The 57,671-nt window shown below is 37.5% G+C and carries 49 protein-coding genes and 2 pseudogenes (1 of these 51 running past the window's edge); 14 read left to right on the forward strand and 37 right to left on the reverse strand.

The features are described 5' to 3' along the window. Positions 1–107: 107 nt before the first annotated feature. Both EJK17_RS03620 and EJK17_RS03625 read right to left on the reverse strand, forming a co-directional pair. On the reverse strand, positions 108–248 hold the full coding sequence (locus EJK17_RS03620; protein WP_201738254.1) for a hypothetical protein: 141 nt from the start codon (positions 246–248) through the stop codon (positions 108–110). 106 nt (positions 249–354) lie between these two features. Further along, positions 355–1,389, reverse strand: a complete 1,035-nt coding sequence (locus EJK17_RS03625) for a LacI family DNA-binding transcriptional regulator (protein WP_127796206.1) — start codon at positions 1,387–1,389, stop codon at positions 355–357. Positions 1,390–1,683: 294 nt separating this feature from the next. Between EJK17_RS03625 and EJK17_RS03630 the strand changes: the two genes are divergently transcribed. Continuing rightward, a complete protein-coding gene (locus EJK17_RS03630) occupies positions 1,684–3,390 on the forward strand; it encodes an IS1096 element passenger TnpR family protein (protein ID WP_103661249.1) in 1,707 nt (568 codons plus the stop codon). Positions 3,391–3,976: 586 nt separating this feature from the next. Here EJK17_RS03630 and EJK17_RS03635 read toward each other — a convergent pair. After that, positions 3,977–5,770, reverse strand: a complete 1,794-nt coding sequence (locus tag EJK17_RS03635; protein WP_127796207.1) for an FAD-binding protein — start codon at positions 5,768–5,770, stop codon at positions 3,977–3,979. 120 nt (positions 5,771–5,890) lie between these two features. Between EJK17_RS03635 and EJK17_RS03640 the strand changes: the two genes are divergently transcribed. Further along, a complete protein-coding gene (locus EJK17_RS03640) occupies positions 5,891–6,808 on the forward strand; it encodes a LysR family transcriptional regulator (RefSeq protein ID WP_127796208.1) in 918 nt (305 codons plus the stop codon). A gap of 67 nt (positions 6,809–6,875) precedes the next feature. On the opposite strand, the gene EJK17_RS03645 is transcribed toward EJK17_RS03640, so the two are convergent. Beyond that, positions 6,876–8,660 carry an FAD-binding protein gene (locus EJK17_RS03645; RefSeq protein WP_127796209.1) on the reverse strand — a complete coding sequence of 595 codons (1,785 nt, stop codon included), beginning with the start codon at positions 8,658–8,660 and terminating at the stop codon, positions 6,876–6,878. A 73-nt stretch (positions 8,661–8,733) separates the two neighbouring features. Beyond that, entirely contained in the window at positions 8,734–10,149 is a 1,416-nt protein-coding gene (locus EJK17_RS03650) for a DASS family sodium-coupled anion symporter (RefSeq protein WP_103661254.1), read from the reverse strand. A 220-nt stretch (positions 10,150–10,369) separates the two neighbouring features. Here EJK17_RS03650 and EJK17_RS03655 point away from each other — a divergent pair, with 220 nt between their 5' ends. Then, positions 10,370–11,254 (forward strand): LysR family transcriptional regulator, encoded by an 885-nt coding sequence (locus EJK17_RS03655; protein ID WP_103661255.1) that lies wholly within the window; start codon positions 10,370–10,372, stop codon positions 11,252–11,254. Here the strand turns inward: EJK17_RS03655 and EJK17_RS03660 are convergent. Further along, on the reverse strand, positions 11,247–13,058 hold the full coding sequence (locus EJK17_RS03660; RefSeq protein ID WP_425459964.1) for an FAD-binding protein: 1,812 nt from the start codon (positions 13,056–13,058) through the stop codon (positions 11,247–11,249). The genes EJK17_RS03655 and EJK17_RS03660 overlap by 8 nt on opposite strands. Before the next feature lie 264 nt (positions 13,059–13,322). Here EJK17_RS03660 and EJK17_RS03665 point away from each other — a divergent pair, with 264 nt between their 5' ends. Next, positions 13,323–14,198, forward strand: a complete 876-nt coding sequence (locus tag EJK17_RS03665; protein ID WP_127796211.1) for a LysR family transcriptional regulator — start codon at positions 13,323–13,325, stop codon at positions 14,196–14,198. A gap of 146 nt (positions 14,199–14,344) precedes the next feature. Here EJK17_RS03665 and EJK17_RS03670 read toward each other — a convergent pair whose 3' ends face one another. The 12 genes and pseudogenes from EJK17_RS03670 to EJK17_RS03725 form a co-directional block, all read right to left on the reverse strand. Beyond that, positions 14,345–15,109: a Fic family protein gene (locus EJK17_RS03670; protein WP_103661314.1), complete on the reverse strand. Its 765-nt coding sequence runs from the start codon at positions 15,107–15,109 to the stop codon at positions 14,345–14,347. 5 nt (positions 15,110–15,114) lie between these two features. Next, positions 15,115–18,669, reverse strand: coding sequence for a DEAD/DEAH box helicase (locus EJK17_RS03675; protein ID WP_127796212.1), 3,555 nt, complete (start codon positions 18,667–18,669; stop codon positions 15,115–15,117). A gap of 106 nt (positions 18,670–18,775) precedes the next feature. Further along, a complete protein-coding gene (locus EJK17_RS03680; RefSeq protein ID WP_127796213.1) occupies positions 18,776–20,422 on the reverse strand; it encodes a peptide ABC transporter substrate-binding protein in 1,647 nt (548 codons plus the stop codon). Positions 20,423–20,775: 353 nt separating this feature from the next. Then, entirely contained in the window at positions 20,776–20,976 is a 201-nt protein-coding gene (locus EJK17_RS03685; protein ID WP_103661260.1) for a hypothetical protein, read from the reverse strand. A 17-nt stretch (positions 20,977–20,993) separates the two neighbouring features. Next, positions 20,994–22,598: a multicopper oxidase family protein gene (locus EJK17_RS03690; protein WP_127796214.1), complete on the reverse strand. Its 1,605-nt coding sequence runs from the start codon at positions 22,596–22,598 to the stop codon at positions 20,994–20,996. 379 nt (positions 22,599–22,977) lie between these two features. Next, complete coding sequence (gene gtfA, locus EJK17_RS03695) at positions 22,978–24,420, reverse strand: sucrose phosphorylase (protein ID WP_127796215.1); 1,443 nt, start codon at positions 24,418–24,420, stop codon at positions 22,978–22,980. Between the two features lie 147 nt (positions 24,421–24,567). Next, on the reverse strand, positions 24,568–25,851 hold the full coding sequence (locus tag EJK17_RS03700; protein WP_103661263.1) for a glycoside hydrolase family 32 protein: 1,284 nt from the start codon (positions 25,849–25,851) through the stop codon (positions 24,568–24,570). Between the two features lie 3 nt (positions 25,852–25,854). Next, positions 25,855–26,709: a carbohydrate ABC transporter permease gene (locus EJK17_RS03705; RefSeq protein WP_103661264.1), complete on the reverse strand. Its 855-nt coding sequence runs from the start codon at positions 26,707–26,709 to the stop codon at positions 25,855–25,857. Then, complete coding sequence (locus EJK17_RS03710) at positions 26,702–27,586, reverse strand: carbohydrate ABC transporter permease (protein ID WP_103661265.1); 885 nt, start codon at positions 27,584–27,586, stop codon at positions 26,702–26,704. Before EJK17_RS03710 ends, EJK17_RS03705 begins: the two co-directional genes overlap by 8 nt. Positions 27,587–27,606: 20 nt before the next feature. Then, positions 27,607–28,896 (reverse strand): ABC transporter substrate-binding protein, encoded by a 1,290-nt coding sequence (locus EJK17_RS03715; protein WP_103661266.1) that lies wholly within the window; start codon positions 28,894–28,896, stop codon positions 27,607–27,609. Positions 28,897–29,093: 197 nt separating this feature from the next. Next, positions 29,094–30,065, reverse strand: coding sequence for a LacI family DNA-binding transcriptional regulator (locus tag EJK17_RS03720; RefSeq protein ID WP_127796216.1), 972 nt, complete (start codon positions 30,063–30,065; stop codon positions 29,094–29,096). A 152-nt stretch (positions 30,066–30,217) separates the two neighbouring features. Continuing rightward, a pseudogene (locus tag EJK17_RS03725) lies at positions 30,218–30,879 on the reverse strand (zinc-binding dehydrogenase); the annotation flags it as partial. Between the two features lie 387 nt (positions 30,880–31,266). Between EJK17_RS03725 and EJK17_RS11335 the strand changes: the two are divergent. The 4 genes from EJK17_RS11335 to EJK17_RS03740 all read left to right on the forward strand — a co-directional run bounded on the left by EJK17_RS11335 (position 31,267) and on the right by EJK17_RS03740 (position 33,813). Further along, a complete protein-coding gene (locus EJK17_RS11335) occupies positions 31,267–31,629 on the forward strand; it encodes a cupin domain-containing protein (protein WP_148665335.1) in 363 nt (120 codons plus the stop codon). Between the two features lie 47 nt (positions 31,630–31,676). Beyond that, positions 31,677–31,916 (forward strand): helix-turn-helix domain-containing protein, encoded by a 240-nt coding sequence (locus EJK17_RS11340; RefSeq protein ID WP_236629312.1) that lies wholly within the window; start codon positions 31,677–31,679, stop codon positions 31,914–31,916. A gap of 265 nt (positions 31,917–32,181) precedes the next feature. Continuing rightward, positions 32,182–33,285, forward strand: coding sequence for a glycosyltransferase (locus EJK17_RS03735; protein ID WP_103661268.1), 1,104 nt, complete (start codon positions 32,182–32,184; stop codon positions 33,283–33,285). A gap of 114 nt (positions 33,286–33,399) precedes the next feature. Continuing rightward, on the forward strand, positions 33,400–33,813 hold the full coding sequence (locus EJK17_RS03740) for a type II toxin-antitoxin system RelB/DinJ family antitoxin (RefSeq protein ID WP_168180727.1): 414 nt from the start codon (positions 33,400–33,402) through the stop codon (positions 33,811–33,813). Positions 33,814–33,852: 39 nt separating this feature from the next. Here the strand turns inward: EJK17_RS03740 and EJK17_RS03745 are convergent, their stop codons facing one another. The 14 genes and pseudogenes from EJK17_RS03745 to EJK17_RS03810 all read right to left on the reverse strand — a co-directional run bounded on the left by EJK17_RS03745 (position 33,853) and on the right by EJK17_RS03810 (position 46,377). Further along, complete coding sequence (locus EJK17_RS03745; protein ID WP_103661315.1) at positions 33,853–35,166, reverse strand: replication-associated recombination protein A; 1,314 nt, start codon at positions 35,164–35,166, stop codon at positions 33,853–33,855. An 8-nt stretch (positions 35,167–35,174) separates the two neighbouring features. Next, entirely contained in the window at positions 35,175–36,032 is an 858-nt protein-coding gene (locus EJK17_RS03750) for a metallophosphoesterase family protein (RefSeq protein WP_103661270.1), read from the reverse strand. A gap of 165 nt (positions 36,033–36,197) precedes the next feature. Further along, positions 36,198–37,310 (reverse strand): LPXTG cell wall anchor domain-containing protein, encoded by a 1,113-nt coding sequence (locus EJK17_RS03755; RefSeq protein ID WP_161494898.1) that lies wholly within the window; start codon positions 37,308–37,310, stop codon positions 36,198–36,200. A 219-nt stretch (positions 37,311–37,529) separates the two neighbouring features. Continuing rightward, entirely contained in the window at positions 37,530–37,991 is a 462-nt protein-coding gene (locus EJK17_RS03760) for a DUF7679 family protein (protein ID WP_103661272.1), read from the reverse strand. 115 nt (positions 37,992–38,106) lie between these two features. Beyond that, the gene (locus EJK17_RS03765; protein WP_103661273.1) at positions 38,107–38,394 is read right to left on the reverse strand and encodes a hypothetical protein; all 288 of its coding nucleotides are present in this window, start codon (positions 38,392–38,394) and stop codon (positions 38,107–38,109) included. A 77-nt stretch (positions 38,395–38,471) separates the two neighbouring features. Then, the gene (gene recQ / locus EJK17_RS03770; protein ID WP_103661274.1) at positions 38,472–40,253 is read right to left on the reverse strand and encodes a DNA helicase RecQ; all 1,782 of its coding nucleotides are present in this window, start codon (positions 40,251–40,253) and stop codon (positions 38,472–38,474) included. A gap of 240 nt (positions 40,254–40,493) precedes the next feature. Further along, complete coding sequence (locus tag EJK17_RS03775) at positions 40,494–40,979, reverse strand: nitroreductase family protein (RefSeq protein WP_103661275.1); 486 nt, start codon at positions 40,977–40,979, stop codon at positions 40,494–40,496. Between the two features lie 48 nt (positions 40,980–41,027). Further along, complete coding sequence (locus EJK17_RS03780) at positions 41,028–41,276, reverse strand: hypothetical protein (protein WP_103661276.1); 249 nt, start codon at positions 41,274–41,276, stop codon at positions 41,028–41,030. A 91-nt stretch (positions 41,277–41,367) separates the two neighbouring features. After that, complete coding sequence (locus EJK17_RS03785) at positions 41,368–42,246, reverse strand: glycosyl hydrolase family 8 (RefSeq protein ID WP_236629313.1); 879 nt, start codon at positions 42,244–42,246, stop codon at positions 41,368–41,370. Then, on the reverse strand, positions 42,240–42,464 hold the full coding sequence (locus EJK17_RS11775; protein ID WP_236629314.1) for a hypothetical protein: 225 nt from the start codon (positions 42,462–42,464) through the stop codon (positions 42,240–42,242). Before EJK17_RS11775 ends, EJK17_RS03785 begins: the two co-directional genes overlap by 7 nt. Position 42,465: 1 nt before the next feature. After that, positions 42,466–43,773, reverse strand: a pseudogene (locus tag EJK17_RS03790) (glycosyltransferase family 2 protein). Positions 43,774–43,908: 135 nt separating this feature from the next. Then, entirely contained in the window at positions 43,909–44,769 is an 861-nt protein-coding gene (locus EJK17_RS03800) for a hypothetical protein (RefSeq protein ID WP_103661277.1), read from the reverse strand. Positions 44,770–44,958: 189 nt separating this feature from the next. Continuing rightward, a complete protein-coding gene (locus EJK17_RS03805) occupies positions 44,959–45,315 on the reverse strand; it encodes a hypothetical protein (RefSeq protein WP_127796218.1) in 357 nt (118 codons plus the stop codon). Between the two features lie 396 nt (positions 45,316–45,711). Beyond that, complete coding sequence (locus tag EJK17_RS03810) at positions 45,712–46,377, reverse strand: matrixin family metalloprotease (RefSeq protein WP_103661278.1); 666 nt, start codon at positions 46,375–46,377, stop codon at positions 45,712–45,714. Positions 46,378–46,525: 148 nt separating this feature from the next. Between EJK17_RS03810 and EJK17_RS03815 the strand changes: the two genes are divergently transcribed. Next, a complete protein-coding gene (locus EJK17_RS03815) occupies positions 46,526–47,158 on the forward strand; it encodes a phosphatase PAP2 family protein (RefSeq protein WP_103661279.1) in 633 nt (210 codons plus the stop codon). 48 nt (positions 47,159–47,206) lie between these two features. On the opposite strand, the gene EJK17_RS03820 is transcribed toward EJK17_RS03815, so the two are convergent. The 4 genes from EJK17_RS03820 to EJK17_RS03835 form a co-directional block, all read right to left on the reverse strand. Continuing rightward, positions 47,207–47,824: a sugar O-acetyltransferase gene (locus EJK17_RS03820; RefSeq protein WP_103661280.1), complete on the reverse strand. Its 618-nt coding sequence runs from the start codon at positions 47,822–47,824 to the stop codon at positions 47,207–47,209. A gap of 567 nt (positions 47,825–48,391) precedes the next feature. Further along, positions 48,392–49,660 (reverse strand): replication initiation protein, encoded by a 1,269-nt coding sequence (locus EJK17_RS03825; protein WP_103661281.1) that lies wholly within the window; start codon positions 49,658–49,660, stop codon positions 48,392–48,394. Between the two features lie 1,356 nt (positions 49,661–51,016). After that, positions 51,017–51,304 carry a hypothetical protein gene (locus EJK17_RS03830; RefSeq protein ID WP_103661282.1) on the reverse strand — a complete coding sequence of 96 codons (288 nt, stop codon included), beginning with the start codon at positions 51,302–51,304 and terminating at the stop codon, positions 51,017–51,019. Positions 51,305–51,675: 371 nt separating this feature from the next. Beyond that, positions 51,676–52,473, reverse strand: a complete 798-nt coding sequence (locus EJK17_RS03835; protein WP_127796219.1) for a ParA family protein — start codon at positions 52,471–52,473, stop codon at positions 51,676–51,678. A 360-nt stretch (positions 52,474–52,833) separates the two neighbouring features. Between EJK17_RS03835 and EJK17_RS03840 the strand changes: the two genes are divergently transcribed. Both EJK17_RS03840 and EJK17_RS03845 read left to right on the forward strand, forming a co-directional pair. Further along, the gene (locus EJK17_RS03840) at positions 52,834–54,003 is read left to right on the forward strand and encodes a GNAT family N-acetyltransferase (protein WP_246011970.1); all 1,170 of its coding nucleotides are present in this window, start codon (positions 52,834–52,836) and stop codon (positions 54,001–54,003) included. A 325-nt stretch (positions 54,004–54,328) separates the two neighbouring features. Beyond that, positions 54,329–55,402, forward strand: coding sequence for a serine hydrolase domain-containing protein (locus tag EJK17_RS03845; RefSeq protein WP_127796227.1), 1,074 nt, complete (start codon positions 54,329–54,331; stop codon positions 55,400–55,402). 87 nt (positions 55,403–55,489) lie between these two features. Here the strand turns inward: EJK17_RS03845 and proC are convergent, their stop codons facing one another. Then, positions 55,490–56,260, reverse strand: a complete 771-nt coding sequence (gene proC, locus EJK17_RS03850; protein ID WP_103661284.1) for a pyrroline-5-carboxylate reductase — start codon at positions 56,258–56,260, stop codon at positions 55,490–55,492. A 78-nt stretch (positions 56,261–56,338) separates the two neighbouring features. On the opposite strand from proC, the gene EJK17_RS03855 reads away from it, so the two are divergent. From EJK17_RS03855 to EJK17_RS03860, 3 genes are all read left to right on the forward strand, one after another. Then, positions 56,339–56,905, forward strand: a complete 567-nt coding sequence (locus EJK17_RS03855; protein WP_103661285.1) for an RNA 2'-phosphotransferase — start codon at positions 56,339–56,341, stop codon at positions 56,903–56,905. Between the two features lie 377 nt (positions 56,906–57,282). After that, the gene (locus tag EJK17_RS12005) at positions 57,283–57,405 is read left to right on the forward strand and encodes a hypothetical protein (RefSeq protein WP_255409167.1); all 123 of its coding nucleotides are present in this window, start codon (positions 57,283–57,285) and stop codon (positions 57,403–57,405) included. 33 nt (positions 57,406–57,438) lie between these two features. Further along, a protein-coding gene (locus EJK17_RS03860) for a 5-methyltetrahydropteroyltriglutamate--homocysteine S-methyltransferase (protein ID WP_168180729.1) crosses the window boundary here: on the forward strand, positions 57,439–57,671 show its start. The gene runs 880 nt beyond the window's last position; 233 of the gene's 1,113 nt are visible here — the first part of the coding sequence; its start codon is at positions 57,439–57,441; its stop codon lies beyond the right edge, outside the window.

The following is a 57,671-nucleotide window of genomic DNA, read 5'->3' on the forward strand; positions in this document are numbered from 1 at the left end:
TACTTTTACGTAATTATTACGTAATTTTTCTATTTGAGGTTTTATTTTTAACTTTTTATCTGCTACAAGCGTTGATTTAAAGCCATTCTTTTGTCGGAGTATAAGGCTTACACAATGTTGGACCCAAACATTGTTGCTGGGAAGGCAACCATCATCCCGTCACGTAAACTTGTTAAGTATTTGTTTTGACCCAGAATGCTCGCCACGGGAACGAGCTTTTTCTGCATCCAATCTAAAAGCTTTTTCATTGTAAACTCCCTCTATATTTTGTGATCGTTTGCGTTCACATTTATAATGTATATATGTTTATTGTTTGTTTACACAAGGGCAAAAATAAAAAAAGTGAAATTAATTTCACTTTTCGGCAATTGAGTCTCTTAATCTTAATTCGCTGCGGCAAGTAATAATTAGTGGCATACGCGCCGCAGTCTTTTCAATCATTAAGTCTTTAGCAACTCGGACTGCGGTCTTGCCCATTTCCCGTGAATCCATATAAACACTTGAAAGCGACGGGGTTAAAAAGCGATTCACTTCGACATCATCAAAACTGACTACTGAAGTTTGACCAGGAATATCAATGTGGTGATTTTTCAATGATTTATAAACCCCTAAAGCCATTGGGTCACTCCCGACCATTACGGCAGATGGTAACTCATCAACTTCATTCAGCATTTGCTCACACAAATTGAAACCGTCTTGAATTGACCAATCAGCAATAAAAGTATGTTCATACTGATTAAGACCTTGAATCTTCATCCAGTCTGAGTAAGTTCTGGCCCGTGAGTCACCCTTGAGGGAAATGGTATTACCTTTTAGGTCAACTACACTCGAACTACCACCGATATAGGCAATATTTCGATGACCTAATTTATATAAGTAATCCAAAATTTGTCTAGTTCTCGAAGAAAAATCATTTTGAATGTAGTTAACTGTTTCCACATCAGGATTAGCATCCACCAGAATCACATTTTTATTGCGTTTACGAATTGCTAAAACTGCATCATCCGTCATTTGACCAACCATAATAATGGCGCCATACTTGGCGATTTGAGTCAGATCTTTATTCTTATCGTGCATCCGGAAAATGACATCCGTGTCCAAACGCCATTTGGCTGCTTCATCTAAAATTCCATCATGAATATTCTTAAAATATGGATCACTAGGTTCATTTTCTTCAGTGTGCCGTAAAATCAGCCCAATGGTCATTCCCCGTTTACCTTTTGGTCCACGTTTATTCTTAGTTTTTGAATAGTTTAATTTTTTCGCAATCTCGATGACGCGTTGGCGGGTATTTTCGTTAATGTGAAAAGTCGCATCTTTGTTCAAAATCCGGGAAACGCTAGCTGGGGAAACCCCTGCTACTCTAGCTATATCTCTAATACTTGGCATTTTTATGTTTCTTTCTTAATTTTACAGTTTATACTTTTGTTTACTGCTATTTTACACTTTTTTGCCTTGTTGTGCATAGAAAAGCACTTTTAACAAAAATAAAAATTTGCTTGCATCTTATTAGTGCCATCTAGTATAATTTTTGATGTCGTTCATATGACACACTTTCTTGTTTTTATATTTTTAAATTAAAGTCCTAGGGTGTCCTTCCTTAGGACTTTTTTTCTTTTAATACCTATGGTATTGCTATAATTAAGATATATTTGCAACTACCCGGTCAGAAAGGATAGAAAAATGCTGCAAATCAGATACGACGATACTTTCAAAAAGGAAATTTCTCAAAACAGAAGCAAACAATTAAAGAACGAACCCTTTACCATTTGGGATGCCACTATTATTCAAATTAAGAAGAAAAAGTATTATTTATTAGTTGAAGAAAAAACAGGGTTGTCTATTTTATTAACTCGTCTTGATCCTAAGCTATTCAACTGCGTTTTAACTGAATTAATCAGAAGCTACAATTTTATTAGTAGTAAGCAACAACGCAAAATCATACAAGCTGCTTCAGCTGATAAAGTTTCATTTTATAAAAATGCTAAAACTGAAAATTCACAAGCTAAGACTATCGCCTCATTAATTAACAGTCATCTTGATGAATATCTAGAAATGGCAACTGCTACCAATTTGGAAAAAGATGAAGTTGCCAACTTAGTTCTTAAATCAGCTGCCATTTATGTTTTAGACGAAAACCTAGGAAATTATTTTGTTGATAAAATGATGGAAGAAGTTACAACTGAGTTGCCAGTTAAGTCCCAAAAGCCAGACCAGCATTATCAATACTGGGACTTAGAAAGACGTTTCCCTGATTTTGCCGCATTTCAAGATTATGAAAATCAACCTATTAGCTCCAATACTGACATCATTAACAAAATTAAAAAGATCAATCAAAGCATGATTGACCAATTCATTGAAACTTCTTCCGTTAGCTTTGATCCAGTTGATCCGCAAATAGCTCTTACAAATTTTGCTAATGATTTCTTACTTGAAAAGCGAATTCGTTTTGTCACTAGTGATCTGGGGCAAGTCATACCATACTTGTGGACGATTTTTAATCAGAATGATTTAGATGAAAATACTGCTTTCGAACTTGGACATGTTTTCAAGAACTTTTATAAATTTTTGGCCCGTGTGGGAATGATTAGAAGTACTGATCATGAATATGCTGATTTAAGTATTTATAAGTTAATGGATGATTTTACTTTTACACCTCTACCTGATTCCTCGCCTTCTGACGAAGAAATGTTAGCAGTAATTCGCGAACATCCCGATATTTTACAAAAGTTATTCCATAAAGGCATCATCTCTGAAGAAGCATTTAATATGTTACAAGGAATGCTGAAACAAATGGACCAACATTCTCCTGAGAAGTCCTATGATAATCGGGAGCGTGACCAAGCAACTTACGAAATTCGCGCAACACTTAAACACTTTAAACCATCAACTTGGCGCCGTTTCATAATTAGTGGCAATAGTTCTATTGATACCCTAGAAAAATGTATTTTGGAAATGTTCAGAGCTGACTTTTCACGCATGTTTGATTTACAAAATATAAAAACTAAGGAAAGGTTCGAAAATACTGAAAATATCGATTCGATAAGTAAGTTAATTCCTCTTTCTAGTATTAATTCTGAAAATACAAAAGTTTCTTATTTTCACGAAAAGGATCGTTTTATCCTAACATATGGTTATGGTTCAAGTTGGACATTTCTCGTCACTATTAGAAAAATTACATTTGATAATCCAGCTCCAGCTTATCCTAAAATTTTATCTGGTAAAGGCTACGGTATTATTAAAGATGATGATGAATTAGCTGAAATCTTATGCTTAGACGAAGATGGCGAACCAGTAGAAGATGGTTCAAGACTCAACGAAATTGTTATCGACTTAAATGATTTTGATAAAGATGAACTTAATGAACTGATGAAGAAGTACAAGATTTGATAGATATAATTGAATTTCTTTTGTAGGATATAGTATAATTTAGATAGCAAAAAGGAGGCCGACTCTACAACTGCCGAACCTCCTAAGCTGCAGAACCGCTAAAAGAGCGGTGGCTAAAATTATAGTTTATAAAATTTAAAAACCGTTAATTCTCGTCCAAAAGTATTAAGCGGTTTTTAATTTTGTTTCTTTTTTCGTCTTTTGCGACGATGATCGATAATCAAACTGCTGATTACCAAGTGAAGTTGGTATACTTGGAGAATGAGAATTGTAATCCCATGAACAAGTAACCTTAAACTTGCAACATTGGCACAGAGCAAGCCGATTATAATCAATGTGTTCCTTAACAGGTCCACTGAAGACAAAATTGGCCCTCCCTTTAAACGAAGGCCGAGCATTGAAAATAAATTCCATAGGCATCGTCCTTTCTTTGAGATAAAGGCCACCGCTAATTCAACTTTTCTGCATAATTAATTTTATCAAACTGACATTCGGTGCGACAAGATTAATTTTATTTTGGCCCAAAAAGCTTCCAACCTGGTTTATAAAACACCAAGCTGGAAGCTTTTTCTTTCGTCTATTTTTTCTATCTATTCTTTAAAGCTTTATTCACTGCTTCACTAATTGCACGACTAGTGGCAGAGGCGCCAGTTACCGCATCAACATAAGCAGTATTGTTCTCAACAATTCTCTTTGGAATTTCTTCTAAGGCTGTTTTACCAATATCCTCACTTTCATGATTTTGAACTACTTCAACATTCTTGATTTTATTATCATCATAAGTAACACGAACCACTAATTTGCCACCGATACCTGCATCTGAGGATCCCAGATATTGATTCTTATCAAGTTTAATATCTTTAATCTTATCGCCATCGACTAATTCATTAATGCCGTTGTACTTGCTTTCAACTTCATCAGTAACTTCATCGGTAACATTTGCTGCCTGCTCACCAGCGATTTTACCCCAAATCAAACATTCGGCTAAGTTACCGCCACCTTGATACTGATTTGCACAAATTCCGCCTAATTCACCTGCACCATATAAGTGTGGAATCGGTTGATTATTTACATCCAAAATTTCAGCTTTAGTGTTTCTTTCAGGACCACCTTGGGTATTAAGAACATTGTAACCCATCTTGATAGCATAGAATGGACCATCACTAAATGCTTTCATTGAATCGGCTTTACGACCAAATTGAATATCTTCGCCTGACTTGGCAGCTTCATTGAAAAGTTTAACTTGTTCTTCTAATCCAACTGCATTAACTCCAATTTTATCTGCTAATTCTTTTATACTATCAGCTTTGATCAGTTTTTCATTGAACTTGTCATATGGAATTGGATTATTTTCAATTTCTTTATATTGCTTTTCATCAAAGACTAAATATGGTTTTTCATGTGTTCTTGGCACTCTCCACATACCATGATCAAAAATATGCCCGTGCCGATTCATCTCAGTTTCATTAAAGTAACGTTTACCATCATCAGCAATCATAAAAATGCTGCCATTTGTTAATTGATCCCAGCTAAGGAATAACTCAGACCTTTCGCCTTCTGGAGTAGCAAAGGATAAGCCATGCATTAAGCCTAATGACTCATAGTTATACATGTGCCACATTTTTGCACCAACTTCTTGAGCCATGGTAATACCATCACCTTGGTTATAAATAGTACCTAAAGGTGAAAGACTTGGTGCTCCTAGATAGTTTTGAATCATTTCTTTATTAGCTTCAAATCCACCAGTTGTTAAGACAACACCTTTTCGTGCAAGAACATTAATCTTTTGTCCATCCTTAATAATTTGCGCACCCTTTATAACTTTAGTTACGGGATCTTGAATTAGATGAATAGCACGTGCTTCATACCAAACATCAATTTTATCTTTACGATCTAAAACCTTTTGACGTAGAATCTTCCACATTGCTGCGTCAAACCATCCCTTATGAACTGTAGTATAATCATACGTCTTATGTCCTGGTAAGTTTGGATATTCTTGACATGCTGCAGCTTTATAATCTTCTGGCATGTCAAATTCCTTCATAAAGCTAACTAGCTCAGCATCAAGATACTTTTTGACATATTCACGAGTATGTAGCATCCCATTAACAAAGGTTTCTACCATATCATCTGGTAAATCCATCGGATGAGTTAAACCTAAATAATATTTCTTCAACTCATCATGATCATAACCAGTACCAATTAATTGTGCTGAATAACGAGTATTACCACCTTCATGACCATAAGGAGCAAGGTCTGCAATCAAAACTTTAGCACCATTATCTGCAGCAAACCTTGCAGCTGTTGCTCCTGCTCCACCAAAGCCAAGAACAACAACATCATAATTGGCTTTCCAATCAATAACTGAATTACTTGCCATAATAAAAACCTCCTAAACGCTCTTTTGTTATCGCTTACATTATGTGCTAAAATTCACTTACTGTACAATATCTTTTATTTTGAAAATTATAACCATTCGGTTACTGAAAGAACTAACATTATGAGTAAAGAGAAAAATTTATACGATATATTAAAAACTGCTTCATCCGTTAATACTATTAGTGAGATCGCAAGACGTCTATTTATTAGCGAACCTTATATCAGTAAGCTTTTAAGACAAGCTGAGAATAAATATGGTGTAATCTTAATAGATAGGAATCAAAAGCCAATCAAATTAACTAAAGCTGGTGAAGTATTTCTCAAAGATTTACAAACAATATTAGAGTCACAAAATGAATTAACATATGATCTTGAGCCTTTTAGTAAATTTAAAAATTACGAAATAAAAATTGCTTTTAATCAACCATGGTTAGAAACCTCAGCTCAAGGAGTAATTCCATTTCTAGTTCATGAATATCCAGCATTTACTTTTTCCTTCTACGATCAAACGACTAATTTAGCCCAAGAAAACTTATTAAATCGTAGTATTGATCTGTTTGTTGGTAAGTTATTAGTAAACAAAAATATTACATCTATACACTTTACTGATTCATCCTTAGCCCTTCTTATTCCAAGTAACTGTTCACTTTTCAAACTTAAAGAGACTGAACTTACTCCAAACATCTTTAAGAAATTTAATAATCAAAAATATATTAGTTTAACTGATGATTCTTTCTTCCAAGCAATGATTGACCATCTCTTTCAGGAAAATGAGGTCACTTTAAATAAAGTAGTTAAAGTATCTAATTCTTTGATTACAAGAGAACTTGCCATACAAGGAATGGGTTATACAATAATTACTCAACAAAGTGCACAAGACATTGAAAAAGAAAATGAAGTTAAAGTCATAACCATTCCTAAGAATATGCTAGAACTCAGCAATGGCGTATCCTATTTGAATTCAAGCTCAAAAATTATAAAAGAAGTTGGAAATAAACTATATGAATTTCTAATAAGCAATAAAAATTTAATTAATTAACTTTTATTCGATTCTACTTAAAAAAGCTTCCAATCTGGTTTCAAAAGACCAAGTTGGAATCTTTTTCTTATTTATTCAAATTCTTTAAGGCTGAGCTAACTGCTTCTTTAAAAGCATGACTAGTAACAGAAGCACCTGAAACAGCATCAACATCTGTTGTATTGTTTTCAAGCATTTCTTTAGTCAAAACAGGAATAGCTTTCCCACCTAAAGATGGAGATTCTTTTTGTTGTAAAGTTTCGATCTGCTTTAACTTATCATCATTATCAACCGTGACTCTGACAACAATTGGTAAATCACTAATTCCATTGCTGCTCATGCCAATTCCCTGATTCTTACCCGCATCAAAGTTTGCAGTAGAAGTATGGGCATCAGATTGTAATTCTGGAACCTTTGAAGCTCCAGTAATCGCATCAACTTTAAGTACTTTACGCTTTGGTAGTGCTGCATTTTCACCAGCAATTTTACCTGAAATTAACAAATCAGCAATACTGTTAGCACCTAGATACTTGGTAGCAAAAATATCACCTAACTCACCGGCTTCATACAAGTGAGGAATAGCATTGCCATCTAAACCGATAACTTCACACTTCTCATTACGTTGAGCACCGCCATGAGTATGTAAAATATTATGACGAACCGGAATAGCATAGTATGGGCCTTCACTAAAACTACGCATCGTTTCAATCTTACGGTTCAAGAACATGTCACGTTTCTTTTCATCAGTTAAGAAATTGAAATCAGCCACTTCTTGTTTCAATTTAGGTGCATCTATCTTCTCAGCTAATTCATCGATGGTATCAGCTTTAATCGCATATGAAATCAATTCTTTGATTTGATCAGCTTTAGCAGAAGTATCAGCAGCTAATTGATCATATTGCTTTTGATCCATCACAATGTGGGGATGATTTTGGTTAGGAATCATAATCCAGTTACCATGATTATACTTATATCCATGGCGATCTTCTTCATCTTCACGGAAATAACGTGCTCCGTCATCTCCTGCTACAAAGATTGATCCATTGAATAATGACTTCCAATTAATCATGTAAGCAAACTTTTCACGAGGTTCATTCTGACGTAATGACAAACCATGTGAATCATAATTAGACATATGCCATAAACGAGCACCAGCTTCAACAGCTAGATCAATTCCTTTGCCTCGATTATAAAGACTTCCAATTGGTGCTAATGAACCTTGTCCTAAGAAGTTTTGAACCATCTTTTGATTATTTTCAAAACCACCACAGCTCAAAACAACCCCATTTTTAGCACCCACAAAGCGTACTTGATTATCTCGTTTAATTGAAACGCCGAGAATAGTTCCATCTTCAGGTGACTGAACTAGGTGTTCAACTGGTGAATTAAACCAAACATCAATCTTATCTAAGCGTTCATAAACTTTCTTACGCAATAATTTCCAAAAGCCACCATTATACATCCCTTGAGTCATGCTTTGAGATTGCATTGAATCAGCATGACGATATTCAGGATATTCACCATTAGGCCGTCTACCTGTTCCTTTTGCTTCAATTCCAAAATACTTCTTGGAATATTCTTTCATCTTTATCACATTCTCGATGAAAGTGTCCAAAGCTTTTGGATCATACGCAAATGGATAATAAGTTTGCTCGTAGTAATCTTTTAAGTCATCAAAGTTTTTGCCCCAAGCAAAAGCACCACCAGCATATCTAGTATTACCGCCTTCGCTTCCTTCTGGAGCCGAATCAACTAAAAGTACACGAGCACCATTATCGGCTGCAAATCGAGCAGCACCGGCACCGGCACCACCAAAGCCAACAACGATTACATCATAGATCGTGTCCCATTTTAAAGAAGAGTTATACATCATTTTATTCACCTAATTAATTTAGTTAAAAAAATTCAGGATCTTTATTAAGAGGCCCTGAATTTTTACTATCTTTTTACCAGTAACCAATTACCTTAGTCCAAAGCAATCCGCCACCAAGCCAAATAATGTTAAATACAACACCGATAATAGCACTTAATTTCCAGAAATCTTTATTGGAAATATATCCAGTTGAAGAAACCATGGCAGCCGGTCCTGCGGAATAAGTTGAGGTTGATAAGTAAACAGTCCCACACATTGCAAGCATTAAAGCAGCCATAATCTTAGGAACACCAGCACCCAAAGCAATTGAAAGAAATCCTGCGAAAAGGGCTGAAATTTGTGTTGAAACACTTGGGAACAGATAGTGTAAGTAGAAGTAAACTAACCAAAGAATTACTAATACTAATACCCAATTTACACCTTTAAGTCCTGCACCTAAAGTCTTTGAGAACCATGGGAAGAAACCTAAAGTCATCAACTTTTTGGACATCAGCATAATGATTGAAAGCCAAGTTAAAATATTCCAAGCAAAGCTTTCATTCAAAATATCCTTAACATTGATTACCCCAGTGATCAGTAATAAGACGACTGCGATAAAACTAGTTTCGGTAGCATCAATCCCAATATGAGAACCAATTAACCAAAGTAAAATAGCAAGAATAAAGACTACTGACATGATCTTTTCAGCAGGTGTCATCTTACCTAATTCGGCTAACTTCTTATCTGCCCAAGCATGAGCATTTGGAGTTTGCTTAATTTCTGGTGGATAAATTTTATAAAGTAAGAATGGTACAACGAGTAATGAAATCACACCTGGAACAATAGCTGCTAAGAACCATTGCATCCATGAAATTTCAACTCCTTGAGTTTTGGCTAAACCTAAGGCTACCATGTTACCTGCAAGTCCAGTTAAAAACATCCCTGAAGTAACATTATTAATTTCATATTCGTTGAAAACCAAGAATGAGCCTAATTTTCTTTGCGTACCCTTTTCTGGATCTGAACCCATTTCACGAGAAAGACCATCAATGATTGGGTACATAATTCCGTTAACTCTGGCATTATTACTTGGAATTCCGATTGCCAAAACCGTTTCAACGGCTGATAATGCATAAGCTAAACCTAAAGTACTCTTACCAAAAGTTCTTACAAAGATGTAAGCAATTCTCTTACCTAAACCTGATTTGATAAAACCGGCAGCTAAGAACATACACATTGCAACCATCCAGGCAACTGAATTACCAAAACCAGCGGCAACTTCTTTCATGTTAAAGATACCGGTAACGGTCGCAATTACTACTGCAATTAAAGTTGTTGCCATCATTGGTAATGGCTTAGTAATACATGCTGCAATAGTTGCAACAAAGATGGCGAATAAATGCCACGCTGGAACACTAATATCTGCTGGCTTTAACGGTGTTAACAGCCAGAGGACGATTCCAATTACTAAAGGAAGAATCCATTTCTTCCATTGAAACTTATCTAACATTTTTCTACTCCCTTAAATTTGTTGAAAGCGCCTTTTATTTCGTTAACAACTTCAATTTATATTATTTATTTTGATTTGACTAATTTTTCTTTGTGAATAAAATGATGCATAAAAATGCTATAATCTACTTTGATAACAAGTATTTAAAGCCATTGTGAAGTTTGTTATTTATAAGCTAAAAAGATCAACTTATAAATATTTTTTATATTTGAGGAAAAGTATGAATAATCAAGACCTGATGTATTTTTGTAAACTAGTTGAATCTGGCAGTTATACAAAAACCGCTAAATATTTTAAAGTTACACAACCGACAATTTCTGCCGCTATCAAACGCCTGGCAACCCATTTCAAGGATCCTCTAGTTAGTCAAGTTAATCGTAAGAGTAAATTAACTACTACTGCAGCAGGCGCTCTTCTTTACCAAAAAGCCACCCATTTACTTCAAGAAATTCATAGCATTGATCATGATATTCTTCATGCTAGTGAACGCAAGATCAGGATTTCTTTTTCTGGAGTTGCCGGCAGTATCTACATCCCAGAGATTATTGCACAGTTTTATCGTGCTGGCATTATGTCTATGCTTGATACTCATTTAGAACGATCTGCGGATATTTTTAACAGCTTAACTAACGGTGATATCGATGTTGCAATTTACTCATGGATGGTTCCAATTAATGACCCCAGTTACTACATTCGCACTTTGAATAAGACGGAACTGGTTATCATCACAGGTTTAGATGACCCCTGGGCTACTAAGAATGAAGTAAGAGTTTCTGAATTACGTAATAGAAACTTTATCGCTCGCTCAACTGGATACCTAACTAGAGAATGTTTAGATCAAGAAGCAAATCTTGGTAATTTCACACCCAATATCATTTTTACTGCTCGTACCATGCAATTAATGATTGACTTAGTACGTAAAAACGTGGGTATTGCCTTAGCAATGGAAGATACCTTAACTGATCTAACGGACTTACATGTCATTCATTTAATTCCAGAACAAAGATTATGGGCTTATTCACAAATTGCAATGCGCAAAAGCTTTGTTCCGAATGAATATCAACAAAAAGGAATTGATATTTTAAGAAACTTTCACGCTATTTAGCCTGCTTAATCGCCTTATTAACTGCTTCTTCAACCGCACGGGTAGTTGTCGAAGCACCTGAAACGGCATCAATCTCAGTTGAGTTAGCGGCAACAATCTTGTCTGGTAACTCTTTAATTGCAACAGCCCCGATACCTTCAGTTTCGTGGCTTTCTAAGACTTCAACGTTCTTGATCGTGTGGTCCTTGTAGGTGACCCGCACAACAATCTTGCCACCAATTCCGGCCTCAGTTGAAGCAACATATTGATCTGGACCTAATTCGATATTATCCATTCTTTCACCATCAGCTAAATCATTGATAGCTGGTACCGCATCAGTCACAGTGACAGCTACCGTTGCGGCGTTACGAGCAACGTTTTCGCCGGCAATTTTACCGAAAATCAGGCATTCGGCGAGATTACCACCACCTTGGTAGCGGTTGATGCACATGCCACCTAATTCACCGGCACTGTATAAATGGGGAATTGGTTGATCTTGAGTATTCAAAATTTGAGCATTTTCATCATGCTTTGGTCCACCTTGAGTGTTCAAGACAGCAGGTACTAACTTAATAGCGTAAACTTTTCCTTCTGCAAAAGCCTCCATTGATTGTGGTGCCCGATCAAACTTCACATCTTTGCCGTTCTTAGCAAAGTCATTGAATTCAGCTAAAGTGGCAGCCAAATTTTCAGCTGGAATGTTCATTTTAGCTGCTAAGCTCTTAATGTCTTCTGCAGCAATTATCTTGTCGAAAAGTTGGGTATATTTAAGCTTTCCAGCATCTTTTTCTTCAACGAACTTGTTGTATTGCTTCTGGTCAAAAACAAGCCAGGCGTTGTCAAAAGCACGTGGTAAATCATATTGACCATGGTTGTAAATGTGACCATGACGGAACTTGGCATCTTCCTTCATAAATCTCGTACCATCATCAGCTACTGCGAAGATTGAGCCTGACTTAACGTTCTTCCAACCGCTGATTTGCCGGCCGCGTTCATTTTCACCTTCAGCGATCACATAACTTGGTACAATTCCTAATGATTCATAGTTACTCATGTGCCACATCTGGGCACCCACTTCTTCTGCCATCTTCAGACCATCACCACGATTATAAAGCGTACCTAATGGCGTTAACTTAGTGACATGCAAATAGTCTTGTTGCATAACAGCATTATCCTCAAAGCCACCTGTTGCTAAAACAACACCTTTATTAGCGTGAATACAGTACTTCTTATGATTTCTTTCAATGACTGCGCCGATTACTTCATCACTGTCTGCAGCTTGAATTAAATTAGTTGCACGTGATTTTAACCAAATATCAATTTGATTTTTGCGATCTAAAACATTCTTTCGAATCACCTTCCATAACCCAGCATCGAAATCACGATTATGAACCAAGGCAAAATCAAAGGTCTCTGATCCTGCAAATTCTGGATATTCACAAAGGTTAGTCTTGTGAGCTAAATGATCAGTTGGTTGATAATCTCGTGACCAAATAAAGGGCTTCATGCCTAAGTATTTTTCAAAGTATTCTGGCATCTTCACAAAACCATCTAAGTAAGTGTCCATGGTCTTTTCTGAAACTGCGAAAGGTGCAGCTAATTGATGAAAGTACTTGCTGATTTTTTCTTTATCATGAGCCATGGCTACGTGTTGAGCTGAATATCTAGTGTTACCACCTTCATGTCCATAAGGAGCAGCGTCAACTAATAAGACCTTAGCACCGTTATCAGCAGCAAATCTTGCAGCAGTCCCACCAGCTCCACCGAAGCCTAAGACAATCACATCATAATTTCCATTCCATTTAAGATTGTTGTTTGCTTTCATTTTCATAACTCCTATTAATCAGTTCTTTGTTTACACGGGTATAAATATCATGAAAAAGCAAACGATGCAAATAGTTTTTCGACAAAAAGATTTTGCTATATTACATATAATTGCAGTAATGTAAGGGCTTTATGATGATTCTTGATAGTTAAATCAGAGCTAAATTTTGTTTTTAAAACTATGATCAATAATTATCGTTGAAGTCTTGATAAATTATATTTATGAAAGTACAATAGTATTAACAAAGATTAGATAGGACAAAAAATGGAATTTAAAGACTTAGAATATTTTCAAAAATTAGTTGAAACTAAGAGCTACATTGAAACAGCCAACTACTTTCACGTTACGCAACCAGCGATTACTGCTATGGTTAAACGTTTAGAAAAAGAAGTTGACACTAAATTGATTTTTAAGATTAACAATCGGGCGCAAATGAACATCACACCAGCTGGCTTAGTCGTTTATCGGCAGGCAAAAAATCTGTTGCAAGCTGAGCAAGCAGTGTTAATGGAAGCTAAACGCGCTAGTGAAAACAACTTCCGTTTAGTTTATTCTGAAATTGCAGGCAGTGCCTGGCTGGCCTCTGTCATCACGCAGCTTAATCAAGGGCACTTATTGGCTTCAATTGAAACGCATCAAGATAATTCTGAGCATTTGGTGCGGAATCTACGTGAAGGTAAGTATGATGCCATTCTGTTTTCAAAACTAAGTGACGAACAGATTTCTGGCATTAAAATCACTAACCTGCGCAAATACCAATACGATCTCATCGTGCCAGCAAACAGTGAATTGGCTCGCCAAAGTGAAATTGATATTTTTCAAACACGGAACATCCCTCTGATTATGCGGCATAAACGCTTTTTATCACGAATTGCACTTGAAAAAGTTAAAACTCGTACCGGTTTTAAGCCAAACAAAAAATTAGTTGTCGATAGCATTGACGCTACCACACAACTAATTAGTAAAGGGATGGGTATTGGATATTTAATGAACTTAGCTGTAAAAAATCGTCCAGGAGTTGTGGCAGTGCCACTAATTCCAAGCCAACAAGTTGATTGTTACGCTTGTTTGGCGGTTAGAGAAGATTTTATTCCGAACCAAATTCAGGAAAAATGTTTGGAAATTTTACGGAATTTCTAAACTCTATTTTTGACTACTATCTTACCGTGCCAACAACAAAAAGAATGGCAGCTAGTAGATAGATAATTAATGCTACTTGATTGATTCGAGTAGTATTCTTATTGTATTTATCTTCATAATTTTTCATTTTACTAAAACATCCTTCTTTAGAATTTTTTGATCTTTCTATTTTTCAATTTATTAATGTCTATTTTGTCTGATGATTCAAGATTATTATACGTCATTATGTCAGATTTTTTCGGTAAAGACATCTGCATCAATTTTAATGCTTGCTCTTCTTCATCTTCATTATCAGCACGATAATAGCGCATTAAGCCTAAACTAAATTGAGCAAAGTCAATTTCGTCAAAAGGCAGAATAAAGTAATTTTCATTTTTCCAGGTATTCAAGGCAGTGTTCACTGCTAGCAAAGCCGTTCGCTTATTACCATCTTGAAATGGCTGCAACTTTGATAGTTCTGCAAATAATCGCAGCCCATCAAAATTCGTCTGTTTCGATGCTTTAAATCGATCCACTATTTGGTCAAGGTCTTCCTTAGTAACTACATCGGATGGAAAATATGCTCCTTTATCACTGCCGTATGGATCTGTCATAATAATGACCGCATCATTGTGATTTTCCTTTGCATTACGCAAGTGTCCTGGAATTGCTGGATCCTCTTCATCAGAGTGATGCAAGGCTTTATTAATTGCAATAATTCCATCAGTATCAAACGTGATTTCTTTAGCAATTTTTATTCCAGCCAAGGCATCATTCATTAGATCCTGATCTTTTTTAGACTCCAAAAATTTTACATCAATTGTGTCAATAACTCTTTTAACTTCTTCAAATGAACCTGTAAAATTATTGAACTTTCCCCAGGAAATAATCAGAAGAGCTAATTTAGTAGTATCTTTAGCCGTTTTAACCACCAACTTTAATCCCGCTGCAAAATTGCCAACAAATCATCTTTATCAAGCGTACTTGAACTAAGCTGTTCACCATTAAGCACTTCTTCAGCCAACTTTTGCTTCCGCTCCTGCAAAGCGATAATCTTTTCTTCAATCGTACCTTTAGCGACCATCTTGTAGATCTGGACATTGTGTTTTTGTCCAATTCGGTGCGCGCGGTCAGTGGCCTGATTTTCGGCGGCAACGTTCCACCATGGATCGTAGTGAATAACTACGTCCGCACTAGTCAAGTTAATCCCCGTTCCACCAGCCTTAAGTGAAATTAAGAAGACCGCGGACTCATCCAGCTGATTGAATTCATTAATCAATTCTTGCCGCTTAACTTTCGGTGTTGCACCAGTAATTTCAAAGAACGGAATCTTTAACTTGCCTAATTTTTCTTTGAAAATCGCTAACATTGACGTAAATTGAGAGAACAATAAAATCTTGTGCCCATCTGCTAAAGTTTGTTGAATCAAATTCAAAGTTGCAGTTAACTTAGCCGATTTGCCGCGATAATTTTCATATAATAAATGAGGATCACAACATAATTCACGTAACCTGGTAATGGCAGCTAGGGCTTGGAAACGATTCTTCTTAAATTCAGCTTCGTTTTGTTTGCCCAATTGGTTTAACAATTTTTGAACTTGCGCGCTATAAAGTTCCGCTTGCTTTCCGGATAAAGCCGCATAAACAACTTCTTCACTCTTATCTGGCAGGTCTTTGAGAACATCCTTCTTCAATCGCCGCAAAACAAACGGCGCAATAATTTGACTCAATCGCTCTTGTAGATCTTCATCCTCTTCTTGAACAATTGGCTTTTCGTAGACTTTTCTGAAGAAATCATAATTCCCTAAGAAACCTGGCATTAAGTAGTCAAAAATACTCCATAATTCGCTCAGATTGTTCTCAATTGGTGTCCCCGTCAAGGCAATTCGGTGATGAGCTTGCATAATCTTAACGGCCTTAGCCGCTAAAGAGCGAGCATTTTTAATATTTTGCGCTTCATCAATGACTTCCAGATCAAACTTCAAATCTTGATAGAGTTCCAAGTCGCGTTTCAAGGAGTCATAAGAAGTAATTAATACGTCGCCGGCCTTAACCTGAGCCAATTGCATGCGGCGTTCTTTCTTATCGCCACCTAAAAGTACGGTTTGAATATCCGGCGCCCATTTCTTAAACTCATTTTCCCAGTTGTAAACCACTGACGCTGGGACAACGATCAGACTTGGCAAATCCGTCTTGTTATGCCGTGACAAAATGACAGAAATTACTTGCAAAGTCTTTCCCAGTCCCATTTCATCAGCTAACAAGCCACCTAGATTGTAGTTAATTAAAGTGGAAAGCCACTTGAAGCCTTGCTTTTGATATGGCCGCAAGATTTTGCTCAGAGCTGGCGGAATTTCTACTTTTTGCAAGCTACCTTTTTCTAGATCGTGCACAATCTGGTCAAAAGCAGAGTTACTTGTGTAGCTTAAAGTATCACACTTCTCTAACTGCTTTTCGAGGTAAAAAGCCCGATAAGCAGGGACAGCCATCTTACCATGGACAAATTTCTTCAAGCTTAATCCCAAACTAGCCATGGTATTAGCTAATTCTTCCATTGAAGGTGAGTCAATGCGCCGCACTTCCCCATTCTTCAAGACGAAGTAATGTTTCTTTTCATGATAAGCCGTTAAAATCGCATCGATATCCTCAGGTGATAACTTATCGCCATCAACTGTTAAATTTAAGGTATCACTAGCCAATTTTATGCCAAGAGAAACATTAACCTTACTTTTAATGTTGTTCATCAGTCGTTTAAAAGCGGCAGTCGCATCAACTTGGCCAAATTGGTTTAAATTATCAATGCCGTTCTCAAATAAATTATCAACATTGTCACCCGCGCCAAGAGGCATCACATACTTATCTTCTAACTTATCAAAATGTAACTGATCCAGCAGCGCCAAACCAGCCTTTTCTTTAGCAGGATCTCTCTCGCCCAAGGACTTTTGATCAACTAATAAATGATACTGATCATCACCATATTTCGCTACCGGATCACAAATAATTTCATCGTCACGATAATCCAAGTGATAAATTAATTGCGCCGCTGGCGGCAAAATTGGTTCTAGATCTTTATCACCGGTAATTTCCACCTCACCAGTTTTCTTCAATTCTGGCAAAATTTTACGCCCAAAAGCGCGCAAACTATCCGGCCCAAATTGCAGTCTTTCGCCACCTTCAAAGCCAAGCTTTTGCACTAATTGTGGTGAAACTCCGACTAACTTGGTCCAATGATTACGCCCATCATATAGATAGTAACCCTTTTGTCCTCTGAGAAGATCGTTCATTTCATTGCTGTTCACAACGCCGCCAATATCAACGGTAGCTACTTTTTGGGCAACATCGGTCCTAATCCTGATTGGTAATTGCCGCTTTTCCTCAGAATAGATAATTGGTCGATTACCTGAATAAAGCGTCACGCCCTGTGCCATCAAATCACTCAGCTTATCAGCAAGCATCCCTTCAACAGGCAAAGACTTGAAGGCGACACCATAATATTCACCACGAGCTTTTTGAACAACATTGTTGTCTTGAATAATTTGCCTAATAAAGTTAAACGCCTTGCGACTCATGGGATCCATTTGGTCTAAATCGACTACTTGGTTGAAAAACTTCCCTAAGCTGATTCGATCACCTTGCGCGATATTCGACAAAATCATATCAATATTTTGAATCTTATACAGATGATCTGCCGTCCCAATTCGGAAGAATAAAGAAAGTTCGCCCCAACGATCTGTTTCTAATTCTAAGCGAAAAACTGTTGGTTCAGAAGTTGGAGTCTGACCAAATCGTTTAAGAAATTGACGGGCAGCCGCATTAGTTTTCTCAGTTGGACGATCAATGGCAAAATCATTGACAAACCGCAGCAAGGCCAGGATTTCCAAGGGTTTCGTACCAAAGTTTTTAATTGGCGAATTCACATCAATGTCCGTTATGGCGTTACGGGTGAAGTAAACATTGACTTGATACTTTAAAAATTGTGCATGAAAGATAACATGGTAAATAAAATCATCACTATTTACTTGTTCAAAATTATAATCATGAAGATCGATTGTTCTATCAAGCTGTCTGGCTTCATCATAATCAGCTTCAGTATAGCGGTAAGCTTTGACTAGTTCTGTTGGATCAACATCTAAATCTGCATGATCAATCCGATGTAAAATTCTTGAGGAAATCCAATCAGAAATAGGACTAGGAATAAGATCTAGGTCAGGACCAGCTGGTTGTACTTTTTCAGCTTTTAATAAAGCTGCAACCTCATGCTTGCAACGATGACCTTTATTGGCCCAAGGGCAAGAACAAGATAATTCTGAAACTCGGCCATCTGGACGCAAGCGTCCCGAAACGCGGTAACTCAATGGTTCAGCTCCAGCAACGATTGCAATGAAGTGCTCACCATCTTGATCAAACTTAAATTTCTTTACTTTGCCTTCATAGAAGTATTCATATCCGCGATCAAAAATCCGTTCAGAAAATAATCCTTGCCAGCTTGCCATGTTTTCTCATCCTATCTTTAGTACTTATTTCTTAATTATCGCAAGAATGCGGGCAAAAATAAATAGCGCCGCTTGCGAAGTTGCAAGTTGGCGCTATTATTTTCTACTATTTAATATAAGCTTCCTTATAATTCCACTGCGTACCGGCAGTATTATGGATGATGCCATGTACCCGCTTGTTTTGTAAGTATGCCGTAGTTTGTTGGTAAATCGGCGTGATGGCTTGGTTGCCATTCACAATTTTGGCAGCCTTAACTAAATCATCCCACCGCTGATCTGGTTCGTTGGCATCTTGATTCAATGCCTTTTTAACTAAGCCATCATACTCAGAGCTCGACCACTTACCATAGTTGTAAGAGGTGCCGCCCATTGGAATCTGCATGAAGGTCATTGGATCATTGAAATCGCCGCCCCAATGAGAAAGGTACAAGTCAAATTGACCTGCACGAGCCCGCCTCAAAGCTGATTTTTCAGGAACATTCGTAATCTCAATCTTGATCCCTGGTAATTCCTTGGTCCATTGCGATTGTAAGTACTGCGTTAACTGCTCACTATCTGAGTCATCATTAGAAGCAAGTAGGTCAAAGGTTAAATGTTTCTGACCAATTTCCTTCAAGCCCTTCTGCCAGTATTTCTTAGCTAAAGCCGGATTGTAATCAGTTGTATTCTTTACACCTTGTTCTTTAGCAAAATCCTCCTTACTCTGAGGATTATAAGCTAGTTTTTCAGCCACAAATCCTGTCGGAATGGTTGAACCATTACCTAAAACCTTCTTTGTAATTACTTGCCGATCAATCGTTAATGATAGTGCCAAGCGAATATTCTTATTATTCAAAGCCGCCTTATTAATAGCGTTTTTATCCGCAAAATTATACATTAAGAATCTAACCAACGAATATGGGTAAGATTTAAAGTCGGGATTACTCTTTAAGTTCTTAACTTGTTCACTTGAAAGTGGCGTTAAATCAAGCTTACCTTGTTGGTACATCTGATAGCCGGTATTCGGTGATTTAACTACTTGATAATTGATCTTGTGAAGCTTGACTTTGTCCTTATCCCAGTAATTCTTATTCTTCACAAAAGACCAAGTATCGTTAACACCATTCCAGCCCTTAATCACAAATGGTCCTGAGTAAACTTGATATTGTGCCTTAGTTGCATATTTGGAACCATATTTCTTAACTACCTTTTCGTTCTGCGGTCCAAACAAGGGATAAGCCATCAAAACTTTGAAATAAGCCACAGGTTTGTTCAAGTTCACCACTACTGTATGCTTGTTTGGTGCGGAAATTCCTAATTGACTTGGGGCTTTTTTACCATCAGCTACTTGATCGGCATTCTTTACACTACTAAACAAGTATGAATAAGGCGAAGCTGTCTTCGGATTTAAACTTCGCCGCCAAGAATATACAAAGTCCTCGGCTGTGATCGGATCACCATTCGACCACTTAGCATCCCGAAGCTTAAAAGTCCAGGTCTTGCCATCTTTAGAAGTCGTTACCGACTTGGCTAAGCCAGCAATCGGCTTACCGTTTTTACCTAAACGATAAAAACTCTCAAACACATTTCCTGTCTGCCCGTAACCACTCGACTTACTAATGTCAATCGTATCTAGTGGTGCATTAGTACTCAAATTAAGGGTCTGTTCATCATTTCCACTTGATTGTGAACTTGAGTGTTGACCGCAAGCTGCAAGCACCAAGGCAGCAGAAACAGCGACTAGACTTGCAGTTAATATCTTCATTTTTTTCATTACAAAACTCTCCTTTTTCCAGAAACACAAAAAGACGAACCATAGCCTAAAATGCTACAGTTCGCCTGACAAATTCTTATTCTATTTAACTTGGGTCAACTCAAATAGAACATCGATTTATGGGGAAAGATCGCATATTAGGCACGTCAAATAAGATGCTGCAACAGCAACATTCTTGAGCTGGCAATTGCATTTGACGTGCTAACATGTTTTTCACTCCTTCGTGTTTAACTTACTTTTAGTTAGATAATATCTTAATTTGCTGCTCGCGTCAACTATTTTCACTTCGACATGCAAAAAAGTTCAGGAAAAAACCTCCCTGAATCTTTTTGACAATCAAGCTTTAACCACTTTTAATTTTGTTTACTTACTTTCATTTGTTCCTGCATTGATTGGTGGGACACAAAATGATAAACCAAAGAAACAATTGATTCACCAAGCATCCCGGCTGCCATCCAATACATCCCCATCATCATATTACCGGTAAAGGTGAAATAGGCAGTAATAGCATAAACAACAACCCACACAATTTTCCAAAATAAATTATCAACCATAATCAAATTATCCTCTCTTAATGTTCACTTGCACCGCTAGTTGCATCTTCATGATGTTCAACTTCTTCATGGCTAGTACCACTTGAAGCATCGCTCATGTCCATGCCGCAACCTTCAGTGTCCATCCCTGGCATCCAAACGTCTTCTGGCTTAATGCCTTTTTCTTCAGCAAAAGCATTGGTTAAAGTTGCCATATCCATCAACTTGTAAGTCTTAGGGTGATCTGGATCAAAGACTTCAATTTGCGCCATCATCCCAGCATCTTCGTGCTCAATAATATGGCAGTGGTACATGAAGACACCTTCTAATGGGAATTGAACTAACAACCGTACAGTTTCGCCCGGGCGAACTGGAATCGTATCTTTATAAACACCGATTTCATTAGGGAATGGCTTTTCACCGTTGCGTGAAACAACCAAGAAGTGAGTACCATGAATGTGGAATGGGTGGAGCATCCCGTGTTCTTTAGAGTTGGTATTAGTGACATCCCAGTACTCAGCTTGGCCTACACGTTGCTTCATGTCGATTCTTTGCATGGCAAATTGTTTGCCGTTCATCATGTTGTGAGCATCCATTGTGACTTTACGAACTGGTAAACTTGGGTCAACTTCTGGAATTTCTGGTGTGAATAAAGTATCAGGAAATACTGAATTGTCTGCCATAAATTTATGGATGCGAAATTCGATTAATTTAAAGTCGTCTGTGTAAAGATTTACAATATCGCCATCATGATATTGACCAAAGTCAACTACCACTTGTAATCTTTCTCCTGGTGTAACCAAAATCTTAGTCATCTTAACGGGATGTTGTAAGAAGGAATCATCACCAGCAATTTGCGTCATGACTAGATCATCATCAAAGTGCAAGCGCCATTCACGCCGGTTAGATCCACCTAAGAAGAGTAATCTAACTTTTTGCGTTGTAACATCAACGTAAGGACGAACAGTACCGTTAATCAAAGGCGTTTCACCAAAAACACCCATCGCATCATAGTCAGCGCGATAGTCTAATTGATTGTGTTCATGGTAGGTCCGGTCTTGGAAGATGACTGGAAACTCATCCACACCGTACTGCTTAGGAATTGGCAACTTAGCTTCGTTCTTGTCCGTTATAACGACGCCCATTGCTAGACCCATCCAAACCTGGGCAGCAGTTGATGGACATGGATGCGCATGAAGCCAAGTTAAGGCAGCTGGTTGGTTAACTGTGAATTCAATTTGCTTTTCTTCACCCGGATAAACAGGAGCGTGACAGCCACCATCAGTGATTGGCCCTGGAACTTCCATCCCATGCCAGTGGTAAGTCGTCAATTCTGGTAAGCTATTCTTTAAAGTCACGTGAACACGCTTGCCTTCTTCAACGACCATGGTTTGACCCAAGAGTGGTGCGTTATAGCCCCAAGTCTTAGTCTTTTCACCAGGCAAAATTTGGCTTTCACCTTCAATTGATTCAATCGTGAACCAGACATCGGTCTCAGTTTCTTTATCTGGTTTAAGCACAGGTGGAACTGCTAAAGGTTGTTCTTCAACTCCTTCAGGGATATTTAGTTTCTTGTAACGGAAGTGGTTTTTGTCAAAATCTTCTTCGTCTACAAAATAATCGGTATAAACTTCATCTGACATTTTGGTCACCTTTCCAAATTCTTTTGATATCTTGTTCACAATCAATTTAGCACCGGCTTTAATGCATATCAACCCAGGTAATAAGCGTTATTATTTTATTTCTTATATATAACAAAAGTGCAAACATAACTGTTATTAAATTACATTCAAGTCAACATTGTGAAACAAATTCTGAAAACAGGTTGTTTTCTATATCTCTAAGATAACTGATTCAGAAAAGATTTAATTGATTTAAATCAATTTTGTTAAAAAGACAAAACTAAGCCTTCAAAAATTATTTATTAAAATTTCGTAAGCGTTTCATTTACCATTAAACCGTTATTTTTGAACACAAAAAAGCGCCAATTCTCATGAATTGACGCTCTTTTTATCTTCTATCCTAGAACTTTACTTCTTCACCATTTACCTCAATATGGTAGGTCAAGTTGACCAAATCAACAGTCGCTACAGCCTTGCGACTACCATCATGATTAGTCCGCGTAATGGTAATTTCATGCTTGCTTGGAGTTGTAACTTCAATTGCACCTTCAAGATCAAAAGCAGCTTCACTATTTCTAAACTCAAGTAGCTTAATCAAAGATTGCACTACTGGCCGTTTTACCTCTTGCTCAACTTCGTCCAAGCTGTAGTAGTGACGATTAATGTTCCGTCCTTCCTTGGTCTTTTCCAGCAATTGCAAATCATTCTTACCAGCTAACAAGCCTACATAGTAGATTTGTGGAATCCCTGGGGCAAAAATCTGTAATAACCGGGCTAAGAAGTACTTCTGATCATCATTACCTAAAGCTGAGTAATAAGTAGTATTAATTTGGTAAATATCCAAATTATGATATTCCGCACTTGAATACTTCCGCTTAACATTAGCACCAATCTTATAAAGTTGTTGCGTTGTGTAGTCAATCTCATCATCACTCAGAATATCCTTAGCATCAACGACACCCAAGCCATCATGCGTATCAAGCGTGGTGAATTGCTTCATTGGACACTTCTTCAACCAATCAGCTAGACGCTTGCTCTTGCCGCTGTACAGTGAATAAAGTAAGACCATTGGTAAAGCAAAGTCGTAGATGAAGTAACCGTGCTTAGCCACTTTAAATGGCATCGTGTAGTGTTCATGAATTTCTGGCAAAATCATGGCTTGCGTATCAGCCAAATAAGAGCTTACTTCTTTTAACAAGTCCCAAATTTCTGGTTCAACAAAGAAATCATCTGTATCCAGTTTCTTGGTCGCATAAGCAAAAGCATCTAACCGAATCAAACTAGCACCATGGCTAGCTAAGCCGCGCAAATTATTCTTAATGAAATCTTGTGTAACCTTCGTGCGGACATCCAGATCCATCTGATCTGGACCAAAGGTATTCCACATCTTTTCAATAGACCCATCTTTAAAGGTAATTTCTTGATATGGTGCCTTATCCTTCCGCTTGTAGATTAAATCAATATCCTTTTGAGTTGGACGACCTTCAGGCCAGAACTTATCCCAACTTAAGAAGAGATCACGATACTTGCTTTGATCTTTCTTTTCCTGAAAATCTTGGAAGTATTCAGACTTTTTGGACAAATGGTTGATCATAAAGTCAAACATCAAGTAGTAACGTTGCCCTAACTTTTCCACGTCAGACCAATCACCGAATTTGGGATCGACTTGGTCATAACGCATTGGTGAAAAGCCCCGGTCACCGTTTGATGGGAACAATGGCAAAATATGGATCCCGCCGATTGCCTTACTAAAGTACTTTTGCATGACATTGGATAAATCAATCAAGTTGGTACCCATACTATCAGGGTAAGTGATTAACATTGCTTTATTTTGCAGTTTCATTTCTATGACGCTTTCTAAAGAAAAAGTCCAACCTTCTTTGATTAAAAAGATTGAACTTCTAAATTGTGAAATTAATTTTGATTGAAAGTAAACGTGTTTTGATTATTAGAGGGGGAATATCTTATAAACGTATTTACTTGCTGAGGGCTATTTTTCAAGGATAGCCTCATGAATACCAGCTACAAAGGTAACGATACTCATCGGCTTTTCACCAGCAAAGATTTCAAAACTAGAATTATCAATTACAAAAATTGGTTTATCTAATCTTATTTCCCAGGAAATTGTTTTAATGAAAGCAGGAGAATGGATTTCGATTTGGTACTTATTCTCTGCTTGGTGAGTAAGTCGAATTTCGCCATTATCACCTTTGAGCACTAGGCTTTGACCAGTTTCAATTGGTGTTTCTAAGCGGTAACTACCAAGAGAAATTTCGGTCTTTCCTTCGACTTTTAGTGGCTCAATCGTGCCAATTGGCTCTTGCTTGATGTGGCCATTTTCGACGGTTTCACGACGAGGAATCCCCATCATCCCATTCCAAATGTGGCCACTCTTTTCAAGATAATCAACATGGTCAACACTACGCAGCCATGGGATCACGATTCGATCGCCTTTTTCATCGAGGAAGCTTTGTGAGGCGTAGAAATCGTCACCCTCATCAATGCGATGCATGTCTTCGAGTTCAAAAGTGAATTTTGACCAGTCAAGTTTACCTTGAGCCAGGTAAACTACACTGTTTTGTCCTTCACCTTTAATGACACTGAAGGCAAGGAAGTCATGACCGTCAATGTTGAAATAATCAGGGCATTCAGTCATAATTCCAAGTTGATCATTTTGCAGTAAAACTGACTTAAATGACCAGTGCAATAAATCATCTGATTCAAAGAGAACGATGCTACCGCGCTTGTTAAGAGCCGCTGCAACGACGCAATAGTACTTGCCATCGTGTTCAAAGACCTTAGGGTCTCTGAAGTTGCCGCGATCGGTTTCACCCGGCAGATCAACAACTGTCATTACAGGGTTGCCTTCATACTTGTGAAAATCAATCCCGTCATCTGAGTAAGCAACACATTGAGTTTCAGTGGCTTGCCTCTTGTCATCTAAGACATGTCCTGTATAAAGAACGTAGAGCTTACCATCTTTTTCAATGGCTGAACCGGAGAAGACACCACTTTTTTCATAGTCATGTTCTGGCTCCATTGCTTCAGGTAAATCTTCCCAATGAAGACCATCTTTACTTCTAGCGTGGCCCCAGTGCATATCATCCCAGTGAGGGGCATAAGGATTATGTTGATAATAGAGTTGGTAATAATTCTTGTAATAGATCAGACCATTTGGATCATTGATCCAACCAATCGGTGCGGTGTAGTGAAAAGTCGGTCGCAAAGGATCGGATTTTCGCACCTCACTATAAATATCTTTTCTTGATTGCATTCTTTACTTATCTCCGTTTCCGGCAGAACCCATACCTTGGACAAGGTACTTTTGGAAGAAAATGTAAACAAAGATCAATGGAATGGTTGAAACAGTTAAGATAGCCATAACTTGGTTCATGTAAACAGGGTTCGTACTATTAATGTTAGTAATAGCAACTTGTAGTGGGAATTGATCTGAGTTAGTCAAAACCATCAATGGCCATACATAGTCGTTCCAACTACCAATGAATGATAATGTTCCGACTGTCGCAATTGTTGGCAAAGTCATTGGGAGCAATACTCTCCAGAAGATCTTGAAGTTGCTGGCACCATCAAGTTCCGCAGCTTCGGTAATACTTTGCGGAATATCGGCAAAGGCGTTTCTAAACATGTAAATGTAGAACGGACTTGAGATCCCTGGCAAAATAACTGCTAATGGAGTGTTCAAGATACCAATGGTTTTTGCGATTTGGAATTGCTGAATAAGCAAAGTAGTTCCAGGAATAACCAACAAGGCAATCAATAAACCAAAGATTAATTTACGACCAGTAAAGTCAAACTTAGCAAAGCCGTAACCTGCCAAAGCATTTACGACAATTGAACCAATCGTTACACTCGTAGCATAGAAAACACTGTTGATAATGTAACGAACAACATTGAATCGACTAAAGATTCCGGCATAAGCTTTGCCCCAGTCTGAAAAACTACCAGGTAAGAAAGCTTTAATGCTTGAAATATTTGAATAAATCTGTGATTCAGGCTTCATTGATGACACAATCATCCAGACCAATGGGAAGAGGAAAAATAATGCCAAGATAGTGATCAAAATCGTTGTCCAAACGATATGAAACTTTCTGCGACTAATTATTTTATGCATTCTCATCGCCTCCAGCATTAGTTATCTTTCTCTGAATAATGGTAAAGATAATAATGATAATTCCGTAGATAACACTCATCGCACTAGCGTAACCTAATTGACGATCAGTAAACCCAGTACGGTAAATGTAGTAGATAGGTGTCATAGTTGAGTTCTGTGGACCACCTTGGGTCATGATCATTGGCTGAATCATTAAGTTGAAAGCACTAATGAAAGTAGTAGTCAAAATCATAATAGTGGTTGGCTTAAGTGATGGAAGCGTAATGTGCAAGAATCTTTGCCATGCGTTAGCACCATCAAGTTCTGCAGCTTCATATAAGGAGTGCGGAATATTTTGCAATCCGGCTAAGAAAATCAGCATCTGGTAACCAGCACCCTGCCAAGCAGATACACCGATAATAGTGAACATAGCTTGCTTAGGTGAGGTTAAGAATGGCTGAGCTTTAATATGAAATACTGATAAAATCCCGTTCAATAAACCTTGATCTGGGTTTAAAATGTACAGCCACAAAATTGAAACAACAGTTAAGGAAACAACTTGTGGAGCGAAGAATGAAATCTTAAAGAAAGTATTCCAAGGACGCTTTTTGTTAACAATTAAAGCTAAGGCTAGAGCTAGTCCAACTTGAATTGGCATAATGAAGATAACGAATTGAGCGATATTCTTCAAACTTTCCAAGAATACTGGATCCTTGAAAGTATTGATATAGTTTGCAAATCCTACCCAATGTTTTGACCATGGCGTCAAGATGTTATAGTCGGTGAATGAGTAATCGAATGACATCAAGAATGGAATGATCAAAAAGGTTAGTAAGATTAGCAATGCAGGTAGGACATAAAGCCAGCCCAATTGCCTTTTTAATCCACTACTTTTCATGAGCGTTCGCCTCTACTTTTTTACTTCTTCAAATACTTTTGAATTACTTTAGCTTGGTTGTTCATAACCTTTTGAACGTTTGGATTCTTCTTGTACAAGGTTACATCTTGGACAGTTTCGGCAAATGTTCTAGTAACTTGTGGGTAGTTAACTAAGACTGGACGTGCGTGACCAGTAGTTTGGTTTTGCTTAATGAAGAACTTCATAGCTGGACCAACCTTAAGCATCATCATCTTAGAAACGCTCTTACGTGCTGGCAAAACAGTATTAGCCATGTCACTTCTGTACATACACTTCTTGTTAACAAGGAAGTTAATCAATGCACCAGCAGCCTTCTTGTTCTTAGCAGCTGAAGTCATAGCATATTGCCATGAACCAGTTGGTGAAACTTCTTTGTTAGTCTTTGGTGATACAGGATATGGAAGAACGCCCCAGTCTAAGTTCTTGTATTGGTTTTGCAAAGTTTGAACTTCCCAAGTACCACTCATAAGCATTGCATACTTACCAGTTTCAAAGCCTTTGTCCTTTGGTGAAATGGTAGTGTAGCCTTTCTTAACCATGTCTTGAATGAATTGGAAGGCTGAAGTAGTTTGCTTTGAGTTAAAGTAACCAACGGCTTTAGTACCTGCTGGGTTAGTAATTGAACCTCCCGCTGACCACATTAATGGTGCTAATGAGTAAAGTGACATTTCTGAGTGGTCATTTAAACTCATGTTAATTGCTGGTTCGTGGAAGTGATCAGTAATCTTCTTGCAGACAGCTTCGAATTGGTTCCAGTTCCATGGTTTTTCCAAGGTTGGAATTTCTGAAGGCTTAACGCCTGCTTCTTTAAACATCTTCTTGTTGTAGTAGAAGCCAATGCTTGATTCTGAGTAACCTACAGCGTACATCTTGCCCTTGTAGGTACCTTGATTCTTAATGGTTTGTAATAAGTCCCCTTTATTGGAAATGTACTTACCGACAGGTTGAATAATCTTTGAGTGAGCGTAAGCAGCTGTGTTAGGACCATCAAGTGAAATAACATCTGGTAAACTGCCTGAATTCAAAGCGGCATTAATCTTATCTTCATAACCACCACCTGAACCAGAACGTGGAATGAATTGTACTTTAGCTTTGTAGCCGTGCTTGTTTTCCTTGTTAAAGTCGTTGATGTTCTTTTGAAGAGCCTTACCTTCTGGATCAGTGTTTGATACGTGAATCCACATGGTAACGTTCTTTGAATTACTACCGCTTTGGTTATTTCCACAACCACCTAAAGCTAATGCAGCAACAGCAGCGATTGCAGCTACTCCGATTTTCCATTTCTTCATAATTTCTCTCCCTTTGAAACGTTTCATTTTAATCACAAAAAAATAAAACATTTCCAAAACAAACTCTTTTTCTTTTATTGAAACGTTTCAAACAAATTCTAAAAAAATAAACAGCATATAAAACGAATTAGATTTGTTAAATTGAAACGTTTCAATTTACAAGTAAATAATAACAGCGCTTTCAAAAGCTGTCAACCCTATTTTGTAGAATTTCCTTCAAAAAATTTGACAGGGTAAATTTTAGTTTCATTTTTAATAGTTGGATCAGTAATTTTACGTAGCACTAACTCCACGGCCCCCTTAGCTAAATCAGCTACCGGCTGAACAATTGTGGAGACACCCAATGGTAGATCAGCCGCTAAATTCATACCATCAAAACCAATTAGTTGAATATCCTTTGGAACCTTGTATCCCAACTTTTCAATAATAGGGCGAAATATTAGTAACAAGCTGTCATTATGGCAAAAAATACCATCGATATCCGGAGCCTTTTTCATCATTTCAATAATATAAGGAGTAAAATCAGCTACCGGCTCCATCAAGAAGATTTCCTGATATTCCATATCACGCTCATAAAGATAATCGCGGAAACCATTTCGTCTGAGCATCGTACCGTTAGTGTATTTATTGTAACTACCAATGTATGCCAGCTTTTTTGCACCATGCTTTAAGAGTTCCTCAGCAGCTAAGCATCCACCTTGATAGTTGTCAGAAGTAACATAGGAAACTTTTTTGCCAAAGTAACGGTCCAAGCTGACGAAAGGAATGTTGGAATAGATATACTGCTCAATGTCACTATAAGTAATGGCGATGATCCCATCGATCTTATTCTGCTTCACCATCTTGATGTACTTGGCTTCTTCATCAGGATCGCCATTGGAATTGCAGAGCAAAAGTTTGTGATCCTTCTTATCTAAGTTCTTCTCCACATAATAAGCAAATTCAGAAAAGAATGGGTACCACACAGTCGGCAAAATCAACGCAATCGTCCGCGAAGACTTAGTTTTCAATCCGCGTGCATATTCGTCAGGAATATAATTCAATTCCTTAATTGCTTTTTCAACCTTTTGCAAAGTATTCTCTTTAATTCCGGGGGCATGATTAATCACACGCGACACTGTGCCCAAACTTACGCCTGCTCTTTTAGCGACGTCTTTCATTGTTGCCATAAAATCACCGTTTCAAATAAAGTTCTAATTCTATTTTATACCATTTTTGAAACGATTTAATATACAAAAACTGATCATATTTCATATGTACAAAAAAGCACTTACTAGCATTCTTTCAGCTAGTAAGTGCTTTTTTGTGTTTTTAGCTTTAATTATTCGCCTGGCTTGTAATCTTTATCAATGATCAAAACTGGCTTAATCGTCTTACCTGAAACAGAGTCAGCGTTGGCTTGCTTAATATCTTCGAAGTCGTAGAACTTTTCAGTCTTATCAAAGTCAAATTCACCTAACTTCCAGAAGTCGATCAAACGGGGAACGTCAACTTGTGGAATAACGTCACCAATGTTAACACCAACCACCTTACGGTCGCTAGTGCAAGGTCGTTCCAGGTTGAGAATTCCAAATTGTGTGGCGTTACAGCGATGGCAGCTTCAGTACCACCTTGAGCTAAGGCATCGATAGCGTTCTTCATAATTGCGCTCAAGCCAGTAGTATCAACTGTGTAGTCAACACCATAACCGTTAGTCAATTCCTTGATCTTCTTAACGGCGTCTTCTTTCTTGGAGTTGATGACATCAGTAGCACCAAGTTGTTTAGCAAGTTCCAAACGTGAAGGTACAATATCAACAGCGATAACCTTCGTACAACCGCTAATTCGACCAGCCATCATGGCAGCCAAACCAACAGCACCAGTACCAAAGACAGCAATTGATTGACATGGACGTGGCTTTAAAGTGTTGAAGACGGTTCCTGAACCAGTGATGTAACCACAGCCCAAAGGACCAACTTCGTGTAAATCAATATCGTCCTTAATTACGAAAGGATCGCCCATTTTTCAACAACAGCAGCTTTAATCCTCATAATTCATACCTTCTCTTATTCAAAAACCGGTTTCAAATCCTTACACTTCCATGTTAACTTTTTAACAAGGATTACCAATCGTTCTATTTAAGTTAGTTAACTATCATTTCTTAAGATTCTTTATAAGAAATAATGCTATGGTAAAGATAAAGAAGCCGCTTTCAGATGATTTTAGTTTTTAGTAAAAATAGCAATTTTTAATTATTAGGAGTACTCTTTTGATTAGTAGAGAAGTGAAAAATAAGTTACTTAAACTTAGTCCCATTGAAAAAAGCAAAAGGATAGGCATCAATTCGTACATGATTTAGCAGAAGAAAATGTGACACACCGAGCAAAGAAAATGATAGTTAATAAGCACAACCGCTTTGCTCCTTATCCCTTGCACAGTCATGAATTTGTGGAAATTAACTACATGCTGCAAGGACAATGTGATGAGATTGTTGACAGCGTACCAGTCACACTTAAGCAAGGCGACACCCTAATGATGGACATTGGCGCTCGCCACCAGATTGCTGCCTTAGGTAAAGATGACTTGTTGATCAACGTGATCTTTACTAACAAAAATTTATCTTTTAAATTGCTTGATCACGACAAAAAAACAGTCTCGTCTATCAATTCTTACTTAATACTTCACTTCATGACCCCAACTCGCAAAAACATATCCTCTCCAAGATTCTTGAAAATTATGCTACTATTTCTCTAAGTGATTTAGCCAAACGTTACGGCTATACTCCTCCTTATTTGAGTTAATTGATCAAGCAATTAACTGGTTACTCCTTTGCTGAGCTGCACCTGCAGTGCCGACTAGAAGCTGCTAAGCATTTGCTCAACACGACTGATTATGTAATTTCTGAAATTTGTGAAATAATCGGTTTGCACAATCAAAATACTTTTTACCGAAAATTTAAGCAGTATTGCCATTTAATGCCCGGGGAATATCGGCGTCAGCATCGTGACCAGGAAAAAGGGTCTTCTTTATCGGATTTTTAGGCAAAAAATAAGAGCTAAGCAGATTTGCTTAACTCTTACTTATAAAGTTAGATATGTATCACATACCATAGCCTAAGCCGACCAATTAACGGGTCATCACTCCCGTTAATTTTATGCGGTCGGTCACCCTTTTTCCATCTTCACCTATGTACGTATTTTAATGCCCCGCACAGGGCATATTTATTATAACTATTCGCTGTCAAAAAGCAAATAGCTTTTTGCAAAAAATCGAAATTTTTTGACTTAGAAAGGAATTGGCTGCAAGATGCGGATTTTAGTCGTCATTGATGATTATTTTAACCAAAGTAACGGACTCTGTATTTCTACTCAGCGTTTTGTTCACGAATTCAGACAAGCTGGACACGAAGTACGGATTGTTTCTTGTGCAATCAACGGTCAGCCAGATTATCCCTTACCGCAACTGTTTGTCCCCTTTTTTAATAAGATTATTGCTAAAGAAGGTTATCATTTAGCCGTACCTAAACGCGCAGTACTTAATAGGGCGGTTGCCTGGGCAGATATCGTAGCTATTGAAACACCCTTCCCGGTTTGCTGGACCGCAGCTAAACTGGCTCGTAAGGCGGGTAAACCCGTTTATGGAACTTTTCATCTTTACCCGGGAAATATTACTGAATCACTGCACATTAATTACCCCATCTTTAATCATTTCTTTATGTCGTTTTTTAAACATATTTCCTTTCGAAATTGTGCAGCCTTGCAATGTCCAACGGTTAAAGTTAAGCAGCAACTAGAGCAGGCGCATTTTAAGCAAAAATTGTATGTCATCTCTAATGGTATTGACGAGAAGTTTATTAATAATCCGCATAAAGAAGAAATCGGCCAGCCTTTTACCATTTTGTGCATCGGTCGTTACTCACGGGAAAAGCACCAAGAGGTATTGTTTAAGGCTTTGCATTTAACTAAACATGCGCACGAGCTGCGTGTAATCTTTGCTGGCAAAGGGCCACTGGAGAAGAAATACCAACGCCTGGCACAAGCTTTACCTAACCGTCCTTTATTAAAGTTTTACACGCCGGCCCACCTGCGCAGTGAAATGAGTCAGGCTGATCTGGTAGTCCATTGTGCCGATGTCGAGATTGAAGGTATGGCTTGCATGGAAGCCTTTGCGGCAGGTTGTGTCCCCGTGATTGCCAATGCACCACTATCTTCGACCGCCTCATACGCGCTAAATAAGCATAATCTTTTTTCAGCTGGCGACAGTAGCGCGTTAGCCAAGCAAATTGATTACTGGTTTGAACATCCCACAGAATTAAAACAGGCGCGCCAAGCTTATCGTGAATTTGCTCAAAAATTGACAGTTAAACATTCGGCAAGGAAAGCTTTGCAAATGATGCAAGATTTACGATAATTTTTCACCGTTATAACGTTACGTAACAAATTTATTAAGAATTTTTAACAGTCTTTTCTTTTTGATTTGTATATGACAAAATAGTCTTATCAAGTTAAGAAAGGACAAACCATCGTGAAGCAAATCATCAAAAAGATTATCAGCGTAACTTTGAAATCTGATCTTGTTTCCGCAGTTAAACGGTCGTTGGCCAAAATCGGTCTTACTCAAAGAACTTTTATTAATGGCTTTATGCACTTTATTGCCAATAATAGATTCTTGCCCTTCAAGAAATTGACTAAGACTGAAGAAGAGACAGCTAACAAGCTAGCTACAATCCAAGCTTTGAAAGCTAACGAATGCGAATACGACAAGAGTAAGATGATTCAAAAAGCAGTTGATGAGACAATCTATGAAAAAGCAATGACAGTCTTAAAGAACTGCCAATTAACGCTTTCCCATGCGATTCGGATGCTGTACGAGAAATTCGTGCTCACCGGAAAAATGCCTTATCAATTCGAAGTTACGGCAACTGCTGTAGATATGTAAAAACGAGCTTAACGTTGAACAACGTTACAAGCTCGTTTTTTACTGTTGATGATTTTCATGCCATTCTTTGATTTGTTCTAATCGCTTCTTAAAGCGAATTTCGTGTCCCTGTTCAGTAGGGAAATAATACTGGTGTCCAACCAAGTTATCAGGCATAGTTTGCATATTAGTCAGCTTATCAGCCGTATCATGAGCATACTGATAGCCGGCACCATAGCCTTCATCCTTCATTAACTTAGTGACACCATTTCTAATCTGCAATGGCACCGGTTGATTCAAGGTATTTTTCACATCATCAGCCACCTTCATGGTTGCTTCATAAACGCCATTGGATTTAGGTGCTAATGACAGATAAATGACCAGTTCAGTTAAATGCACATTACATTCCGGCATCCCCAAGAACTGGCAAGCTTGAAAAACATTAATCGCTAGATTCAAGGCATTCATATCGGCTAAGCCAATATCTTCACTGGCAAAACGGACACATCTTCGCGCAATATACAGTGGATCTTCGCCACCTTCTAGCATTCTCGTTAGCCAGTAAATTGCGGCATCAGTATCACTATTACGCATTGATTTATGCAAGGCGGAAATCAAATTATAGTGATCTTCGCCATCTTTATCATATTTCAGAGTTTTACCACCAAGAATTTGCGTTAACAAATCCTCTTCCAGTTGAACAGTCCCATCTTTTTGAATAGTACTGTTTTCAACTAACATTTCTAGTGTATTCAAACTATTCCGGGCATCTCCATCCGCAAAAACTGCAATTTGCTTGAGAGTGTCCGCATCTAGCTTTAATTCTTGTTTAAAGCCCACTTTTAAGGCGCGCTGCAGTAATGAAATTATTTCCCGGGTACTTAACTGTTTCAAAACAAAAACACGGCAGCGAGACAATAAGGCCGAATTAACTTCAAATGATGGATTTTCCGTTGTAGCTCCAATTAAAACAATGGAACCATTCTCAACAAAGGGTAAAAAGGCGTCTTGTTGAGCCTTATTGAAACGATGAATTTCGTCCACAAAGACAATGGTCCGCTTGCCATAATCTGCATTCTTCTCTGCATCAGTCATGACTTTTTTGATATCTTTAATCCCACTAGTCACTGCGGAAAAAGAAATAAAGTCTGACTTCGTGTGGGCAGCAATGACCCGTGCCAAGGTGGTTTTACCAACACCTGGCGGGCCCCATAAAATCATCGAAGGCACGCGATCCTGGTCAATCATTTCCCACAAGACTTTGCCTTGACCAATTAAGTGTTGCTGGCCCACAATTTCGTCTAAATTGCTCGGCCGCATCCGACTAGCTAATGGTTCATTATTCCGATTTGAAAAGAGTGATTCCTGCTTCATATCCATCCTTAATTCTTTAACGTGTTCTCATAATTATAGACTTGCTTAACACTGCCATCTTTAGTTAAGACTACCACATTCCCATCATTATGCGGAAAACGAAGCGGGTCAGAATGAGAACCACCATCCGTAAAAATCCGCGCTGGTTCATGATCGTATTGAATTTGCCGCACTGGATTTAATAAAGAAGTATGCAAGACTGCTCCATTCTCATATTGACCAGTAATACCTGAAGTTGGTGTATGACCAGTAACGATCGTTTTCTTAGTTAAATTGTGAGCAAAGACTTGATCACTAACAGCTTGATACCAGTATTGCTGCCGAGCCCATAAGCGGTAAAAATCATAGGTGTATTGGTGATGATAAATATCTAATTCTGCGGCATAAGTTGTTGGATCATCATATTTTTCATCCGGACGCACACCTGCGTGGACAAAAATATGCTTTGGCGTTTCATACATGATGGGAGTGGTTTTCAAGAATTGGTAATACTTACTTTGACGAACTTCTTCAGGACTTGCCTGATGTCCAAAAAGTTGCTTTAAAGTCTGATCGCCGCCGTTATAAAACCAAATGCCATCTTGGTGTTCTTGTTCATCAGCATAATTCAGCAGCATTTGTTCATGATTACCGCGAATAATGATTCCGCCACTTGCTTGGGCTGCCATTAAAAAGTCTAGAACTTCTTTTACATGGTCACGGCCATCGACATAATCACCACCAGCCACGAATTGGGCTTGCGGATAATCCTTTTGCGCTTTTTTAATCAAATCAAGGGTTTCAAGATTGCCATGAATATCGGAAATGAAAAGGTAATTACCGTGAAGTTGGTCAGTTTTTAGCGTTTTATTAATCAGGTTAGTCACTGGATTGCCTCCCTAAAAACTTTCAAAAATTAGCTGAAAATGATTATTTCTATCTGTTTTTCATATTTTACGCTATTCTACCGGAACTTTCCACGCTATTTTAAAGAAAACTGTAAAATAAATTAAAAAGAGGCATCATTTTAGAAACGATACCTCTTTACTTGCTTATTTTTTCCGTTGTAGTTTGATCATTAAAGCACTCACACCTAATAAGAAAGCTAAGCCTAGCCAGAAGTAAACGGGATTGTGTGCATCCCCAGTTTGTGGCAAACTACGGCGTGAACGAGAATGACGTTCACTCTTGGCTGCAAAATCATCGATTGGATCATCACTCTCGTCTTTTTGTGAAGAGTGTCGGTTGGAACTTTCATAACGTTTATACTTGCTACTTGGTTGGTAAGTAAAATGCTTGCTTTTAGTCTGCTTAGTAGCTGCCGGCTGATCTGCAGTCGCAGTCGTTAAAGCTGCTTGTTTGTTTTTGGTTTGATCACCAAGTTTGATCTTTTCGTCCTTTGTCTTATCGTCTAAGCTCTGATCTACCTTATGGTCTTCAACTTTGATTTTCCAATCATCAGTTTTCGTTTTATCTTTTTCAGTTGCAAGTTCTTTTTTATCTAATTCGGCTAAAGGCTTTTTAGCATTAAAGTAAGTCAAAAATTCTTTCATTGCCCGTAACATGAAGGCATCCATCCAACTATTTGCTGCTTCTTGTTGGTCATCATTTTTCGCATTAGTTTTTTTAGCCTTTTGATCCAGTTGCGTTAATAAATCATCAGCTACAACATACTTAACTTGAACTCGATTTACTGGATTTTTCTCTTCTTCAGCCAAGATAGTGCGATATTTTAGGGTAACTTGCTTACCGCTTATCTCATCTTGGGCAAAAACTAAATGGATTTCATTACTCGTTACTGCGGCTTTAGTCTTAGGAAAAGCCTTTTTAAATTCACTTAAGCTATACTGCTCTTCGTCCACTTGAAAAACCGCACTACCAGTCTTAAGAGCTTGCTCTTCAGGAATCATAATCTTAACGTCAACGTTGCCCCAGAGTTTACGCTTCTTAAAGTCAAAATTTGCAGTCCATTCCGCAATATCCGCTGTAATTAACTGCCCATGTAAATCACCATTACCAACAGCTTCTTTCGCAATAATTTCAGTCGAAGCTTGGTCATCCGCCTGCACTTTAGGCGCTGTCAAAACCAGATTCAATCCCAAAACAATGATTAAAATCGCCCACTTAATTAAGAGCGAGTGATTACTTTTTTGCATTTGCTTCATTCGTTCTTCCTCACTTAAAACGATGTCGTTTAATTTAGGATTGTGCACAAAACTTTTTCGCCAATAAATATACCGACTCCTGCAGCCCGCGTCAACTGCCATTTTTGGCTTTAGGCCAAGCATCCTCAGAGCAAATTTGAGTCCGATAATTCTTCACGCACACGAAAATTTTTGCAAAAAAATTAAAAAGCACCTGAAAAATTCTCATTTCTCAGATGCTTACTTACGCAAATGATAAACTTTGCCCCGCACTTTTCCTAGTGAACGTTGCCAATGCTTAATTTGCTTTTGTTTTAATTCATTATGCCAATATCGTAAAGCCACCCAAATTGCCAAGCGGTTATACCAAGTATAATCATGCTTTAAATAATTATAGGCACTCTTAAAATTGAGCAAATGCTCAGGGGTGACAAACTGATTGCGCGTCCAATTACTACCCGGCGTTCCATGATGGGAAACACTAACTTCAAGAATCTTGCCCACTGTTAGCCGGGCTCGATTGTTCTTATATTCCGTTGTTGCGACTGTAATATAATTGTTAATCAACTCATTTTTCCAAAAACGATTCTGCTTTTTCTCGATCAAAATTGCCTTGCGCAATACGCGACTGATGCAATACCAACTCTGCGTCCCATCCGTAAATTCAAGTTTGCACCAAATATAAGTCTTCTGCCGCGCCATGTTTTTCATCCCCTTTTTTCGGCTAATTAATATTAAAACATTAACCGGCATTTTTTAGTACTATTTTTCACCAAAAAACCTGATAATTACCAAGTTGGCAATCATCAGGTCTTAATTATTCATCTGTTTCTAGTTTTTTACTTTTGTCTTCTAAGTGAACGCGAGGGAATTCCGTCTTTTGCTTTGCGCGATCTTCGTCTTTTAATTGACTAGCATCAAGTTCAGCTTGTGCATCATCGCCAACTCCTTGAGGAGCATTGAGACGTAAAATTTCTTGCTTTTCTTCAGCCTTTTTAGCCATCTTCTTCATGACCATCTTGGTTCCAACGATGGCGGCTGCGGTTACTGCTCCGGCAGCAGTAGCGGCAATTCCGATAATGCTAAGTGTATTTAATTTCTTCATGGATAAACACCTCTATCTTTTTTAGTTCTTTACCCACAATTATACTGGCAAACCTCATAGAAAAGCCGCTAGACGACTCAGCCTTGATGATTCTTTTTAAAATCTTTAATTATTTGCATCATGACCTTACCGTAACGCTCCATTTTGGCTTGACCAACCCCACTAATTTCTAAAAATTCATCTTCAGTGGTGGGTAATTCTGCGGTCATTTCTCTTAAAGAACGATCATTAAAAATCATAAAAGCTGGTACTTTTTGCTCTTTAGCCAGTTCTAACCGTTTTTCCTTCAAAAGGGCAAATAAGCCGTTATCAGCATTTTCTTGTCGAACCTGGCTAACTTCTTGTGGCTGACGCCGGAATACCTGTTGCTTGCCATCAAGCACATCCCAGCCCTTGTTAGTGACATGAACTACCGGATATTGGTCACCAACTTGTTCCAGATAACCATTTGCGACCAAATAATTTATTAAACTAATGGCTTCATTTTGCGGCATTTTCAAACTATCATAATGATCTAATTGCTCAGCATCTAGTTCTTTCATCCGTTGATTTTTAGAGCCAACCGCCACTTGCGCCACAATATTTTTACCAAAACGGCCATCTAATTCATAAACAACCGCAATTACTTTTTTAGCAGTTTGGGTGATGTCCATTAATTCTCGTTTATCAAGACAATTGGAGCATTTGCCACAAGGCGGGCAATCTTGACCAAAATAGCGCACGATAAATTGTTGCAGGCACTCTGAAGTGTTCGCATACTGAGTGATCTTTGCTAATTTTGTGTATTGGACCTTTTGGTACTTTTCATCAGCATCAGAATTTTCAATAAACCAGCGATAAGTTCTTAAATCTCCTGGCTTGTAGAGCATCACTGCCTCACACGGATCCCCGTCTCGGCCAGCCCGGCCAGCTTCTTGATAATAAGATTCCAGATTGCGAGCACTGTTAGCATGAATGACAAAGCGAACATTACTTTTATCAATCCCCATGCCAAAAGCATTCGTCGCTACAATTACTTGAACTTGGTCAAATTGAAAAGCATCCTGTACCTGCGCACGTTCGTCAGCTGGTAAGCCACCATGATAAGCGGCAACCGAGATTCCTTTTTTAGCTAAATAATTAGTTAAATCTTCCACTTTCTTGCGGGTGTTGGTGTAAACAATCCCTGCTTCATCCTGATGATTATGAATATATTTATAAATATATAGATTATTATCCTTAGGTGAATTAACCACTGAGAAACTCAGATTAGGCCGCGCGAAAGAAGTAATTACGCGATTTTCTTTAGGGATTGCTAACTGGTTAGCAATATCATCTTGAACAGCTGGCGTCGCTGTAGCTGTTAACGCTAAAATGTTAGGTTGACTCTTTAAAGCTTTAATCCCAGCCATAATTTGCCGGTAGGCTGGACGAAAATCGTGTCCCCACTGCGAGATACAGTGGGCTTCATCAACAGCTACCAATGAGATATCTAAGAAATTCAACTGGTAGCGGAAATAATCCATGGCTAAACGCTCAGGAGTCACATACAAGAGTTTAATTTTGCCTTCATAAGCTTGGCGCAAAATGGGATTAACCTCTTCTTGTGGAGTAGCTGAATTTAAGGCGGCAGCTTCAATGCCGTTTTGATGTAAAGAATCAATCTGATCTTTCATCAATGAAATTAATGGTGAAATCACCAAGGTTACTCCGGGATTAACTAAGGCCGGTACTTGGTAGCAAAGTGATTTTCCCGCTCCCGTTGGCATGACCGCTAAGACATTTTGCCCTTCTAAAACTAAGTCAATGACTTTTTCTTGACCGGGTCTGAAATTCGAGTATCCAAAAGTGTTTTTTAAGACTGTGTGTGGATTAAGCATGTTTTCTCCCAAAAACGTTATTATACCGGCTTTTATGGCCATGTTTCACGATGCTGAATTGATAAGTCTTTTATTTTAAGAAATGTAATCGGCTTCAGTATCTTAATTTATGTTTCATTGCCATAATTTGGACCGTATAAATCAAATTATACTTTGCTCTGCTAATGCAAACAAGTGAGTGGTAAGAAAAAAGCAGGCGAAAATCATTCGCCTGCAAATTATTTTCTATTGTTTAAAAAACTACTTAATGACCACTTGATAGCGCTGGGAGCGGTCCTCTAACTTTGGCTGATCAGCGGCTTTGCCTACACAAACAATGACCGTTGCGTCAAAGCCGGTGGTAATGCCTAACTTTTCTTTCAAATCAGGATAACTGTTTAATTGTGAAGCCCCTGACATAATGTAGACCGAACCTAAGCCTAACTCAGTTGCTTCAATCATGACATTTTCAGCAGCAACTGAAGCATTGCGTTCGCCAAAATTATTGCCCTTCTTCGTGCTAATCACAAATAAAAGCGGAGCCCCGTAGCAGGAATTATTAGTCTTACTCTCTACTTCCGCCCGTAAAGCCGGATCAACAATTACACTCGCCTGCATGACCGAAGCTTGGTGCATCCCGCAAGGTGCAGCTTGAAAGGCCGCAATTAACTTTTTAATCTCTTCTTGCGTTACCGGCAGTGACATAAACTTTCTGATAGCTCTTCTTGCAATTACTGGATCTTCCATCGAAATCCTCCTAACAAAAAAGCTCCCACTTAAGGGAGCAAAAACATTCTAATATTCTTCAGGAACATAGCCGTGGTTGATTGCGTCAGCCTTAAGATCGGTTACATCATCATCTTTTTCATCTTCAGTATTTTCAGTACTTTCAACATTTTTTTCTTCATAGACTGGTGAAACGCCGCGATCTTTTTCTGCTTCTTCGGTTTCTTCAGTACTATTCTTATCTAAAAATACTTTAGTGGCAACACCAGCTGCTACAGCGGCAGTGACAGCCCCAAGTCCAAACATCCATTTTTTCATATTAACACCTCATTTTATAAAATTATAAATCCGCTTTCATCACAATCATTATACGGCATTTAGCAATTTATTTTTACTATTTCGGCTTCTTTTAAACTTTTTCGTTCATCAACGCCACTAAACAGATGAGAGTTGCATCATAATAGTTATCTTTTGGCAAACCATCAGTAAAATGATGTTGCTCACTTAAAAAGAGCTGATCATAACTTTGATTGCGATAATGATTAACTGCGTAAAAAACAGGCGCACTAAAACTACCAATTGTTTTAGCGTTGATCACTTCTCCGTTTAAGGTATAGCCTGAAGCTAGCGGCACATGCTTACTGAAGAAGCTCAGCATCCGGCGCAAGATCTGCTCTGATAACTTATCCTGACTATCTGCCAGTAGCATTGGTACTCGGCAAGCATTGGCTGAATAAGCGCCATCATAAGCAGTCGCCACCGTGTTAGCTTTAACTGGCTTGGCCTTACCCTTCTTAACCCAAGCAAAATCAGGAACCAAACCTGAAGAATTGCTTTTGCTCAGCTGATCTAGCCGCTTAAGCATTTTTTGCTTGATTACCAGCCACTTGCGCTCACCAGTAAATTGGTAAAACTGCGTAAAAACCGCTGGCATCACGTCTGAGGTCCGCATCAAATCATAATACTTTGATTTAGCTGTAGCCCAATTCCCAACGGTTAGGATCTTTTCTCGAGCGTTATATTCATACTTCAAAATATCAGCTAACAATCTCCGCGCTTGCCGCGCATATTCTTTTTTCTGCGGCCACAAGCGGTAAGCCTGGATCAAGGCTTGCGCCACCATTAAGTCCCCATCAGTCGCACTACTATCCGCATCTTTGCCAGCCACTTGCCGCCAACTTAAGAGCTGCGTTCCAGGCAAACGATGGTTTAAATAATACTCATAGAATTGCTGGAACTGTTTTTGGTCAGTTAATCCCTTTTTAGCAGCTAGCACACTAATTAACATCCCGTAACCTTGTCCTCTGACAGAACTACCGGTTTAGTTGCCTGCGGCGTAGTATCAACAAAGGCCTGCTCGCCCTTCTTTCTTAAATATATCCGTTGCCAATCTTGGTAGATCTGCGCCTGTGTTTCTTGATTGTTAGAAAAACGCACGTAAGTCATTATGACGCAGAACAAGATTAGGATCGTAACGAAAATGGTAATATATCTTTTCTGTTTCATCTTAGTCTGAAAATCTCTTTGTCTTTACCCATTTGGTAGTTTTACGTTTAAAAATCCGGTCGCCCATAACGGAAAAAACTGCACGCAAAGAAACCGCAATAAACAATTGCGAATAAGTGAAGTAAGCTACTAATGACAGCCAAATCTGCCCATTTGTCGTCTGACCAAATTGCGTTGCAGTCGCGGTATTAATTTGCAAAATGTACAACATAATCATCAAGAGCCAATTAAACAGCAATACTTGCGCTAACAGAATACTGTTGGTTGAAAGCGTAAATGGAATTTGTAAAGCAGGATTCCAGAAACTGCCAAGCCAAAAGATCAAATTGGCAAAAAAGATGATATCTGATAAGACAACGGCCTTAGTAAACCAGAAAAATGTGCTGGCATAATACAGCGTTTCTAGTTTAACCCGCCAATTAGTATCATCGAATAAGTGCTTTAAGTTAGTAATGACGACTTCATAATTGCCTTTAGCCCAGCGCAAACGCTGATAATAATAGTCTCGAACGTGCTCTGGTTCTTGTTCATAAGCTTCTGAGTTATAGGCTAAAGCAATCAGCTTTCCAGAACCCATAATTTTGAAAGCCAAATCTGTATCTTCTGTTAGGGCACCATCACGCCAGCCATTAATTGATCTGACATAGTCAGTATTGATAATGAAGTTAGTACCAGGAATGCTACCAATTTTGAACAACTCCCAGATACCGCAATGTCGAATTCGTTGCGTAACCAAAATCTCTTGGTTGATACACTTTGTTAAGAAATTTTGATTAGCATTCCGAGTTTTATTACGTCCATAGACCGCAACATACCGGTCCGGATTTTCCAATAGTTTTTGGACTAAAAAGTACAAGGCATTCTCTTCCGGCATCGCATCAGCATCATAAACTGCTAAATATTCACCATGGGCAATTTTCAAGGCATCATTTAGAACACCTGCCTTACCACCACTGCCAGTCCGCTCAATAACTTGGGCGTGATAATTTTGATATTTTGTCTTGTTAAAAACTCGACGCACTTCTTAAGCAGTTTTGTCACTACAATTATCAGCAAAGATTAACACTTCTAGTTTATCTGCTGGATAATTCAAGTTAAGTATTGCCTCGGCTGTCTTGGCAATGACCAACTTTTCATTGTGCGCTGGAACCACAATTGTTACTTGCGGATAGCGTTTAAGGGGCTCAATTTTGACACTAACTTTACTATGCTTTAGCCAAAACTTAACTGCTCCAGCCAAAGTTACTAGCGACATTAACAGTGAAAACCAAATGGAAATTAAGGTAATGATTTGAACTGCATCACTCATCTTGATCATTCCTCTTATTTTTCATCATCGTCTTTTCAACATTGAAATAAATTTTTAAAGCGCAAAAGAAAATAATGATAAAGCTGATCACAAAGATCGTCGAAATGATCAAACTGAGGGTGTAAAAACTCTCGATCAACCTACTTGTCCTTTCAAATATTCAACTACTAACTTTGTTTCTGCTTCGCGCATCAAATGCTTGAATAAAACCGTCCAATCACTATAGCGATCTAAGTTTTCCTGAGTAACAGTCTGTGATACCACCTTTAATTGAATTGGAATTGGAACTGCTAACTCTGAAATTGTTTGCTCAGTTTGTTGATTTAAGAAATTTAATACTCTTTCAGGTTGATTAGGGGATATAACGATGAAATTTCCATTTCCCAGGAAATAAATGAATTCTGCAGTCAAGCGACTTTCTTTTAAGGCCTTACTGAGCTTGCGCATGGCTTTTAAATATTCATAATGATGAAATTCCTTAAATTGTTGACTATTTTCCCAGCGCACCAAGGTTACCGTCGTGTGAAAGTTCATCTGTTTCATTTTCTTAATGATCCGAATTTGACGCCGGTAGAGTTTAATCGCATTATAAGTCGTTTGCAACTTTACATGCGGATTATAATGTGCCAAGTAGCGATTAATTGACCGCCGATCATTTTTCATAAACTTTAATCTAATTAAATGCTGACTAGCATAATTAACCAATAGCACTTCAATTGGAAAAATTACCAATACAATCAGTTTGATTGCGGTCGGTAAGATCATATATCCCAAAAACAAATATGCCATGCTAATCGTGGTTAAAATAATCATTAGCCAACTAACTAGGATATTTGGCAAAATAAATCCTGTAATCACTGCTAACACTAAAATTGCAGTTATTCCATTACTAATATTGTTAGTACAGTAAATTGAAGCCCATCTCACTAAGATCAATGGGAACAAAATTGCTAGCAATAAATCACAGGGCATGAAGAAATTCTTTTTTCTGTCCATTTCAGTCTCTTTTTTTCACATCTATATCTAATTCACTCATATATCTTAATTTAGAGTACTACCCACTATAATATCTTACTAATAGTAATTTTTGAATATTAAATTGCTAATTTCTGCAAAAAAATACAGCCATCTCCATTAGATGACTGTATTCCTAAAAGAATCGCTATTTATTAAGCTCAAAGTAAATTAGTTCTTCACAACATCCTTTGATCTTAACCATTGCTTTTGATTACCAATCCGGTAAATTCGCTTGCTGTTAACTTTCTTAGTAGCCTTAACTTTCCAAGTAGTACCCATCTTTACTTTTTCACCAGTAGTATGGTTCTTGGCGTTAACAACGTTAACCTTTTGATTCTTAGAGTCTTTGACGACAACAAAGATCTTGTCGCCTTTCTTAGCAACCGGATTAGTTGGTTCAACTTCAGCTGAACCTAAAGGAGCAGCCGTAGACGCAGCATTTACAGTACCAATGCCAACTAAACCTAAACTAGCAACAAACGTAATACTTGAAACAGCTTTGATTAAGTTCTTAACGTTTAACATTTTAACTACCTGCGATTCTATAACTCTTTCTCTTTACACTTTTATTATAAATTAACTGTTATTCAATTCAACCCTGATGAATTTGCATTCAGCCTTACAGAAGCCTCATTTTATACGCGTATAGTTTATTCGATGTTAGCGCTAACATTTATGCTTTTTCTGTTATTTTTTATTACTAAAGCGCTCAACACCGGGATTTACCAAATACTATACGAAGCTATAATTACCCATAATTTGGAAATTTTTACTAACTGAGTTAGTAAAAGATAATAACTAATATAGGCAGCAAGTAATCATAAGACAAGAATTTTGCTCAAAATCACGCGAGTTATTCTATACGATATTTTTAAATAAAAGATAATCATTGCCGTTTTCTGGCAATGATTAACGTTTTTCTTATCGTTGAGTGTTATATAACGTTATCACTGAAACAACATCAATTGGTTGGATGGAATAGGCATGACCTAGATCAAGTACTGAATTCATAACTGACGGTCTGCCATCAATATGGTTTAAGCCGATAGCATGACCTAATTCGTGTTCAGCAACATCAATCCGCGATTGAGGATCAATAATTCTCATGTAAAAATCATTCAAGCGAAATTCAGATGAACGAGTATTTTTTGTGACTCGGCGTTCAATTTCTTCACCAGCCCAGGTTGTTTGGCCGTAATTTCCATCGTGTAAATAAATATAGGCTTGTTGTGGCTTAGCAACTTGAATGAATTTAACGGCGCCGGTTTGGTTCCAAGCAGCTAAGGCTGCTTCAGTTGCCTGTCGATCTTCTGCATTACTAGTTCCCACATAGATCGTAGCTACCGGAATTCTAAGCTTCGAGGCTTTGATTTGCTTTTTGACCCGGTGATGCTTTTTCTGTCGATCAATCTTGATTTGTTTCTTTAAGCGTTTCTTTTTATGCTGCTTCTTTTTGGCCTTTTTGGCTATCTTGTGACTAGCAGCTTGAACAGGTTGTGTGGTCTGCTCGGTCGTCACCACTCCCATACCGCCTAGCAGCATCAAGACGATGATGATTTTCTTCCAAAATTTATTTATTTTCTTCATCTTTGTCTACAACTTTCTATTATGTCTAAATCATAAGCTTTACTGCAGGACAAAGTCAATTAACGATCATTTACACCGAGATTTTGCCTCATTTCTTCCTATACTATGGTAGAATCTATGTGTTATTCTTTTTTAACGGAGAAAATAAATAATGAAGAAAAATTACACTGCCATTGGCATTGGCCTGCCATTGACTTTGATTTTGGCCTTCTCAATTGTGCTTCATGCCAGTTGGGTAAATCACGTTGATCATTTCTTCCAGCAGCTTGTTCATTTTAGTCCTAACTTACAAGGAATTATGTTAAAAATCTCTTTCCTTGCCTCCCCTAAAATGGATTTGGTCTGGATGTTGATCATTGTCATCATTTTATGGATTAAACACCAAAAACCGCTGGCGCTGAATCTACTTGTTTTACTAATCAGTGCCGATGCAGTTGGTTGGGTCATCAAGCACCTCATTCAACGTGCACGTCCAATTCAACATTTGGCAATTGATGACGGTTTTAGTTTTCCAAGTGGTCACACTTTAGGACTATCAATTTTAGTTCTGTGGTTCATCATGATTTTCTTGCCAGTATTTTTGAAAAACAAAACCACCCGCATTTGGGTTGATATCTTATTAGCAGTGATTTTGGTAATTGAAATGATTTCGAGAGTTTATCTTTATGCTCACTACCCAACTGATGTCTGCGGCTCAGTTTTAGTCTCTTGGACCTGGATCGGAGTTGTTGAACTGCTCTGGCAAAAATTTACACCAAGAACTAGTAAAAATAATTTTTAAATCAAAAGAATGATCAAACTGAAAAATGTTTGATCATTCTTTTTTCTTCTATTGATATGGCCAATCAGTTAACCGATCTTTTTCGGTAATTTTTCGTAATACCCGCGCTGGTGTACCCACTGCCAAAGAATGAGCCGGAATATCTTTAGTGACGACACTACCTGCACCAATCACACTGCCTTCACCAATTGTTACTCCTGGACAAACTGTGACACTACTTGCCAGCCAACAGTTATCTTCAATAGTAATTGGTGCGCCGTATTCAATATCAGTATAAGTCCCATCTTTTTGCAAACGAACATTTCTTTGCTCAGGAAGTAATGGATGCAGTGGCGTCGCAATCGTGACATTTGGACCAAACATGACATTATTTCCAATTGTCACAGGACAAGTATCTAAAATCGTCAAATTGAAATTAGCATAAAACTCTTTGCCGAGATGCGTGAATTGACCATAGTCAACTTGAATTGGACCTTGCAAGTAAACGCCTTTACCATGATCAGGAAACAAGCGATCAATAATTGCATTTCTTTCTTCCTTATCGGTATCTGCCAACATATTGTAATCCCGGCATAGACGATGGGCTAAGCGAGAAATCTTTTGCAATTCTGCTGTACCAGGACGATAAGCCTTACCGGCTAGCATATTTTTGGTATTTTCTTCCATTTTAGTATTGCACCTCTTTTTGATGTTTTGCTTTTATTATATCAAATATATTGATGATTACCCTTATACGGCTATGAATTATTATCTATATACTTTCGCTTATAGTTATCCGTATATTAATAATTAAAAAGTTAATTTAGCGATGTTTCCAACATCTTTGCTACAGAATAATTTTTCACTTATTTAACAAAATAAATATTAATATCCGTAGTCATATACATCTAAATATAAAGTACCGTATTCTTATACTTACCAGTATCAATATTCATATAAACTTTAAAACGACGTGATTTGGAGATTTTTTGCTTCCAAATGACGTCGTTTTTATTAAATTCTTCTCAATTGTTGGCACTATGAAATATCTAAAACCATAATGCTACATATAAGTATCCATTTTACATATATTCAGCCATGCACTATTATAATATATGTATCTTTACACGTATCTTTAAAAATATAAATACAAGTGTATTTACAGTACTAAATATATGTATTTCATAATGTACAAAAAAGGGGCGATAGATCAACGTTTTGTGACCTATCGCCTTCTTAATTTTTATTTTATTGTCAACTTAAATCTTTTATATCAAACAGTGATAAGCTATCATTCAAATCTTGCCCAGCATGGGTAAAGTCAATCGAAACATTACCATTATCACGTTGAACCTGCATGTCCTTGGCACTTTCTTCCAAGGACTTGAGTCGTTCTTTTTCTGCCTTTTGATCGCGATCACGATCTTCCTCAGACTTCATGTAGCCCATTTTAAGGAGTTGCATGTCCTCTTTGTCTTCTGGTGTCAGGAAGCCTTTTTTGCTTACTTCTTCGTATACGTGCAATAATTGCGCAAATTGAGCGTGTTTATATTGCGTCAAGGACTTTAAATCAGAACGATGGAAAGCAGTCCGCCGTGAGCGTTTATGCAGCTTATTTGGCAAGAAATATGAGTGCAGATGGCCTTCTTTATACTCCTTAGCACAAGTACCCAAAGTAAAGCCGTAAAAACGGTCTAAAGCTCTAAATTTCTGCTTATCCGTCAAATATGGGTTAGATTTGATGTAATAAACGGAATTCGTATCTTCAATACTACTGTCATAGTAAACATCTTGCTGATTATTCTTTTCAGGCACCCAAGTGAAGATATAAGAATCAAGCTTGCGCCCTCTAACACCTTTACGGTAGTTCTTAGTCACCTTAAAATTCTGGAAATTAGCACACAATTCCTCAATACACAGACTAAGAACACGTCGGTCGATATCTGTAGGACGGTAAGACTTCGGAATTTGCAGCCGTTTTCTGAAATCGTCGATTTTATATTCCTTGTGTCCCACGGTACGCCACTGCTTCAATAATCTGAACAACTTACGCGAATAATTGGAATGAAGACGTACATATTGCGTAATTGAAAAGCGTGTCCAGTGTTCCAAATGGTTAAATAAATATTGAAAACTATCACTTACTTCTACACTAGTCTCAAGCGTATCAGTGTCTACTACCGATCTTTTGAAGATATTTTCTCGAATTTTGTTGATGTGTCCGGTATTTTTATCTTTTTCTTCTTTAGACAGCTGTATTGTGAGTAACCGAGAAAAGGTATCATCAACATTTTTAGCAATTTGTTTGTTAGAAATATGACTGTTGTAGCCGACTTCACGCTTAATCTGATCTGGAGAAAGTGTAATTCGGTTACTACCTTGATCCTTTACTTGCGCAGCAATTAGCCAAAAGATATTACTATTTATTTCGGGTAGGCTATCAATTGGCTCAAAGATAGGATCATCATTGAAGCGATTATCAATCTTAATTATCTTTTGTACAGGTCTTTTTCTAATTGCCATAGGTGAATCTCCAATTAACGACTTTCATAATCTGTAACGTCGTTCCTTTTATTTAAGGTAAATATAAAGCATTTCAACAGTAGAAACAACACTTATTAGCAAATTTGCTCCATGAGATGTCACCCTTATTAAAATTCGTTCCATACGACGTCACTTTTATTCAAAAATAACTCCATAAGACGTCGTTTTTAATTCATTTTCTAAATTTAATCCATATGATGTCACCCTTATTACTCCACATCACGTCGTCTTAAATAAAATCTCCATGAGCCGTCACCCTTATTAATTTTCAAAATCGGGTCAAAAAAATTAGCAAAAATTACAGTTTTCAACAGTTTTTCATGATTTTTAGCTTGCCTCAAATTTACAACATGTAGTGTTTTCTAGCATATTTTTAGCTATTCTTAAAAAGAAGCTCCATAAGATGTCCCCCTTATTCAAAAATTACATTAAATAAACGACCTAAAATGGGAAAATAGTTCTTTTAGAGACTTATTTAGCGCTATTTTATTTAAAAAAGGGGTAATTCTAAAAATAATCTCCACGTGGTGTCACTCTTATTAATACTAACTCTACATTTCTGAGAATTGAGTACTCAAATATTGGATATATTTAAAAAGAGCACCACAATATGTTGTGTCCATAAGGCGTCACTCTTATTAAAATGGAGCTAGTTTTGCCTAAATTACTCCATATGACGTCACCCTAATTTCAAAAATTGTGGATAACTAGGCTCCATGAGATGTCGCCCTTATTAAAATCTCGAAAATCGTCTCTCCATCAGACGTCACCGTTAATACCATAAAGCGTCGTTTAATAATTCCACATTGCGACACTGTTATTAAAAAGTACTCAATATGTTGATACATCAGGCTTTAAAGCTATTTTGACGCTATTTTGGCTTCCATGAAACGTCACCTTTATTAAATTAAGCAAAAATTGCCGAGCTTTGTTGATATTAAAGGGATTAGAGCATGTAAATCACGCACTAGTACTCCACAAGACGTCGTTTTTCAATTGCTGTAGCTTAAGCATATCAAGGCCTCCGCGTCATGCTAAAAGGATGTTAAAGGGTTTAATTAAAGGGTATATATAAAATGGTTATTAAATGACTTTCACTACAAACCGCCTCACTTGCAATATTGACCTTAAAACGTAAGTAAATAGTGAACTGCGAATTAACTCATAATTTTGTTAAATAAAATCATGAACAACAATTGGTTACAAATAAGACATTCAAAACAGCTGCCTAGCTAAATGCTTTTTAATTCTTAAATAAAGCAATTGAAGTTTTAACTTTAAATAAAAATAAAAGCCAGATACATAAGTAAAAATACATGTATCTGACTAAAAGCTTTAGTTATCTTTGTTTTGTTCGATCCACTCATCAAGAAAGGCACTAGTTGAAGTAAAACCATGACGTTTAGCTATTCTATTAAGTGCTTTTCTATTACTTGGTTTTAAAGTAAAAGTAAATGGTTTAACCTTCTCTTTTTGAATAGGTGTTTTAGTGGGTAGTGAGTAATTGATAGTGGGTTGGGGTACTTCTTGAACTTCTGGTTTATTATTAAGTGCTTCTGTCATCTTTTCATGGGTTTCTTTACCATTTTGAAAAGCATTTTTCTTTGGTCTATCGAATGCCATATTTATAACCTCCAATATGTTTATACATAACAGATATATTATACCAACAAATATAAGTATAAGTACATTTATATTTAAAAGCTTTAGAAAAACAAAAGTTTATTGAAAACTAATTTGTACGGATATAACTATTTATATGTAAAATAATATGTATAAGAATAATAAAACATACAAATATATATAGACGTCTAAGTATAAAGCTATTGGTAAATATAGAGATAATAATATGAAAATGTACTAATATAATAAGAAGTAGGTTAATACATATAAATATAAATATGCGTATTCTATAAAAGCTGATATATCAACATATGATAGATATTTTTCGAAAACAAAAAAGAAGCCAAAGAATAGTTTTAGCTTCTTTATTTTTATAATTTATCTTCAATTTGCTTAAAAGTTTTGTTGAAATCTTGGAAGAAATTATAATTTCTATTGTAGGTTCTAGTATCTTCCATCATTTCAACTACCGGTGTTTCATCTAGATTAGAACGGTTGAACAATTCTTTATCTGGAATAACAGCTATCACACTGTCGTCATCCTTAATACTTTCTAACATTTCATTAGAAGAAGAGGTATTACGTTTAATCATGTTAGCGATAAAGTAAAGTTTCGCAGTAACATAAGTTTCACCGGTACTGAACTCAATTGCTTCTTTTCGTAAGTCTTCAATCCGGTCTTCTAGGTTATATTTGGCATCAAAACCATGCTTACTTGGTGTAATAGGGCTGAGAATATCATGACTTACAATAATCGCATTCTTAGTAGCGGTAGAGAAGTCTGGGTGACAATCAATAATAATATAGTCATAATCGCCAATACCCACCTTGTCATAATTGTTGTTAAGCCACATGTAAAGACGCATGTTTTTGTTAGTCATGTTTTCAATATTAGTTTCAATGTCGTCTAGGTGCATGTTACCGGCAATTAGATCAATATTTTCTTTAACATGGTTAATAGTTACATTGTCTTCTTGTAAAAAGATGTTAGCTACGGTACCGATATCCTTATCAGCATAGACTTCATAGGTTTGACTTAAATTGCATTGATGGTCAAGGTCAATGAAGAGTATCTTTTTGCCATTTTTAGCAAGCCGTTCACCGAAGTTGTAGGCAAGAGTGGTTTTACCTACGCCTCCTTTGATGGCAGCAAATGAGATTATTTTCATAATACGCTTCCTTTTCAATTTAATCTGTTAATAGCATCATAACACAAAGTCTAATAATGTGGCCATTAATAATTATACTTAACACTACAATAAGAAATATAAGGCTATAGATAAATATAAGTATACAAATAAATATACTAGCTAATATAAGCATTAAGAAAAGGCTGGCCTAATGCAATTAATAAGCGTTTTGCATCTGAAAAAGTAAAGTTTATTGCGTTGACAAAATTTAAAATTAGTATAAATCTAAATATAAGTGTAAGTATATTAAAGTACATAATTATAAAGTACTAACAGAAGTATAAAACTAACCAAAGAACGAAAAACATCTATCTCTAATTATGATAAATGTGTTAAAATATGGGTATGAAATTACAAAAGAATGATGCCAATTTACAACAAATTGCAAGGCTTATCAAAGATGCTTTTGATAAAGATACCGATCTTACTAAAGACCAAGTTTTTATGTCTCGTTATGATCATAGTGACAGTTACGGCATCTTAGATAAAAACAAATTACAAAGTTATATCATGGTTAATCCATTTCCTGCGCGTGTATTCACACAAAAGACGAAAATGGCAGGCATTGGGTATGTTTCTTCAGATAAAACTGCTCGCGGAAAGGGGAATATTACGGTATTAATGCGAGAAATACTGAAAGATTTGCATCAAGAAGAGATACCTTTTGCAAATTTAGCATCATTTTCAGAAAATTTTTACAGGCAATATGGCTTTGAAGATACTATTTATCAAAAGAAGTATGTATTTACGAATAAGGCTTTGCCATATCTGCGTACTATTACTGACGGAAAAACTATTACTGGTACATGGAGCGATTTATTAGTTCAGAATGGTGCTGCACAGTTATACGAAGTTCCGATGCATACTTCAGATGAGCGCAATACAATGAATCGTGAATACTGGTGGTGGAACCGCATGGAAAAGTACTATCCTGAACGCAATTTGGCAGTGTACTTTGGTAGAGTGGGTTTACCACAGGCATATATGTTTTATCATGTTAAGAATGATACCTTTTTCGTTGATGAAATGTATGCAGATGCTGGTGATGGCATTAAGGGATTACTGACTTACATTAAAGAAAACTATGCTGACTGCGCTAGATTTGAGATACTCATGCCAGAAGAAAGCAAACTTGAAAACTTCTTTACTGAGCAAAGGGTTCTAGAAATCGGCATTAAACCTTACATGATGAGTCGGATAGTTGACTTTGAAAAGATTATCTCATGCATGAAAGTGGTTAATTTCGGTAGTTATACGATTCGTGTAACAGGAGATGAATTGTGCCCTTGGAACAATGGTACTTGGCAAATTACTAATGATCATGATGGGTATCGGGTTAAAAAAGTTTCAGCCAGTGCTGACTTTACCGGAACCATTAATTCCTGGACTAAGGTTCTACTGGGGGATATGATTCTGCACGATGCAATTAAAGCTGGTGAGATTGCGGGAGATCATTATTCAAAGCTTGAATTTGTCAAAGGTACTGTCAGCTTTTATGATTATTTTTAAATTGAAAAAAGCAAGCTAGAAAATCTGCTAAAGTCTGATCTAACTTGCTTTTTTATATATACATAAGTATTAAGATTAATATAAATATAAATATAAATATAAATATTATGTAAAGCATAAGTACATTCATATTAATTAGCCAAAAATTCGTTTTCAGAATTCATTCTAATTAAGAACGCATCAGGGTATCTTTTTTCTCTCCTCAAAATCGTTATCTTCGACTTTTTTAAAAAAAGAATTAACTAACAAGAAAAAATGATTATAATATTTTTGGGAAATTTTTTATTTGGAGATAGAAATGAATTTAAGACATCAAGTGATAACTATGATTGGTGCGGCATTTTGCGCCAGTCTCTTTTGTTGTGCGGGCAGTCGTTCGCAGACTGTTAAGGCTGAAGTGACAAGTTCTTTTGTTAAGAAGGCCCTGACTGAGGCTCACATCAAGGGGTCAGTTGTTGTGGTGCAGGATGGCAAGGCCAAAACAGTTAACGTGGGGTATGGATATTATAAGCGCAAGCTAGATAATGGCAGTTCTAAGTTAGTTTATCCTTTGGGTTCTTTGCAAAAGGCAGTTACCGGTGCCATGATTACGCAACTGATTTACCAAGGAAAGCTTTCACAAAATACCAAGATTTCTCGCTGGTATCCATTATTGAAACATGCCAAGCATATTACCGTTGGGCAATTGATGACACACACTTCTGGCTTAAATATGAGTGGTAGCGAACAAAGTCATGGTATCAAGTTCTCTGAGGCAGGAGCAATTAAGTGGACTGTTGCCAAATTAGATCTGACACCACGTTCTAAGGTAAATGATTTCAACTACAGCAATGCAAATTATGTTTTACTAGCAGGAATTATTCGCAAGGTAACGCATAAATCCTATGCTGCCAATGTTAAGAGCCGGATTATTAAGCCGTTGAAACTTCATCATACGTATATTTATAAGGATATTCCTCGTAGAAAGACAGATGCGATTTCTTATTACGGTAGTCATAAAGGTAATTATCGTGATCCGCTTTATGCTAACCAATATACGGTGACACAATTGCCAGGTGCCGGGAATCTTTTCTCACAGCCAGGTGACTATTTGAAGATCATCAAGGGTTTAAGTAATGGAAAAATTCTCACCGAAAAGCAATATCATTACATGACTCATTTGAAGTCCAAGAAATCGACTTATTCAGGTGGCCTGTATCTTAAGAAGCATGGTGACCTGCAAGTGGCTTATGGCAACTTTGGAGGAACCCATTTTTCAAATTGGATTCAATTAACATCTGATAATAAAAATGGAATTGTGCTCTTCTCGAATCAAACGCAAAATAATAAGAATAAAAATCGTGCAGTAGGGTACAAGATTTTAAACAAGATTAAAAAGAATACTTTTGTTAAAAGATAGTAATGAAAAAGCAGCTTAGATTAACGATTCTAAGCTGCTTATTTTATCATTAAAAAATGATTCACGTGAAACAACGATAATTTTTGCCTAATTTTCATTAGCGGCATTAACTGCGTCGATCACGGCATGACGTAAACCATTCTTTTCTAAACTAGCCACGCCCTTAATTGTAGTGCCGCCAGGTGAACAAACTTGATCACGTAGAAGAGCAGGAGCAGTCTTGGTCTCAAGAGCTAAAGTTGCCGCACCTTTGACCATACTAGCTGCAATTTGGTTAGCTTGGTCACGTTTTAAACCATTTAGCACTCCAGCATCCGCGAGAGCGTCAAGAAAGACATCGACAAAAGCCGGCCCACAACCACCGATTGTGCCAGCAATACTTAATTGTTCTTCTTTGACTTCGATCACATCACCTAGGTCAGCTAACAGTTCTTTGATTGCGGTCTTACTTGTTTCATCAAGATCCTCCGGCAAATAAGTAGCAATCGTACCAGCATTAATGGCGACTGGAGTATTGGGGATGATGCGGGCGATTTTTGCTTCAGGTAAAATTTGATCTAGCTCTGCCATGGAAATGCCAGCAGCGGCAGAAATAATTGTAGCAGATGAAGTAGCTGGTAGATCCTTTAACACCGCTGACGTAATCTTAGCTGGCGTAGTTAAGATGATGAAGTCAGGCTTTAAATTAGCCAAGTCAGTCATTGAATGCACGAGTTTGAAGTTAAACTGCTCAGCTAATTGATCGACACGCGGGTTAACCGGATTTTCACCAATTAGGTCATATTTTTTAGTTCTGAATAAACCTTCCATTATGGCGCTACCCATTTGACCAACGCCGACAATTGCAACTTTTTTCATTGAGAATTCCTTTCTATCGCTAAAAATACTATAGTTAGATTATGAGCAAAAAATTGTTGAGAATACAAGGTGAAATTCATGCAAGAACGAAAAGATAAACGCAATGACGTTTTCATCAGCAAAAAGATGTCTTACTGCTTGCGGCATAATCCAGACAAATATGGCTTGCAGCTTGATGAATATGGTTTTGTTGATTTGCAAGATTTTTTGAAAGCAATGAATCGCATGCATCATTTTCAACCAAAGCTGACGGAAATGAAAATTCGAGAAATCATGCAAGCTAGTGACAAGGTGCGTTTTGAAATTAAAAACGGTAAGATTTGTGCTCTTTACGGTCATTCTGTACCAGGAATTATTAAACGTCAAAAGGCCACGCCACCAGATGTCCTTTACCATGGCACAGCGCATCGCTTCTTAGCAAGTATTGAAAAAGAAGGACTGCTGCCAATGGGACGACAATATGTGCACTTGTCGACTGACATAGCGATGGCCGAATCAGTGGGTAAAAGACGTGATCAACAGCCAGCAATCTTAATGGTTGATGCTAAGCAAGCCCACGCTGATGGAATTGACTTTTATGTTGGTAATGATGAAGTGTGGTTATGTGATCAAATGCCAAGTAAGTATTTACACCAAATAAAATAATTTTAGATTTTTTCTTGACACATTCAAACGATCGTAATAAGATAATGACAACGAAATTAATAAAAGCTTAGAAGAGATGAGTAATCATTCAGAGTTTCCACAGAGAGTCGAGTGAGGTGCAAGTCGATGTTACCGAGAATGATGAAGATGGTCTCTGAGCTGTTTAAAATGCAAGCCATGTTTGGTAAGCAATTTACGTTTAACGATCGTTACCTCGTTCGAGTATGTCCCGAGTAAGGAGTACTTAGTAAGGACTTTGTTGTGAAGCAAAGTTGAAGTAAGGGTGGTAACACGTTTTAGAAGCGTCCCTAGGAAAGCTAATTACGGCTTTTCTGGAGGCGCTTTTTGCTTACCAAAATTAAAAAGGAGGATTAACCATGGAGAGAATTGAAGACAAACACGCAGTGTTAAGCAAAGAAAATATTAAGACTGGCCTTAAGCGAATGTGCGTCTTGATCTGGTTAGTCCTAATTATCATTGGGCTAGTAGTAGTGAAATAGGCAAAATGAACTTTTTAATTTGGAGAAATAGATATGACAAATTTGCATTATGACATCGTTGGTAGTTTTCTTAGACCCACATCACTTAAAGCAGCACGAGCAGACTTTGCAGCAGGGAAGGTTTCACTTTATGAATTACGCGAAGTAGAAAATCGAGAGATTGCTGACTTAGTTGAAAAAGAGATTAGCGCCGGCTTGAAGGTAGTCACTGACGGTGAATTTAGAAGAAGTTACTGGCACCTTGATACCTTCTGGGGCTTTGATGG

The organism is Lactobacillus xujianguonis, assembly GCF_004009905.1.
GTDB classification, from domain to species: Bacteria; Bacillota; Bacilli; order Lactobacillales; family Lactobacillaceae; genus Lactobacillus; species Lactobacillus xujianguonis.

Coding starts and splice junctions, on each gene's coding strand:
- EJK17_RS03675 (WP_127796212.1), bottom strand. CDS start 18,669: ATGGCAAGCTGGCAAGGATTATTTTCTGAACGGATTTTTGATCGCGGA.
- EJK17_RS11335 (WP_148665335.1), top strand. CDS start 31,267: ATGATAGTTAATAAGCACAACCGCTTTGCTCCTTATCCCTTGCACAGT.
- EJK17_RS03765 (WP_103661273.1), bottom strand. CDS start 38,394: ATGAAGAAATTAAATACACTTAGCATTATCGGAATTGCCGCTACTGCT.
- EJK17_RS03745 (WP_103661315.1), bottom strand. CDS start 35,166: ATGAAGCAGGAATCACTCTTTTCAAATCGGAATAATGAACCATTAGCT.
- EJK17_RS03805 (WP_127796218.1), bottom strand. CDS start 45,315: ATGTTAAACGTTAAGAACTTAATCAAAGCTGTTTCAAGTATTACGTTT.
- EJK17_RS03780 (WP_103661276.1), bottom strand. CDS start 41,276: ATGAAAAAATGGATGTTTGGACTTGGGGCTGTCACTGCCGCTGTAGCA.
- EJK17_RS03720 (WP_127796216.1), bottom strand. CDS start 30,065: ATGGCAACAATGAAAGACGTCGCTAAAAGAGCAGGCGTAAGTTTGGGC.
- EJK17_RS03760 (WP_103661272.1), bottom strand. CDS start 37,991: ATGGCGCGGCAGAAGACTTATATTTGGTGCAAACTTGAATTTACGGAT.
- EJK17_RS03635 (WP_127796207.1), bottom strand. CDS start 5,770: ATGGCAAGTAATTCAGTTATTGATTGGAAAGCCAATTATGATGTTGTT.
- EJK17_RS03820 (WP_103661280.1), bottom strand. CDS start 47,824: ATGGAAGAAAATACCAAAAATATGCTAGCCGGTAAGGCTTATCGTCCT.
- EJK17_RS03785 (WP_236629313.1), bottom strand. CDS start 42,246: ATGTTAATTAGTGTGCTAGCTGCTAAAAAGGGATTAACTGACCAAAAA.
- EJK17_RS03685 (WP_103661260.1), bottom strand. CDS start 20,976: ATGGTTGATAATTTATTTTGGAAAATTGTGTGGGTTGTTGTTTATGCT.
- EJK17_RS03755 (WP_161494898.1), bottom strand. CDS start 37,310: ATGAAGCAAATGCAAAAAAGTAATCACTCGCTCTTAATTAAGTGGGCG.
- EJK17_RS03705 (WP_103661264.1), bottom strand. CDS start 26,709: ATGCATAAAATAATTAGTCGCAGAAAGTTTCATATCGTTTGGACAACG.
- EJK17_RS03630 (WP_103661249.1), top strand. CDS start 1,684: ATGCTGCAAATCAGATACGACGATACTTTCAAAAAGGAAATTTCTCAA.
- EJK17_RS03855 (WP_103661285.1), top strand. CDS start 56,339: ATGCAAGAACGAAAAGATAAACGCAATGACGTTTTCATCAGCAAAAAG.
- EJK17_RS03840 (WP_246011970.1), top strand. CDS start 52,834: ATGGGTATGAAATTACAAAAGAATGATGCCAATTTACAACAAATTGCA.
- EJK17_RS12005 (WP_255409167.1), top strand. CDS start 57,283: ATGGAGAGAATTGAAGACAAACACGCAGTGTTAAGCAAAGAAAATATT.
- gtfA (WP_127796215.1), bottom strand. CDS start 24,420: ATGAAACTGCAAAATAAAGCAATGTTAATCACTTACCCTGATAGTATG.
- EJK17_RS03655 (WP_103661255.1), top strand. CDS start 10,370: ATGAATAATCAAGACCTGATGTATTTTTGTAAACTAGTTGAATCTGGC.
- EJK17_RS03645 (WP_127796209.1), bottom strand. CDS start 8,660: ATGATGTATAACTCTTCTTTAAAATGGGACACGATCTATGATGTAATC.
- EJK17_RS03845 (WP_127796227.1), top strand. CDS start 54,329: ATGATTGGTGCGGCATTTTGCGCCAGTCTCTTTTGTTGTGCGGGCAGT.
- EJK17_RS03620 (WP_201738254.1), bottom strand. CDS start 248: ATGAAAAAGCTTTTAGATTGGATGCAGAAAAAGCTCGTTCCCGTGGCG.
- EJK17_RS03810 (WP_103661278.1), bottom strand. CDS start 46,377: ATGAAGAAAATAAATAAATTTTGGAAGAAAATCATCATCGTCTTGATG.
- EJK17_RS03830 (WP_103661282.1), bottom strand. CDS start 51,304: ATGGCATTCGATAGACCAAAGAAAAATGCTTTTCAAAATGGTAAAGAA.
- EJK17_RS03835 (WP_127796219.1), bottom strand. CDS start 52,473: ATGAAAATAATCTCATTTGCTGCCATCAAAGGAGGCGTAGGTAAAACC.
- recQ (WP_103661274.1), bottom strand. CDS start 40,253: ATGCTTAATCCACACACAGTCTTAAAAAACACTTTTGGATACTCGAAT.
- EJK17_RS03625 (WP_127796206.1), bottom strand. CDS start 1,389: ATGCCAAGTATTAGAGATATAGCTAGAGTAGCAGGGGTTTCCCCAGCT.
- EJK17_RS03700 (WP_103661263.1), bottom strand. CDS start 25,851: ATGCAATCAAGAAAAGATATTTATAGTGAGGTGCGAAAATCCGATCCT.
- EJK17_RS03800 (WP_103661277.1), bottom strand. CDS start 44,769: ATGGACAGAAAAAAGAATTTCTTCATGCCCTGTGATTTATTGCTAGCA.
- EJK17_RS11775 (WP_236629314.1), bottom strand. CDS start 42,464: ATGAAACAGAAAAGATATATTACCATTTTCGTTACGATCCTAATCTTG.
- EJK17_RS03710 (WP_103661265.1), bottom strand. CDS start 27,586: ATGAAAAGTAGTGGATTAAAAAGGCAATTGGGCTGGCTTTATGTCCTA.
- proC (WP_103661284.1), bottom strand. CDS start 56,260: ATGAAAAAAGTTGCAATTGTCGGCGTTGGTCAAATGGGTAGCGCCATA.
- EJK17_RS03775 (WP_103661275.1), bottom strand. CDS start 40,979: ATGGAAGATCCAGTAATTGCAAGAAGAGCTATCAGAAAGTTTATGTCA.
- EJK17_RS03715 (WP_103661266.1), bottom strand. CDS start 28,896: ATGAAGAAATGGAAAATCGGAGTAGCTGCAATCGCTGCTGTTGCTGCA.
- EJK17_RS03650 (WP_103661254.1), bottom strand. CDS start 10,149: ATGTTAGATAAGTTTCAATGGAAGAAATGGATTCTTCCTTTAGTAATT.
- EJK17_RS03680 (WP_127796213.1), bottom strand. CDS start 20,422: ATGAAAAAAATGAAGATATTAACTGCAAGTCTAGTCGCTGTTTCTGCT.
- EJK17_RS03660 (WP_425459964.1), bottom strand. CDS start 13,058: ATGAAAGCAAACAACAATCTTAAATGGAATGGAAATTATGATGTGATT.
- EJK17_RS03825 (WP_103661281.1), bottom strand. CDS start 49,660: ATGGCAATTAGAAAAAGACCTGTACAAAAGATAATTAAGATTGATAAT.
- EJK17_RS03735 (WP_103661268.1), top strand. CDS start 32,182: ATGCGGATTTTAGTCGTCATTGATGATTATTTTAACCAAAGTAACGGA.
- EJK17_RS03665 (WP_127796211.1), top strand. CDS start 13,323: ATGGAATTTAAAGACTTAGAATATTTTCAAAAATTAGTTGAAACTAAG.
- EJK17_RS03640 (WP_127796208.1), top strand. CDS start 5,891: ATGAGTAAAGAGAAAAATTTATACGATATATTAAAAACTGCTTCATCC.
- EJK17_RS03690 (WP_127796214.1), bottom strand. CDS start 22,598: ATGTCAGATGAAGTTTATACCGATTATTTTGTAGACGAAGAAGATTTT.